We start from the raw sequence: 57,671 nt of genomic DNA, 5'->3' as shown, positions 1-57,671 counted from the left end.
CTGCTGCTGTCAAGGATGTCGAGAGCATATATAAGAAAGGCACAAGCATGAGAACAGACCCGATTCCTAGTATCACATAAGCGGTTACTTTCAGACTGGTGTAGGAATTATTCATAATGCACCCACCTCTTTTCCGTTACCTTCTGTACAATGGTAATGGCCAGAATAACGAGGAACAGTCCCCAAGCCATTGCGGATGCGCTGCCCATTTTGAAATTCAGGAAGGAATCACGGTAAATCAAGATGTTAGGCACCATATTCCGGTCGGCTACAGAAATGACGTCACCAAGCATAACTAGAAACACATCAAAAGCGTGAAAGGCAGAGATGGTTGAAAGGATCATGACCATATACACCATTGGGGACACGATTGGCATCGTTATTTTGGTAAACAGCGTCCACCCTGTCGCTCCATCCATACGTGCTGCTTCTAGCATTTCTTCCGATATATTCTGCATGCCTGCCAAAATGAGGACCATCGAATACCCGGCACCCTTCCAGATGTTCACGAGTGCGATAGAACCAATGACTAACCACCATTTCCCGCTGCGTATCCAGTCGACCGGCTGGAGTCCCAGCATATGTAAAATCCAGTTCAGCAAGCCGTATTCATTGTTATAAATCCACAGCCAGATCATCCCCCCTGCGACCCATGGCGTGATCACAGGGAGAAAGTAAATCATCCGGAACAAGGATTTGCCACGAATCTGCTGATTGAGCAGATAGGCAAGAATGAGCGCTGTGAACGTCTGAAGCGGCACGAACAATATGGCAAAATAGCCAACGTTGCGCATTGAAAGCCAGAAGACTTTCAGGTGTAGGAATTGGTTCCAATTACGCAGTCCAATCCATTGCGGCGGGTTGAATAGATCCCACTTCGTAAACGTTAAATAAAGTGAAAATACGAAGGGAAACAAGAAGAATATCAGCAGTTGCAGGACAAAAGGTACAGTGAAGACGAAGCCCCACCAGCCTTGTTTGCGCATCGGAGCACCTCTTTTCAAGTCCAATCCGGTTTATTTGTTTTCGTCGAGTACGCCTTGGACTTTCTGCTGAATTTCTTTAGCGCCTTCTTCCGGTGTTCGCTTACCATCCATGATATCGTTCAAGATCGGGCCGGCTGCTGCGCGCCACTCGTTCCAGGATGCGTTCTCATCCAGAGTCCCACCCGCTTCTTCAATCCCTTTCGTATAGGCCTTCTTATTCACCGGTTTACTAGTGGATTTCTCAAGCTCAGCCAGCGCTGTTTTCTTCACGGGCAAGCTTGTGCCGCTTTCTGAAAGCAAGCCTTGACCCTCATCACTCAGATAGTACTTGAGGAATGTCCATGCGGCCTCTTTCACTTCGGGCTTCGACTTGGAGTAAACAATCCATTGGTTCACAACCATCGGAACGAAGCGTTTGCCATCCATACCGATCGGCATTTTGACCGTGTCCCAATCAAGGTCCGGTTTATTTTTATTGAGAGATACTTGTGTTGCGTACTGGAAAAATGTCATGGCTACTTTCCCATTTTCGAAAAATTTGCCGGTAGTTGCAGCTTCTCTCGTAGGGCTAACCTTCAGCTTATTAATGGTATCAGCCCAAGCCGTAAGTCCTTGAATCGACTTGGAATCTGTGAAATTTGATTTGGTTAATGTCGAATCGAGAGCGGAACCGCCGTATGCCCTCATCCAGGGCAGCCATCCTAATGTGATATTGCTTCCTGCTTGGAAGCCATAAATATCCGGTTTTCCATCCCCGTTCGTATCTTTCGTCAACTTCTTGGCAGTCTCGATCATATCATTATAAGTCCAGTCGTCTGTCGGAAAAGGAATGTTATTCTCTTTAAAAATCTGCTTGTTAAAAGCTAGCGCCCCTGGGTTGATGCCATGCGGAATCCCGTAAATTTTGCTATCTAATTTGGCGGATGTAAGAGCACTCACGTAGTCATCGGTCTTCAGATCGCGCTTGATGTACGGCTCAAGATTCTCCGCAACCCCGCGTTTGCCGTAACCAAGCACAACCGCATTTTCTTGCAGCCAAAGATCAGGGGGATTATTCCCCGCTATGCGAGTGACGATTTTCGTGACAAAATCAGCCCATGGCGTTTCCTCGATTTCCAGCTTAATGTTCGGATACTTCGCCTGAAAATTCGTTATGATCTTCTGACTGGTGATGTCATAACCGCCGGGTAAGCCAATTTTCAACGTGACATCCTTCAATGGGGTTGCTGTTGCCGTTCCGCCTGTGTCGCTAGGTACAGTAGCCGTAGGTTTACCAGTTGAACAAGCTGTGAGAAGAGATAAAGCTACCATAACTCCTATAACTGTTGTCTTTTTGCTCATGAGTATGACCTCCCATTAAGAACAATTTCGAATCAATGACACATCTCTTTATGAACTCGCTTGAAGGATTTGACCATCTAACAGCAGTTGCTTTCGCAGCAGCCCGTAATCCAGATCTTGTAAATCACATTGGTGCTGCAGCGCTAATGCAGCAGCCGTGGCCGCGGATTGCCCTAGAATCATAAACACAGGTTCCATTCGAATGGAACCGTAAGCGATATGCGAGGAAGACAAGCATACGGGCACAACGAGATTCGTACACTCCTCTCCTTTGGGTATAATCGCTCGATACGATATCGGATAAGGCCCATTTGGACTGATTTCAACGTTCCCTTCATTGATACAGCGACCGTCCAGAACCAATCGCCGGCAGTTGTGCGAGTCCATGGTGTAGGCGGCTAACCCGACGGAGTCCTCCTCATCTTTGAAGTGGCGACAATGATGCTCAGTCATAACAACATCTGAAATCATCCGCCTCGCCTCGCGAATATAGAGCTGATGCGGCCATCCGCCCGTAGAGGTAAACTCATCAGCCGGAAGCCCCCACGTTTTAACCTCTGCACGAATGGCGGCTGGAATTGTCTCATCATTCGCCAGAAAATAAAGCATTCCCATATTATAGTGAAGATGCTGTTGAAAGAGCTGCTCGCGAACTGCATAACTCGCCTCTGGCCAAGCATAATTACGCCCAATATAATCGGTTGAAATAGCCCCCCAATTATTCAAATCGCTTTTGCCGCCTGGCATCACCTTGTTGAGCTTCAATGCATCCCAGACGCCGCTGCGGATATATCTCCCCAGTAGTGCGAATTCGTCGCGATTGTAGTTAGGAGGTTCTGGGAAAGGAAGCTGATTATCCGGGTTGCTGCTCAAACAGATTCGGAAATTATATGCTTGAACAGAATCATCCCCCTGACCTTGAATACCTGGCAGCGCGTCAGTTATTCCTGGCAGCAGCCCGCTATCCATCTTCCCTTCTATGACATACGGGTCTACCCAAGCCGTAAAATTATGTTTGGGATGACCAAAATGAATCCCGTTCAATATCTCCTTGTACACGGTGCCCGATTCTCGGCCCACATGATAGGAAACGCCAGCTCGTGCGAGCAAATCCCCCTCATACGAAGCATCAATAAACATAGGGGCTGTATATATATTTCCGTCTTCCATTTTGATTTGCGTAATGCGTCCTGATTGAAGCTCTACGGCGTCTAAATGCTGCTCATAATACACCGGTACTCCTGCTTCCTGTAACCACTCGGTGAAAATCCGCTCCGCCACATGAGGTTCTAACGCCCATGTCCTTCCATCAGGCTCATCGCTGCCGTAGTGCTGCCCTAATGCTTGATAGAACTCGCTGGAGATTCCCCCAATAGCCATCGTGTTCCCGACATCCGTACGTCCGAGTCCGCTTGACGTCATTCCTCCTACATGCTGGCTGAATTCGGCAATGACCGCTTTAAGACCCATGCGGCTTGCTTGAATAGCTGCTGCTACGCCAGCAGGAGTACCTCCATAGATGCAGAGATCAGCTTCGATACGATGAGATTGACGGGGTAGAGACTGCTCTGGCTTATAATAAAATAAATTTGAAAAAGCACTCATATGGTCTCCTCCTCGGCTCAATTGGTATATGAAATAGAACTCAGCTGCGGTGAGTCTATCTTTCTTCCTAGATGCAGAGATTCCATGGCCAGATTGATCATTCCGGTAGTCAAATAAGTCCGCTCTGCACTGACGGGTGAACGACCAGTCAGCACCATCTGCTCAATCAGTTTTGTCAGCTTCTCAAAATGGGTGTAGGGACGCCCCATTCCGCTATCACAGCGGGCAGCTGTAATTTCCCCATTTGCTTCACGGAAAGCAAGTCCCCACTCTCGTATAAAACGCTGCAGCTGAAGTACATAACCTTTTAAACCATCCGTATAGGTAATCATGAACAAAACAGGCACATCAACATGATCCCTCGGATGCCCTGGCAGAACATCGCTTAGTGAGCCAAGAGCCTGCATCATGAGATCCTCGGGAACCTCTCCCCGATCCATTGCGGCCCACACCGACCTGCCTTCCAGCGTTTGAACCGAGCGGATTCCGGTCTCACCGCCTGCTCGTTGTTCGGCTGCGGCCTGCAGCACCTCCATGCCATGAAAGCCATATGATTCAATGCCAAGCCAACTGACCACGAAAATCTCCTGCACTTGATTTAACTTCTCTGGAGAATACGCTGGCATTTGTGGCGTATGCGGAATAGAGGATCCCCCCAGAAAAGGCAGTCCTCTCTTCTTCAGCTCACTGTATATCCACTCTGCATCCTGCATGCAATAAGATAGATGTTTATCATTAAATATAGGTACGTTCAGCCCCAATAGATCCAAAGCACGGAACGTTTCTTCGAAAAAGTAGCGTCGTGGATACATCTTTTGACGCTTCTCGTTCCATGGATAGTCTCCATGTTCACCTATCAAAAGAACGCCATGAATCGGACTCCCAACAAGGGGAGCTGCAATTGCGTCCAAAATGGAGCCGTAGACTGGAATACCTCGCTTTTGTGCTTCTGTAGTCCCGATATCGTTCGAAGGAACCTGATCCAGATACAGCGATACCACATCGATCTTCGGCGTATACCCGAACATGCCCAGCAGCCGCCCGATGATCACTTCCGCATGGGAATCAGGACGGTATTCCGTAATGATTGCAGCTACTTTTTTCCGCTCAGTTCGTGCGCTCATTAGGCAGATCCCACTCCTTCATTCATCCAATTGCCGACTTGCGCAAGCCACTGTGCAGTCGATTCAATGATTGCTTGTAAGTACATGGCTCCCTTAGCCGCATCAGCCGGGCGAGCAGAGTCCGTATAACCGTCCACGCCCGTTAAGTATTTGTGTTTGCCGATGAAAGAACCTGGAGGACCGGCATTAATCCAAGACCGCTGCGGATGTGAAGGGCTGTCTGTACTTGCATGACGTATTAAATCCGGCGCAAGGGAAGCGATAAGTGAGGTTTCGAAGCCCCCGGCATGCCCCGGGACCATCCCCGTCTCTTGCGACCCGAGCTCCGTAAGGGCTGCTCGAGATAAGCTCCAATAAGAGGCGGAGGCGACCCAAATATCATATTGCACGGCTAAGTCTTGAGCAGCCTGATGCATCATAGGTTCATTGCCACCATGTGCGTTAAGAAAAATGATTTTACGAAAACCGCCGCTCACTAGACTTTCACCTAATTCCTTCAGCATGAGGAGATACGTAGATGAAGTGAAGGATAGAGTGCCGCCGAAATCCAAATGATGCTGCGAACACCCGACAACAAGCGTTGGGGCCAATAGTAGCTTCGTGGACACCGCAGCCTTCTTACAGGCTTCAAAAGCAATATGTTCACCAATCATGCTGTCGGTAAATACCGGAAGATGAGGCCCGTGCTGCTCCGTAGCCGCAAGCGGAATCACTACGGCATACCCCTCCTGGGCTTGCTGTTTTAACGTTTCGCGTGTTCCGTGGTGGAACAAGAAATCGTTCATAGCGCAAATCCTCCGTCTATTGTAAGTAGAGCGCCAGTTATATAGGATGCCGAATCGGATAGCAAAAAGGCAGCCAATTCCGAAACTTCATCAGGCGTTCCCGAGCGGCCGAGAGGGGTCATCTTGGCAACCGCTTCTTTGAAGGAAGACGGAAGTGCATGTAATGCCTCTTCCGTCTTAATGTCTCCCGGGAGCAGAGCATTCGCTCGAACACCCATATGGGCGTAGTCAGCGGCTATGACACGGGTCATCTGATTGACGCCTGCTTTGGCGGCACCATAAGCGAGACAGGTCGGCTTCACCTTATGACTTAAGACAGAGGAAGCATTAAGAATAACGCCACCTCCCGATTCAATCAGGAGCGGAAGGGCATATTTATTTATCAGAAATGTACTCGTCAAAGTTCCTAAAAGCACTTGATTCCATTCCTCTAAAGTGAGCTGCAGTGCGGGTTTGGATATTTGTGTATACGCATTATGGTATAAACCATCCAAGCGGCCCCACCTGCTCTGGACACTTTCTAATGCAAGTGTGACCTGCTTCTCATCTCGCGCATCGGATTGGATATACAATAAGTCATTTGGGAGATAAGGAGCGATGGCTGGCTCGTTCAACCTCTGATTCGCATTCTCTGGTGCAGCAATATCTGTCGCTACGACTTTGGCGCCCCTCTCAAGAAACATCCTAACGGCTGACAATCCCAGCTTGCCAAGCGCCCCTGTTACTAGAATCACTTTTCCGCTTAACTGCGCCACAATTGTTCCCCCTATGCCTGTTCCATTAATAGACAAGCTGTCAAAGCAGCCGACCAATGAAAATCTCTGACAGCGTCCATCTTTTGACGAATATTATACCTGCCTGTCGGTGGACCCTTACGATCGCAGTCTGGTGGGGGTACGAGGTCCGCTGAATCAAAATACTCAAAAATAACCCCGTATTGTTCATAGTATTTCTGCACCATTTGGATACTTTGCTGAGCAAGTTGATCTGCTTCCGCTTGCTTCCCCTGCTTCTTAAGGCCGGTATAGATAAGGTAGTTCGTATTCATCCATACAGGACCTCTCCACATGTCTGTGCTGTACGTTTCTTCCGAGGCGGCTGTTGTTGGAATAGGGAATCTGGTTTGAAAATGATTTGGATCCTGCAGCATGGCTACTAATCGTTCAGTACGTTCTTGAGGCAAATGAACTAGCAGCAATGGTAAAAATCCACTAACCGACTTCACCCGAGAGAAGCTACCGTCCATCTCTCGATCATAGTAAAATCCATCGCTCTCATCCCAGAGCAAATTCTGAATCTGATCGTTTAAATCAGCCGCTTTACGCTGCCAACGCTGAGCTATTTCTGTCTCTCCGAGCTCATCCGCGATTAAGCCGAGGTAATGAGCATCCTGGGCGACGAAGACAGAAAAATCAACAGCATCCAATACCGCAGCACGATCAAACCGTGGAGAATTATCCATACCGGATTCTCCGGAACGACAAAGCGGATTGCCTTCGATCATCCATTCCAGCAGCCCATTCCCGTTGCGGTCTCGGTTTGTTATATCCCAATTCAGATAACGTTCCAATATAGGGAGCGCATAGCGTAAATAGATGTTCTGTTTCGTATGTAAGTAGTTCTCCCAGACACCCCATGCGAGTAAGGGAGGCTGAGTCATGTTAGAACCCGATCCATCAACTTTACAGGTATGGGGAATCATGCCATCTTCACGCTGCGTATCTAAGACGGATTTCAGGAATTCCCAAGATAACTCGGGGTCCAACACATTCATCGCAAACGAATGAAATACGGAGTCCCATAGCCACATCGCTTGGTGAGGGACTCGGTCAGGCGTGGACCAATGCTGTCGAATAGTCCCTTCAGGTGCCAAGGTGTTGACTTTCATCACGCTAAAACACTTCAGAAGCAGCCGTTCCTTCAATGGGTCATCGAGTCTAGGAACACGCTGATAAAATTGCAGCCTGGCTTCCGTTTCTTCCCAAGCGTCGAATGTCAGTCCCTTCACTGCCCGGCTAACAGCTTCATCTAGCTGGCTTCCGTAAGCTAATACCCATCGTTCCTTCTCTCTTAGCAGAACGATGGCATCCCTTCCGTTTGCTGCCTCCGTTATGAAAAGGGCATCTTGTGTCCAAGCTTTGCCCCCATCTTCTTCTTCAAAGCTTAGTCGAATATCCACTGCCTGCGGAGCCAGCCCGACAAGTGTATGCCAGCTTTGATAAACCGCCAACAGCGGGCCTTCATCCAGTTCGGTTAACATGACGTCTCCCGTGGCGATTCGAACCTCGCCTGAATGGGGAACAAGAAATTGCAGCCATCTGCGCTTCGGTGTATGAAATAGCAGACTGATCTCTTCAGCCCCCACCGTAGCTATGAATAGAGAATTCGAATCCGTCTGTCCGTCATATCCGGAGAAAGCAAACAGTGCTCCCTCTTTCCACAGATCTGGTAAATGTTTCTGAACTTGCAGCGCCATCTTGCCCGTCAAATTTGCTCTCTCCTCTATGAACCCTTTTATTGATTTTATTATCGCGTATTTCTGACCTCAGGTTCTATAGAAGAAATTGCGCTTTCCTTACAAGATTTTGCTCTTTTCTTCGTTTCGGTGCGTTATAGACTATGGTATACTCAGAATCATCTGATAGATAAGGCGGGTGAGCAATATTGGATGCTTTGAAGAAAATTGAACCCTTCGAAGGTAGGCGCTTCCCTTTACGAATGACCGAAGTCATCAGCTGTTTTCACTTGGTAAGACCTCATTGGCACGAACACCTCGAGTTTATTCAGCTTGTTGAAGGTGAAGCTCAAATTCATATCGATAATCGAACTTTTGTCGTTCGTGCACCGGCTATTTTATTTATTAATAGCTGCAAGATTCATTCCATGCAATCGCTAAACGGCAAGAGCAGCACCATCCACGGGATGATCTTCGATATGTCCTTGTTATCTGGCTCTTTTGAGCATTCCGAATTACAGCATTTATACGCCCGCTTCATACAGACCGCTCCCATTCTGGAGCCCATCCTCCCCTCACATCCGTTATGGAACGAACTGACGACCCAATTTGAACTCGCTTACAAAGAATACGTGGTACAAGATATTGGCAGTGAGCTCATCATCAAATCGTCCCTATATCGCATGATGATTCCTATGCTTCGCAGCTATCAGCAAGAGCTGAGTCTATCAAAAGACTTGAACAAAAGCTTTGATCAATACAAACGGCTCAAACCTGCCATAGATTTCATAGAGACCAGTTATGCTCAAAAAATTTATACCGACACCCTCGGTGGGCTGGTAAATTTGAGTCCTTTTCACTTTACCCGCTTTTTTAAAAAGGTCACTGGACTTACCCCGATGAACTACATCAACCGCTATCGGGTAGAGATGGCCAAACGATTATTGATTGAGAAAGACCTTACGATTACGCAAATTGCAGAACGCACTGGTTTCTGTAACGTTAATTATTTCGATAAAGTATTTAAGGAAATGAACGGGTTCACTCCCCTAGAGTTAAGGAAACAATTCACCGATGGTTAAGTAGCTTGATAATAATGGATTGAAGTAAGCTTCTTCGCCCCTTGCACGACTAGCTCCGTCATTTGGCTCCAAGTTTCTTCCTTCCACCGAGTTGTCGGAATTGAGATGCTCATCGCGGCTATCAATTCTTGATTGGCATTGAAGATGGGGGCAGCTGCACAACGGATACCTTGTACAGCTTCCCCCTCGCTGTAAGCCACTCCTACCCGGCGAATCTCCTTTAACTGCTCCACTAATTTCTCGAGATCGGAAATGGTGTGATCGGTCAGAAGACCAAGTTCCTGCTCTCCGTACAGCTGCACGACATCGTCGTCACTCATTGCACTTAGAAATAGCTTTCCCATCGCTGTAGTATGAAGCGGAAGCTTCATGCCCAGATGCGAGATAAAGCGCACATGGTGCGTACTCTGTTTTTCAGCAATATATAAGATATTCCTATCGCTCCGAATCGCTAAATAAACGGCTTCATTTACTTCTGAAACGATCTGCCCAGCAATATATTGAAACTCTGTGGTTATATTCGTTTGCTGTGCATATTTGGCACCAATTTGAAAGATTTTATAACCAAGGCGAAACATCTTTCCATTCTCGTCCTTCTCCAAGTAACCGCGATGAACCAGATTCTGCAAAATCTTAAATACACTGCTCGCTGGGAGCTCCAGACGGCGTGTGATGTCCATTAAACTTAATTCACGTGCTTCAACTTCCCCGAACAATTCAAAAATATCTAGCACGCGGTCAGCCGATTTGACGGTTTGACTTGATTTATCCGTCATACTCATCAATGATCCATCCTTTTTGGAGAAAGTGCGATGACATCAATTTCTACTAAAATATCAAAATTTAAATCGCAATAGATTGTCGTCCTAGCCGGATAGGGATAGGCAAAATAGCTTCCGTACACCTCGTTGAATGCTTCATAATGTGATCGTTCTTTCAAGTACACGTTCACTTTTACGACATCCTCTAATGTGGCATTTGCTGCTTGCAAAATACGACGAATGTTCTCCAGTGTCTGCAAAGTCTGGCTCTTCAAGTCATCGCTTACGACTACGCCAGTCTCAGGGTCCAGTCCTCCTTGACCGGACACGAATACGAAACCTCCCGCTGCTATCGCGGAAGAAAAAGGCTTGCCGCTTGCTCCATCAGTCGCTATAGGTTGTTTCAATTTTCACCACTCCTTCCAACATTGTCGTTCCAAAGAGCCCATTCTACTTATCTACTATGAGCAGCAATTCGTTGTGCAACCCGTTCAACAGCAGCCAGAGTTTCCTGAACTTCCTTCTCCCCATGTGCGGTGGACACGTACCAAAGCCCATTCGGACGAACGAGTATGCCCTCGTACAACATTTCTTCAGCAAATCGGGTATACAACTGAGTATCACGAAGGTTGAACGTATCGAAATCTGTTACTTCGGCTCGATCGATGAACATCAGATGGAACACTGGCCCCTGTTGATTGATAACCGCTTGGAGTCCGTTCGTTTTGAGAATCGAACGTATCCCCTCTGCGAGCATCGTCGCTATATGTTCCATGTCCTTGAATGCTTGCCCATCCGATCTGGACAACTCTTGGATCACCGCTAACCCCGCGGCGGTAGCCAGGCAGTTTCCGTTTAGAGTACCAAGATGCATAACCGTTCCTTCTTCGATAAGACGCATGATGTCTCTCTTACCGGCTACCGCGCTTAAGGGAATGCCTCCAGCCATCGCTTTGCCGATCGTTACCAGGTCTGGATGAATGCCGAATCGCTCGTGAGCCCCACCTAATCCTAGTCGAAATCCTGTAATTACCTCATCCCAAATTAAAACAATGCCGAATTTTGAAGTTAACTCCCTCATTTTCTCCATATACCCTGGTTTGGGCGAAATACACCCGGAATTACACATAACCGGCTCCGTTATAACGGCTGAGATCTCATGGTGATGTTTCGTTAAAATCTCCTCTAATGCTTCTGGATCGTTCCATGGCAGCAAAATTAGATCCTGCAGGCTATTTTGACTCTGACCTGCCGTTCCCTGAATGATTTCCGATCCAGCTTCTGAAGGGCCAGACGAGGAAAAGTCCGGGCTCGGAAACGAAGTGAATATCGCATCCGACCAACCATGATAGTGGCCATAGAACCGAACCGTTTTGGTCTTACCCGTATAGGCTCGAGCCAATCGCAGAGCCAACATCACCGCTTCTGTCCCCGATCCGCTGAATGCCACTTGTTCCGCACAGGGGAGTATTTCGGTTAAGCGTTGTCCCAAGCGGATTTCACCATCATGTTGCAAACCGTATGTACTTCCATTTTGCATGGCATCATACAGTTGTTCGTTAAAAGCAGGATGAGCATGACCGAGAATCAATGGCCCATAGGCCAGCATATAGTCGATATATTCATGATGGTCCACATCGAGAATTCTTGCTCCGAATGCCTTTTGCACATACAAGGGAGTCGGTTTCATTGAAGCTCGAAGGCTGCTTGCTACACCTCCCGCCACATAAGCTTTCGCTTCTTGCAATCTCTCTACGGATTGTAAGTATCGGTTCACTCAGCATGCTCCTTTTCAAGAAAATGAAGTGGAAAGACGGATTGTGGGACATGTTGGAAAGGTAGACGATGAAGTGAGGTGGTACAACATCCTGGGGTATCTACTTCGATGACTTGCTTGGCGATAGAACCGAATGCACTCATCCAGGCAACAGCCGATTTAACTACGATTAGATGAAAATCTTTGGGATTCAAGCCTATGGATTCGACATGGCCAATGTCCCATGGGGGAACTCGTTCTTCAGTGAGAACAATCGTAACCTGATTGACTTCGATGACAGCCGTTTTCCCCATATAAGCTACGGTTCCTTTCATATAAGGCCCTCTATGCTTATATGTCCCATCAAAAAGCAGCTTGATCCTTCCTTCAATTGGAACAGGCATTCCATGCAGGCTATCGCTTTTTCCACCAATATCACATGAAATTTTCTTGCCCACACCTTGCTGGCATGCCAATGAAACAGCTTCCCGATCACGAATAACGATCAAACTCTGACGCGGGAGCTTGAATAGCTCAGGCAACAAATGTGTCCCATCGGCAGGAGCTCCTCCCCCAACATTATCTGAGCCTTCAACGAAAATGACGGGTCCCTCTTTGGCATCCATCGCAAGTCTTATCGCTTGCCCGACTTCAACTTGTTGTACTAAAAATTCATCTCGAAATGACCATGCCAGATAAGCTAGCTTCTCCGCGTAACTGTGCGCCAAAGCTTCATTCCTATCGGTCGTTACCGCAAAAGCCATTCCTGCGAAAGGTACATCACTGTATGGAAATCCACCACAGACGGTCACGTTAAGTACCTCAGGATGCTTCTCCATATTAAAAGCTTCTTCCATAATCATCTTCATGATCCCTTTTGTCGTTATCATTTTTTGCGGTACAACGAGCATGTTGGATCTGGCAATGACCATGACAGGCTCAATGCCGCGGCGAATCTGACGAACCAACAGATGCAGCGCTTCCTCTCCGCGCTCGTAGGCATCAATATGCGGGTAAGTATCGTATCCAACGAGCAAGTTGCATAACTGAGACATCTTCTCACCAAGATTGGCGTGAAAGTCTACAGTGACCGCAATAGGAATTTGCTCACCTATAACGTTACGGATAGCCTCTAATATGGCAGATTCCATGTCGAAACACCGTTCGGAAACCATAGCTCCATGAAGAATAACGACCATTCCGTCAAGATTGGACTCAATTGAACGCGTTAACTGCTCCATAATCATCTGAGCTGCTTCTTCCGATACGATGCCGCTTGGTGTAGCAGATGTGTACAGCCCTGGGACAAGTGAAACTTTCTCTTGCGTCGATGCAGCAATAACTCCTCCCATAGTCGTTCGGGTATGCTCAAATAAATCCATGAAGGCATCCCTGCCAAGCGTGAAGCAATGTTGAAAATCATTCCAATGCGTCTGTACAGGAGCGAAAGTGTTCGTTTCATGGTAGATACCAACCACTCCAATGCGTAACTGGTTTGACATGCACATGTTCACCTGCCCTACTAACAGATAATGGCATAAAATTGAGATATTATGGAAATAGTGTAGCACACGAATTTTATTTATATCAAGAAATTTATTTTACATTTAGAAAATAGATGCAAGGTTAAAATTACCAATAAACTTTGCAAATGATGCATGCATAATAGTTCCTTACACTCCGCATGATAGGAGTACACCAAAAAAAGGAGTGATTTTTTCCATGGCAAACAATAGTACATTAGTGGTTCCTCAAGCGAAAGCAGCTTTAAATCAAATGAAATATGAAGTAGCTCAACAATTAGGAATTCCTCTATCACCAGATGGTTACAATGGGAATCTCGCAACTCGCGACGCAGGCTCTATTGGTGGAAGTATTACAAAAAGATTGGTACAAATGGCTGAACAACAACTGCAAGGTTTCCAACGTTAATCGTTTGACTTAGCTGCAAGCACAAAAAAGACTCCACTCACCTTTCCTCCTCCTGGTGAATGAAGTCTTTTTTTCTATCTCTGAATGATCCGATTATCCGGATACACGACTCACAATTTTCAGAACCGCATCTCTTGTTAATTTGTTACCGCCAACAGCGATGAGGTTAACCGTAGCATGAGCAAGCGCTAAGGGTACTTTGCAAAACTTCAATGCCGGACCTTCCTTAAGATCCGCGATATAAGAGTCGGCAATCTGTAGATTGCGACGTGTGTACTCCTGCATTTCCTTGAAGTCCCAGCCGTCTGGGAAAAAGTCAACGCCGCGTTTCAGATCCTCTGCTCGATTGCGGAGAATATTTACCGCCTGCAGCCCTCTTCCGAAGGCAACCGCTTTCGTTAGATCGGATTGCGTTCCGTCATGCCACAACCACAGTTCCGATAGCATTTCACCGACCATACCAGCAACGCTATACGTATAGCGATCCAAATCCTCTTCTGTATGGATGTTCCAACCGCTCTGAACCCACTCGGCCATTTCCAAAGACATTTTTGCGATGTAAGAATAAACAACTGGTGCAGCGGAAGACGGACAAAGCAGCGCCCACTCATCGAGTCGCATGGTGACTGCTGGTAATACCGCCTTATACGGTGATAGGACATTTTGTATGGCAGGAATAGTGTTTGTGGACTGGAAAGCCTTATGTATCCCGATTAATAAGTTAACTTTCAATGCGTCTTCGATTTGATCATGATCCTCGATTTCGTCTATAGCGCGCATACACAGATAGGCTGATGTTACAGCCTCCTTCAAGCCTGCATCCAAACTATTTATAGGTATATAAAAAGTACGGCTTGTTTCCTTCAACATGGTCATTGCATCATTCAGGACGACGTTATTAATGAATTCTCCCTCCAAGTAATCGTTTTGCATGTCACTTATTCGTAGCTTGGTACCATGATAACACACGTTGACAGTGTCAATCCAAATTTAATGATCATTTCTCACGAAGCTCCCCGCTAACCTCCCGTTATGTTTCAATTGAATTCCTCATACATTGGTTAATGACTGCTACTAGAAAGGAGTCCTTCCATGTACGGGTATCCAATTAACAAGACAGCATCTCCTTCGCATTCCAACCACTCATCTACCATCGAAGTCCTGGGTGAGGGTACGGTGACGGCAACACCCGACCGGGCTGTTGTTGTGCTTGGCGTCGTTACAGATGGTCCTAGCTTGCAGGACATTCAGTCCGAAAACGCCAAAACCATAACCAACATTATTCAATCGATGATGAATCTAAACATACCTCGAGAAAAGATACAAACGCATGATTATCGTATAGAAATCGTTCATGATTATGTGGATGGGAAACAAATCTTTCGAGGTTATAGAATCACCCATCTGCTACAAATCACCACGGATCATGTAGATCAGACAGGAAATCTTGTTGATACTGCCGTTTCCAATGCTGCGAATAATGTCACCAGCATTCAGTTTACTATAGCACATCCAGAATTTTATGAGAATCAAGCATTATCGCTTGCCATTCACAACGCTCGTCAGAAAGCTTATACCATCGCAAATACACTGGGTGTGACCCTTGGAGCGGTCCCTTCTCAAGTCCAGGAACCTTCGCGGACGGCAGGGCCTGCGCCTTACATGACGGCTAAGTTTGCTGCAAGTGCGGTTGAAACCCCTATCGAACCTGGCCAACTGACTGTAAAAGCTTCGGTTCGCGTGTGGTTTCTATATGCTTAATTCATTTAGCTGGTTCGTAATGAACATGAACTTCAAAAACCTCTGAAGTCTTCTTTAATTCATTTTCTACTTTTGTTGCAATATCATGCGCCTTTTGAAAATCCAAATCTGCTTTTATAGAAAGAACAACATCAACAACCGCATTACTTCCGTAATTTCTAGCGCGGAGGTCCTTTACACTTTCAACCCCATCGACTTGCAGTACAGTATCTTTAAAAGCTTGAATAGACGTTTCATCGAACCCATCTGATAAGTAGTGAGAGGCCTCACGGAATATTTCCCATGCCGTTTTACAAATAATAAATCCAACTAATACCGCGGTCAAAGGGTCAAGCCATGGCAAACTAAATTGGGAACCCACGATACCAATGACGGTCCCGATACTGACAAAAGCATCGGATAAATTATCTTTCGCTGCGGCCATAACGGCTTGACTTTTAATTTTATGGGCAAGATTTTTATTGTACCGATAAACAACATACATGACGACCGCACAGAATAACCCTGTCCACACGGAAGTGAGATCCGGCGCTTGCTCGCTTGCTTGAAAAATCGATTTGACGGCGGTTATAAATACATCTAGACCGACTGCCATCATGATAAATGAGGCGACTAAAGAGGCAATCGTCTCCGATTTCCAATGTCCGTACGGGTGGTTATCATCCGCCGGTTTTTGAGCCAATTTTAAACCGATCAATACCGCAATCGATGCCACAATATCCGTAGCATTGTTCAATCCATCCGCTTTCAAAGCTTCTGAACCTGCTATATGTCCAATGATTAACTTCAAGGCGGAAAGACATATGTAGGCAACTATACTAATGATAGTTCCTCGTTCTCCCATTTTTAAGTTTTCATATCGCATCTCTTGTTCCATAATTCCCCGTACTCCCCTCGGCATTCCTTGTGCTTGTTAATCATAGCAACTGAAGTTTGTGTGGGTCTAGAGAAACGTTTTTTCATAGGGGTGAAAAAATAGGGAGGGGTAAAGAAAGTTGCATCGTACAAAAAGATTAGGCTTATAGCAATATAAAGAAAACCAGGGATGTGGTTGATGGGGAAGCCCCTACTTAACATCATCTCTAATATCTTGAACTTAATTCCACATTGTCATGCAGGTGGTAGAATTAATTTGCGAATTTCATTGTCAACAAATCTTATATTCGATGTGGAGAAAGTAACAGGTCACTTATCGGTCTATGACGACTTTTGTTACCATTTTCTCGGGTCCAACTTCGTACCCAGTAAACCAAATCTTCACGTGGTCTCCGACTTTTAAGTCGTTAACGCTAAGCATTTCACCTCTTATCCAAACTTGTGCAATAGGAAGTTGCTGATATTTCACCCCGTCTACTTCAATATTACGCCCTTCGTTCATGCCTTCCCCTGTTTTCTCCAATCCAGTAACTATACCGCTCGCATCACCAGTCCCATCGTCCCATGCAGTTATTTCAAGTCGTAAACCCGCAGTCTGACCTGGGTAACTCAATAGCATAACACCCTCTGACCACACTTTGACGGATGAGCCAATACTAACATCCTTTATTGGGACAGGCTTCCCTTCAAAAGTGATGTCAGAATCAACTACCATTTTGTACCAAGCGGCATCCGGCATTTTCTTTTCAGTGTCTAAGAATTTATCTGAAGAGACGACCAAGAATCTCCCCTGCTTGTCAATTGCGCTGATTTTACCAGTCATTCCTGACTGCTCTGCGTTTGTATTTACTTTAATATTTAATGGAAACTCTGCTCCGACAGCTTTATACACGTCTTTTTTTAGCGCTGCAATCTCTTCATCCGAAAGTGCACTAGTGTGATTCCCTATCCGACGAATTTCTAAGAAACCCTCATGCTCGTTGCTGTATGAAGATAGGATCTTTACTTGATGACTCTCGAAAACGGAGTTAAGTGTGTGAATGAGATTCATATATGTTACTAAATGATCTCTAGATACGGACTCCACTTTCTTGTTAGACTCTTTCAATGCATCTCCACTTCCACTCACTCGATTCCGCTCCTCACAGCTTGTTAATACCATTGCAACAAAAATCATACAACAGGTCGCTACTAACATCGTCTTGATTTTACTCACGAACATTCGCCCCCTTTCACTATTAGACGTTCTCCTCCACATAATTGTTACTTAGACGATTGACATTCTTGCAAATATAGTCATAAGATTCGTGTATACATAAGTCTAGTAGATCATATAGGAGGCATCAGCCGAAATGTCAGCCTATCTGCTCAACTCTTCATGCTCGCTGCCAAAGAGAAAGGCTGGGTTGGGATACTTGCCCTATGATCGGTTTTGACTCCGTTCCAGCCCTACTCCTCACGATAGGGAAAGAAGACTTAGAGAAACGCAGACCTCGTGGCTACCGCAAGCCTGTTGGAGAGTTCGTAAGTCTTGATCGCTTCTAAACTGAAGGCAGATAAGAATAATCACCAAAATCCCGGCGAGGAAGACCTCGCCGGGATTTTTTGCGCTAACGGACGCCGTAGTCCTTAATCGTGGAAAATCTGTGCTGTTCGTTAGACTTAACAAAGCACTAGTCACCTCATCGGACTCAACCCCGTCGCCTAGAAATGAAATCCGTAAAGACGCCAAGGCTTATGTCCCCCGAAATAACACGACACCTTGTCTATTGCTTCAACTGGACGCACGCGCAGATCCGGTGTCTCCTCGCCTTGGGAAAGAATAGCCTCTTCACCGGCATCCAAATCAAGCGATAGTTCATCGTCGATGAACGCTTCACCAGACACTCGAACCGCTTCGTCATTACCGATAATGTTCCAGTGCACAAGCCCCTTCCACCCTGTCTTGATCAGACATGGCTCTCCAGCCAAACTCTTCACTCTGATCCACTGGGTGACGGCATCTTTACGAACAGCGCTGACCAGGAAGGCGCCTTCCGTTCGCAAATCATGGAACGCCAGCTCCGTCCAAGCTTCTGGAACTGCCGGAAACACACGCAGCTTGCCGCCCCAACTTTGAAGCAGCATATCATGTATCGACTCCGCACCAGCCAGCGGCGTCTCGATTACCGGTCCCGCTTCCTTGTACATCGTATTAGGCTTGATGATCAGTAACAGCGATTGCAGCAATCGCAGCGCTACATCCCCCCAACCGAGAACAGCGGCAATTGAGGCTGCCCCGGTCATGCTGAATCCGCGCAGATCGCCTTCTTTACCGAGCCAATGACGCAAAGAAGTTGCGATTAAGGCATGCTCCTCTTCCGTTTCTCCCCCAATGAGATGCAGCGGAAAAATCGCCAGCAAGTGGCTGAAATGACGGTGACCGTAGGCAAGCGGCATATCTTGTCCAATCATATACCCCGTCTCATCAACGGGAAACGGAACCAACTTCTTCCGTATGACTTCCCATTCCGGAATCAGTGGATCCTGCGTCCCCAGCCTATGGCAAATATGAAGCAATGTCTCGCAGCCCCAGCGCAGCAGAGAAAGATCATAATGGCAATCCCTTACGGTGGTCCGCATGAACGAGCCGTATTCTGGTGAAATCGTCGGCGGAAGATGGAGGAAACCATCTGTTCCCTCCTCTAACAAATGCCTATAATAGTTCACGCTTCGTCTTAAGATCGGGAATAAGACTTCTCCCAGCATATTTTCGTCCATGGCATATCGGTAATGACGCCAAATACTATGACAAATCCAAGTCAAGTTTCCGACCTCATCATCTACTTGAGCCCGTAAATCGAAGCTGCAGCTGCGCCCTAATCCAGCCGAATCATGCCGGCAATCTTCCGGGACATTCAGAATCAAATTGCCCCAGTTGTCCGTTAATGAACGAACAAGCGATTCTCCCATTTGCAAACGATTGGCCGTATATACCGGCGAGTAGCTCATCTGTACGTTCATATTAAACCAGACACCTGGCCAAGGCGTGGAGGTGAGCCAAGGTCCTTGATTATCGATCAACGGCTTGTCTGCTCGGGTTGCCGATGCCAATTTGTACATCTGAATCCAGTAAAAACTTTCTAAACGGCCATCAGGCAGCGAAACGAAGCTTTGACGATAATACTGGTGCCACCATTCACGATGGGCCTGCACCCATTCTTCATAATTTGCTGCCGATGACTGCGTCACAGCCTCTACCGCTTCAGCAACCGCTGATTCATTGTGTCCACTCGCAATGGATAGCCAAAAGATGCGGCGAGTCGGTGAAACCTGTACATCCTTCCAGGCGGTCACGCAGCCATCCTCAGCTGAATAGCGCTGTGTGCACACATGTATTCCGCCCTCTACATCTTTATGTTCCACTTCCGTCGACGGAATATATTGATTCAAATTCACCCCGTCAGCGTTTTTCAGCACGGGGTCAACTTCTGGATAGGAGTACCAAGCACATCTGGCACCGCTTTCGCCGGCTGTCGTCTCGATCTCCACAGCTATCACTGGATAGAGACTGTGCACAAACGAGCGAAGCTTGACCTCGCCGCTCGTTGTCGTCAGCGTGGCCTGCAATTCTGCATTCCACAGGCTGACTCGCATCTGTGTCGGATGGTAGATTCTCCCTACTAATTCCAGATCCAGCTCACCGAGCGGAACACGAGGCGGAAATCCCGGTTTGTCCATCCGAGTTGCCGTCACATCCGTGCGACCAGTAACCATGCGGAGCACATGCCGTTTACTCGCATGTTCCTCCCCATATACCATCGCGCCCAGTAAGCCGTTACCAAGGAATGCCCCTTCATCCCAGCTTACAGGCTTTACTACCCATTCCATATCGTTTGTCGCCATGAAACGTTCCCAATCTACATCCAAGTGAACCGCCGAGCTGTAGCTTTCTTTCACGCCAAGTCTCCCCCTTTACCCTTTGATGGCACCAATAAGAGCACCTTTGACAAAGTATTTCTGTAGAAATGGATAAACGAACAAAATCGGAACCGTTGCAACAATAATCGTCGCATACTTCAAAGTCGCAGCAAGCATAGCCGCATCCCCGTCTGAAGCGCCTGTATTGGCATTGGCTTCCCCTTGCAGCAGGATTTCCCTGAGCACTAATTGCAGCGGATAGAGGGAACGTTCCTGTAGAAAAATCATCGCATTGAACCAGGAGTTCCAATGGCTCACACCATAATACAGCAGCATCACGGCGATTACAGGCATGGAAAGCGGCAGCACGATTCGGAATAAAATGACGAAATCGTTCGCTCCGTCCATTTTGGCCGACTCCTCCAGCGCGTCAGGGATAGCTTCGAATGCGGTTTTCATCAGAATCAGGTTAAACGTGTTTATTGCCTGCGGAATGATGAGCGCCCATAAAGAATCAACCAGTCCCACTCCCTTGACCGTCAAGTAGAGAGGAATCAGCCCTCCGCTAAAGAACATCGTAAAAATGATGAACAACATGAGTGGCTTGCGATACTGCAAGCTCTTACGCGAGAGTGCGTAAGCACCGAAAGAGGTCAGAGTAATATTAAGGGCCAAGCCCATTAGTACGACAAAAAACGTGTTCCCATAGCCTTTTATAATCATCGGATTGCGGAAAACATTCGTATAAGCATCAAGCGAGAAGCCGATGGGACGCCACAAGATGCCTTTGTGCCCCATCAGGCTTCCGGCGTCACTGACTGAAGCAAACGCCACATAAAGCAGCGGATATACGGTAAGGACCATCAGCAGGAGCAACAGCACCGTATTGATATAATCGAAACATCTCTCAGAGACGCTCACTTTGTTCAGCATGATATCTCTCTCTCCTTTTTACCACAAGCTCGTATCGTTAAATTTGCGGCTTAACCAGTTGGATGAAATGAGCAGGACAAAATTGATGACCGAGTTAAACAAGCCCACCGCTGAACTGAAACTGTAATTGAAATCTTGCAGACCAACGCGATAGACATAGGAGGAAATAACGTCAGCTGTTTCATAAGTACCCGGATTATACAGCAAAATGATTTTCTCAAACCCGACATTCATCATCCGGCCGATATCAAGAATAAGCAAAATAATAATGGTTGGCATAAGTCCAGGGAGTGTGACATGCGTCATTTGCTTCCATCGTCCTGCGCCGTCGATTTTGGCTGCTTCGTACTGCTCTTGGTCGATCCCGGTTAAAGCTGCCAAGAAAATGATTGTCCCCCAGCCGATATTTTGCCAGATGCCTGACGATACATACACGGTGCGGAACAAACTTGGCTCTAGCAAAAAGGTCAACCGTTCTCCGCCGAAGAAAGCGACAATATCGTTGATAACTCCTTCACTAGATGTGAAGTCTTTGAGAATCCCGCAAATGACAATCAATGAGATAAAGTGAGGCATATACGTAATCGTTTGTACGGTTCTTTTAAACAAAGCATGTTTCAATTCGTTCAGCAGAAGCGCTAAGACAATAGGCGCCGGAAATCCGAATAATAACTGATAGAAACTGATCAAAACCGTATTTTTGATGGTTCTCCAAAAGTAAGGACCCATAAAAAATTCGCGGAAATGCTCGAAACCGACCCAATCGCTCCCCCAAATGCCAAGTCTCGGGGAGAAATCCTTGAATGCGATGATGGCACCGTACATGGGCGCATAATGAAACACAACATAATAAAGCAGTACAGGAAGCAGCATGACATAGAGCAGTTTGTTTTTGCGAATATCCAGAAAAATTCCGAAGTTCAGTTTCCTTTTCTCTCCAAGGTTTGTCATCGGTTTGGTTTTGGAAATCATGGTGTTCATAGCATCCCCCTCTCCATCCATGGCGCTATTCTACGGAGGGGCGGAACGGAAACGTCCCTTCCTCCGCTAGAATCGCCGCAGACTAATTATCGCTTATTGTATCGATCTAGAGCGCCTTGATAGATTTGGGTTACCTTGTCGATTCCCATCTCTTTAATCCGTTTCACGTAGTCATCGAACTTGTCGATCGGCTCTTTGCCCATGACAAACTTAACGAACATCTCTTCTTTATAACTGGCAATAGCTGTATTTAATTTGGCCAGTTCTTTGCTTTCTTCGGCTGTTGGCGTCAAGAAAAGAGGCAGCACATGCTTGGCAGCGTCCGTTTGTTCCCAAATTTTGATCGCTTCATCCTGCTCTTTGAACGTATTGAAGCTTTTGCGGCTATCGCCTAGGAATGGACCGTTCGGTTTCGTGTATTGGGAAACCATTTGCTGTAGGTTATATTTAGGATCTTTCGTGATCTTTTCAGAAAATTTAGGTGCGCCGTTATCCATTGTGTAGCTTTCGCCTTCAATACCGAAGTTGAAAAGCATACTGCCTTTCGGGCTATACGCGTAATCCATCCATTTGACTGCTAGCTCCGCATGTTTGGAATCTCCTGAAACCGCCTTACTTGCTGCAGGGTTGTATTTGAAGTCACGTTGACCAATGAAAGCGCGTTCGCCTTTATTCAACGTAGGATAAGGAGCGGCAACTAGTTGGAATTTCGGATTTTTCTTCTTGCCGGTATCCATCCATCTGCCCATACCTCCGCTTAATAAGCCAACAGTTGCACCCGATGCGTCGCTCATTAATTTGGTATCGAGCGACTTGGAGTCCGTGTTAAGCGCGAAGTCTTTATCAAGCAAGCCTTCGGCATACCATTTGTGCAGTAAAGTCAGCGCATCCTTGAATTGAGGATCCGTAGGTCCGTATTTCACTTTGCCTTGATCGTCGATATAGAAGCGATTTGCTGTTTTGAAAGCGCCAATGAACGCATCTTGGATATTCAATTCATTGCTGTACTGCGCTGAGAATGGCGCAGTTGCCCCTTTTTTCTCCTTGAAAGCCTTGAGAACCGTATACCACTCGTCGATCGTCGTAGGCACTGGAAGGTTCAACTCATCCAACCAGTCTTTGCGGATCATCGGTCCCCTGAAGACCAATCCATTGTCTGGACGAATCATTGGAAATGCATAATAGGTGCCATTGTCTGTCTTAATCATTTTGTCCAGTTCTTTATCCTGCTGAAGCAGTTTCTTTAAATTTGGCGCATTTTTATCGATTAAATCGTTCAGAGGAAGAATGACCTTGTCTGTGATGGCTTTCTCAGGTCCGCCCGGATACGCTGCCGCTCCGCCGCCGCCCCAATTGTATTCAATGACATCCGGCAAATTGTTCGAGGCGATCAGCAGGTTGAATTGGTCCTTCGACTGGCCGTCTGCGGGGTGCGTGTACTTAACCTTAACACCTGTTTCGCTCTCTAACCGTTTACCGAATGGTGATTCAGCCAGGTTTGGGACAAATGACGTCAGATTCGTATCCATCTGTTCCCAAGAGGTTAACGTTTCTTGCGTACTAATCGGATATTGGCCTGCTGTGGCCGTCGGTGATGCTGTCGTTTTCGCAGTTCCCGTTTCACTTGGTGCCCCCGTATTAACTTTGGAACATGCGACGAACATGCTGGATGCTACTACAACGCTTAGCGCCAGGCTAATTGACTTTCTTTTGGAATGTTTCCTCATAGGTAATCCCCCTCGTATGATCTGGTGCAGATTCTCGTTTGCAGCACCATGGCTTTAGTATGGATGGTCGACCGCCCTCTTGAATATCGTCAAAACTGCAAATACCCCTTTAAAATCCGTAAAATACAATCATCAGAATCCAAAATAGCTATGCAAAAAATGAAAAGCCGCGCAAGCAAGCTTGTACGACTTTGACAAATCAGATCACAAAGGTTTCAGTTCTTTGTATTTACCTGGCGTGATGCCCTCGAATTTCTTAAACGTCCGGTTAAACGTATTGATATCGTTATATCCAACCTTCCGAGCAATCTCCATAATGGACAAAGGTTGTTCGGTTAGCAGCTTTTTGGCTTCCTCCAAACGTGTCCGGCTTATGAAATCAAGCAGTGCGTCACCGGTTTGGGCTTTAAATTGTTTGGATAAATAGGAAGGCGTGATGCCGAATTTCTCTCCAATCATCGAAATGTTCAAGTTCTCTTCGGCAAAGTTGGCCTTAACATAAGCACTAACAAGCTCGCCCAGTGGACTGTACTCCTGTTTCCGATCGGCTTGGATGGATTGACAGACCTGTTCGAGGATCGCGAGTATTTCCTTTTTCATTTCTCTGATCGTTTCGCATTCAGATAACCGTTCGACAGGATTAAATTGTTCCATGAAGGACTTTTTATTACCTTGAGAACCGATCTCATTCATTGTTTTCAGCATCGTGCTGGCAAGATCGAACATCAGACATTTGCCTAGTGGCACCGATAAAACCGAATTGGATACATTTGTTTCAATAATTTGATCAATGATCGAGCTCGATTTCTCATAATCGCCCGTCTTGACGAAATTAATCAATTGCTGCTCCACATGCAGCGGATAATAATAATTTCCAGCTTGCCGGACAGCCTCGGAACTCGGTAACTCATCGTAACGAATAATTGCTCCGCTCCCTTTGACAAGTCGATAAGCCATCGCCGACAGCGCTTCTTGATACGCCTCGGCAATACCAAACAATTCTTCATGGATAGAGCTAATCGACACCGTCAAATGCACATGAAAATGATCAAGTAAGAATAATTTCACCGACTCGGCAACTCGCCGCAGCTCATCCGAATCCGGCTCATCAGAGCCAAAATTAAAAATACAAGCCTGCATATCGTCAATTTCCGTCGTGAAGCCCCGGTTCTGTAGGCCGATTACTTCTTCCACCACATTCATAAGAATGAACTGCATCAATTTCACTTTCTGCGAATCTATCACGACATCTTCCTGAAATTTGCCGAAGTGATCGATATGAAACAACAGCACGGCAAAATGCGGGGAATCCAGCCGTATATCATGAGCGGAAAGCGATTCATGCACGGGGATGTCCTGCTCCAGGTTCCCCTTCAGCAGCCCTTGCAAGAAATGGGAGCGAATCGCGTCCCGGTGCTGATGCAGCCGGCGGTCTACTTGCTCTTTCTCCGCAAATGTATTGTTGAGCGCATCTTGCAGAAAGCCGTACTCGTTCGTCCCCTCAGCAAACGAAATCCCTGCTTTCATCGAAAAACTTCGAATGAGCAGATGAATCGGATTGTAATTTTTGCGCAGGAACAAGAACGTGACCAGCCCTCCCAGAAGAAGGCTTAGAATAATGCTTGCATATACCAAGCTTTTCATATACTTCATCTTATCGTCAAAGCGCTCGGCGGGAATCATCGACATGTATTTCCAGCCTGTCCTTGCCGAGGTCGTATAAGATACAGCGACTTGTTTGTCAGCCACAACCCCATAAAAGAGTCCGTTTTCACCCGAGAATCTGTCATAGGTGAGAAAGTCAGGACTTTGCTCAAGACCGCTGGAAGCCACTAACCGATTCTCTTTATCGAGCACCGCTACGGATGTCGCTTCGGATGGCGGAAGATTGGCGAGCAGCTTGGAGTCCTTCATGACAAACAGGAGCACTGCGCCCGGCTGATCCCGATTCGCCAACGTAACGGATTTGGCAAACAGGACGGCCTTATACGCATTATCATCTTCCGTTATCGTAACTGGCATATATTCCTGGATGTAGCGTTTGTCCAAATACGTCTTCCATGCTTCATTACCTTTAAGGGTCTGTCCGTCCAACATTTGAAACAATTGGCGGCTATCTGTCCGATTGCGCGTGGATATCACAGTATCGCTATTTTTGTAATACAAATATATTTGTTCAATGAACTCGTTGGCTGTCTGGTAGACCCGCAAATCATTGGAGATCGTGACTAAATCGTAGTAATCGTTATCCGTAAGCGGCTGAGACGTATTGATAAAAGCGTTCACCTGTTTATTGAGCGAAATTTCCAAACTCAATCGCTCAATACCGCCTAGGCTGTTGTCGATTGCCAATTCCATCTGCTTCAGTGCGTTCGTGTTGGCACGATTCACCTCCGATTCGACCACATGCCAGGAAGCTGCATATAAAATTCCGCTAATGATTATCGGAACGAGAAGAACCGAAATATAGGAAGTAAGCCAAGTAACGATGACACTGCGTTTGTTGAACCGGATCCGATTAAACTTCATTAGCACTAACCCCTTATCGCCATGATGTAACTGCTTTCATTTATTATATCGGAAATAGGTGGAACCGTCTTGTCGTTATGACAACTCATAGCCAAAGCAGCGGCTGCCGAATCGCCATATTTCGTCTGATTTCTGCCTGACGGGGGTTTGGATCGAGTGTTCGCCATAAGGCAAGCAGTCTTTCGGAACCATAAGCAAGCCCAGCAAGCAATAAGAACGACATCGCGACCGGCCAATCGTTATCATATTCTACATCAGCCCTATAAGGCCACAATTGTTTATTTTCCAAATACGGCAAGAGAAACATGATGCCTTTCTGAACGCCTCGCCCATCTGAAAGCTGAAACTCCCAAAGATTATCTTCCGGTGTGGAAAGGATATGCGTAAGTGTTACAAAATTATCCAATGTGAACAAGGAATAAGCATACGGCTTGGTTCGGGCCAGTTCCCTTGGAAAACTGCCATCCGCATCCATTTGTTCCACGAGCAATCGGCTCTTGTATTCTTCTCTGCACCAATCGAGCATAGCATGATTATCGGTCAACTTCGCGAAGGCAGCAGCCTGTACGAACCAGCAGATTCCGTGGTTGTTGGGTTCGTTTCTTTCTTCCACCCCTTGCGGATGCTCGTTCATCCATTGCAGATAGTCCGCGAACCATAAGGTAACCTCTTGCAGAACCTGATTATCCAGCAAGGAGGTTTCTTCACTTTTCAGCACATGAACAGCGGCTGCCACATCAATCAGATGCAAAGTATCAATCACGCCGATCCCTCGTCCGTCACATACACCAGGTATCGCCTGTGCATAAACCAGGTGCGGATTCATTCGCGTGTTCTCGTCAAGAAAAAATGCGTCTAAAAGCTGCACGGCTTTCGATGCGTACTTCTGCTCTCCCGTAATGCGGTGAGCGGAAGTCAATAAGGCGACCAAAGTCCGCATCCGTCTAAGCAGGTTCCGATGTTCATGGAAATTATCCGGATTGCTTTCGCCATCACGGCGAACATAAGGCAGCCCATCCGGCGTGTTTGGATTTGGCCACCAATAATCTCCGTTTGAATAATAATCGTGCGCACTCCCAGGACTTTGCAGTGCTCTCGCTTCTGTGATATGTACACTCGGAGAAGTCAGTGCAGCTTCAGCCTCCTCGACAATTGCCTTCAAGTCCAAATAATGACCCCAGTTCTCTTTGCTTACTTGGCAAATACCCTTCATATCCCAAACTCCTTCTCATTCAAATGTATAAAGCACTAAATGCAGCAGATCAGCCCCGAAATTGCTCGAGGCCAACTCTGCTGCATACCATGTGCCGTTTTATAAGCAGAAACGACTACCGATCCAACATACGCATGACAACTGTTACGGCTTCCGCTCTTGTGGCTGTACCAAACGGCTCGAAGGTTTGATTCTCACGACCGTTTATTAGCCCTAAGGAAACGGCTTGCGAAACCGCTGGTAATGCCCAAGTTGGAATCTGAGAACCGTCACTAAACACAGTTGGAAGTGACACGTCCCCTTTTGGTGAATAGGCCCTTACTAGCATAACAACCATTTCTGTCCGGTTAATGTATGCATTGGGCCGTAATGACTGGTCTTCATACCCCTGGAGAATTCCAGCTTCCAGCGCTGCGCCTAGTTCTCCCTCTGCCCATGCGGGAATATCCGTCTGATCGGTGAATGTCCATTTCGATGGTTCAGCTTTCAAGCCTAAAGCACGAACCAGCAAAGCAGCAAATTGCAATCTTGTCATTGGTTCGTCTGGCTTGAAGCTCCCATCCGAGTAGCCGTTCACGATGCCCTTGGCAGCAGCGCGAGAGATTGCTTCCGATGCCCAATGTTTCGACACATCCGCAAAAGATTCCTGTTGCGGTGATGTTGTTGATGGATTCGAGGGCAGCGGCTTGCTCGGTTCAGGTACCGGTTTCGGCAAAGGCGCAGGCGTTGGCGCAGGTGCCGAACCATTATCAGGGCTGCTGGAGTCCGGCGTCCCTTCTTCTGTTGGCAGGTTCCGTCCTGCCGCAGGCCCGACGTCAGCAGCAGTAAGCGGCCGAAGTGACAATACACTAGCCGGTTCGTACTCATCGCTACCAACGTCAGCGGTATGTATCCGCCTTTGACCATCCATATCGTCTGTAGGAATGTACGGACCTTTAGCCGCATCAACTGCAGGACTTAGCGGCGATAAACGGATTAATCCGTCTCTGCTGCGAACTAGCTTCAGATCTCCTTTGTACGTGGCACTTACAACCGTAGCATTTGCTGACACCGCAGCGAGACCATCGGTCATATTACCGACATACGTTGGTCGGCCTGCGTCTGTAATATCTTTCGACTCATTGAAAACAGTCCCTGCATTGCTGAAAATAAGATTGTTATAAATCTGTGTTCCTGATGGCTGGAACGTCCGTTGCGCAATTTTTACAGCGGTTGCTTTATTACTTAAATTTACGAGTGTATTATTATAGATCTGAACATTATATTGTCTCCAGTGCCCGCGTAACAGTTCCTGCTGCCTCTCTGGCGAAAGGCTCCTCAGCTCTGCAAAATCGTTCGCTCCGGTGCCCCAGCGAATCATCGGATTCGTGCCACCATCCGGCCCGGCGTCTTCCGTTCCGCCATCCAACTGAATCGCATCATCGGTAAGCCCTTCCATGTAATTATTATAGATCTTGTGATCATTGCCATAAATGCGGAAGCCGCTTGTACCCGGCTTCTTGCCATCCGCGATGATGAAATTGCCGTAAAAGCTGTTACGGTGGCCATGCCGGGCAACCATTCCTCCGTAAGAATTGAGGACAGTGTTATAACGAATTGTATTGTCACTGCTTTTCACGGATACGATTTCATCCTCACCGTTTAATCCGTCGAACAAATTGTATTGAACCGTGACATGTCCGGGGGCCAAAGATAAGCCGGATAGCCCGAGACGGATCGCTTCCAATCCATTGCTCACTCGCGGACCAATATCATGAAAGCGATTGTATTCAATCACATCATATTGCGAAACCGCTTCTTTGCCGTCATACGTGATCACAGCACCAAAGCCGGTTTTCGGCCCAATATCGTTATAAGCGATACGGTTGTGGCTGCTCGTCCCTTCAACTCGAATATAATGCCTGTCAGTCCCGCTGTCTGTGAGCAGCGTAGAGTTCGGCGTATGCGGTGTTTCTCCCGTGTAGACGGTTCCATCGGGCTCATAATTGGCGCCATAACGGCAGCTATTCTCCACGCCGATGACACACCAGATTTGCTTACTTACGCTGTTCTCAACCTTCGTAAAACGGTATTTCTGACCTGTTTCATCCAAAGCAAATGTATTTCGCAAAATAGAAATATTACTGGAATCATACAGGTGCACACCCGGATGCACGCCACTCAAACCGGCGATTCTGTCTTCCGGCACTGCTCGGCTCCGCAGTGTATCCTCACCATTCTCTGATCCGCCGCCTGAGTGGAACGTTAGCCCCTCAACCTCGATGTATTCGGAGTTTTCGATATGCATGTAGCTGTCGCCGGCAATAACTACCTTGCCTTGCTCCGCAGCAACAATCCGTATCGGAAGCGCAGCTGTCCCTTTTTTATCTTTCATCACGAACGGACCCTTTTGTTGATAGGTACCATTAAGCAATTCGATCGTCATGCCTTTAGTGGCTTGATCCAGTGCAGCCTGCAAGGCTTCCGAGGAATTGACTTTTATCACCTGAATTGGAGGAAGCGGATCCACCGGCTTATCGCCTGCTTGCGGCGGCCCGCTAGGCACAGTGGGCTCCTCTACTTCAGGCGCTGTGCCTGTGTAAAGTTCAACTTCCGTAATACTATTCCAACTGCCCGAGCTGCCCGAAGCTGTATTGCCATATCCGACCAGCCTCAAATACCGTACTGATGCCGGATTACTTAGCACATAAGGCTGAATAGTGTCATCGCTGGCTTTAAGAACACGACTTGCCCGCTTGGGAAGCAGCACGGTCGGATTCTGGAAATCCGCTTGATTCGAACCTATGATCTCAAAATGACTCTGACGGTCGAGCGCATTCAAGAAAGCAATATTCAAATAGGTGACCTTCTCGGGTTGCCCCAAATCGAACTGCAGCCACTCGCCTTGTCCCGAAGCCGACCAACGGACATCATTATTCCAGCTACCGTCCACCACATTGGCGGGAATATTCGTTGTGTTCGGCTGATAGGAACTGGCTGTCACCGTGCTTGCGTTCATCGGAATTTGACCGTTCGTTCCTTTGGCCGAAAGCTTATAGGCTTGAAGCGTATACGTGTTCGTTGCATCGCCATTTGATAAACGAATATTGATCTTATTCAGTCCAGGTGCTAGAGGCACATTTGCAAAATCACTAACAGGTTGATTCATTCCATCGTTATTCGTCAGCGCCACTGTTGCCGAAATGCCAACGCCAGCTTGCATTTCTAATCGGACAGGATTGGCATCCAGTGGGACAATAACCTCATACCCGCCCATCTTGGAAGGTGAAAAGGGTATATTCATCCCTAGCTTCTGGCTACCCGCCCAAACATCAAGGCTAGCTAACTGGATTTCCGGCATTTTCTCTGCAAAGGTGAAAAAAGATCCGTCTGCCAGCTGTGCATCCGCTGCATAGTAGATTCCTCCGTGCAGTTCCACCGGAGTCAAAGGATGCGAAACCGCATCGCGGAAATCACCACTCGCACTCGTTAACAGCAATCCTCCTAATGGGAGCATTCCTTCCGGGAAAGCGACTTGCACAGTCCCGACATTGCCAGTATTCATGACCTTCCACGTCCGCGCCGACTGCTTGAAGCCTGTCCCATAAGGCACTGATGGCGCGGTACTTCCGTTATCTCCCCAGAGAAGATACTGCTTATCCGCTAAAGCTCCTTTAGCGCTGATAACGACCTGAGAAGCTGCCTTGCCTTCACTGCTTCGGCTTGTCTCTTGAGCCAACGCACCTTGCTGGTCGCGAGCGATCCCTGCTACGTTATTGCCATATGCCGAATTCGCTGCTGCAGGCCATACAACTTGAGGCGACGAGCCGGCCGATACATAATCCTGCCCTTTCAACGGCGTTCCAAACTTGAGAGCTATGTACGTTTGCACTTGATCTTGCTGGATGTCACTTAGCGTCTCGCCAAAAACGATCATCTCACCGATTTGTCCATCATACCCGGATCCCCCGGTGACAGCCGAACCGAGGGACATCGGGTTGCTCCCGTTGCCGACCATTGCGAGGCGTGGTTGGGATGACTTAGCAATCGTTTGTCCATCTAACGTAATGGCTTGATAGACGGTATTAGTGACTGATGGACGCGATTCAAACTGAAAGCCCCAGCTGTTGTAGGAAAGCGGCGGAACCTGATAGCCCGTCGTGAGTCGTGGATTACCCGATGTAACAGAACCCGAATCCCACAGGATTTGTGAAGTGCTCGAAAAGAAAGGGATATAAGCCCCGAACTTTCCGGTTCCTTGTAAATTTTCATAGAAAATTTGTGATGTTTGATTGGATAACGTAATCCCGCCAGTTACCACATAAGCACTCGCCTGTGTAACCTGCTCATTCTGAGCAAACAAACCATCTCTATCCAATAAGAGACTTCCGTTGCCTGATCGGATGAATTGTACCGATGGCTGGAAATTAAGTAGCGGATTAGATGCCACATACTTCGGCTTCGTCCGCGGACTCTTGTCTCCGACCGTCCCATCATTGATGAAATCATTGCCTTGCGGACTGCTGTCCTTCCATTTCGTTACCTCACCATTCCCGGTGAGAGTCATACTCGATGAATCTGCTTTCATCCACAGCTTCAGCAAGCTGGCATCCACACCACCGGGTGTTCCTGCCCCCTCACCCATCGCATCAGCTTGGGAGAAGCCTGCGGGCAGACCTGTGAAAATTAAAGCTGCTGCGAGCATCAAGCTGATCTTCCGCTGCAAAGATACTTTGAATATTTTATTCAAACTTACATCACCCCTTCTTAATCATGGCACTCATGAAGCCCATGAAACTCACGGACTCTTAGGCATCAATTAACTAACGTGAAAGCCAATACACCCATCATATGTAAACCCTTACAAACAATAAATCATCAAAACCCAAACTCATCATCAAAATCTCGAATTCCACTGATCAATATAGGGAGTGAACCATTAATTTTAGCTTTACTCATGGGAACTGGAGTCCTCTATTTGAAGTAAAATGAGCGATTTCCATTCTGAGCGGAACTACAGGGTGCTATTCGGCATCCATGTCGTATTTATCAGGTGATTTTGGCAAAATAGCAGATCTTAGTTCCCCCTGCACATGAAAATTATGCCATTTCAGAGAAATAGCAGACTATAGTTCCCTCCCCAACAAGGGCAACCCAAAAAGGAGCTGCTCGGCTGCAGCTCCTTCTTCGCTTATCAGGTAATTTTTGATTATACTAGACTTTCCTTTGTAATAGCGTGCTGTTTTTCTTATAATAAACATTATCGCAGGTATAGAGGAGTTGGTATCGATGGCAATAAACGATTGCCAGATTGGCATAGTCTCATGCAAAGCCTGTTTCGGAGGCGATACTTTGCATGGGCGAGAAATGAGCAGTAAGAATATCGCCTATTGAGCATCTATCGGTTCCACGATTTGGCTTTGCACCTTATTGGTTTTCCTATTAAATAATAAGGGGCTGTTCCTCATGTGTGAACCATTTATAACAAACCATCAATTCAATTTTATTAAGAAACAAGCTGGGATTCTGGAGCATGCGCTTCGAACGAACGCAGATCCGAAAGTATTGGAATCCGTTCGATATAGCTCAGAAACGAAAATTTCTGAACGATTTCCAGACGTTACGGACACCCAGAAACAACTGCTAGGAACTATTTTCAAGCTGCGAACAGCAGACGATTTTCAAAAGCATCTGAAGGCGTTAGAGCCTCATTTGGTGGAATTTCCGCAAATTAGCGCCAAGCAGATTCTGAAGCTATTCCCCAAGAATAAAAAACTTAAGCTGCCTGATTTATCCGCGATAGACTATCGGTATGTCACCTATCTTAGTTGGATTGACATATCCACAAATAAATTGTTCATTGTCTATCATCTAAACGGGCAATTCATTGGAGTAGAGGGCAAATATACCCCGACTAACAAGAAAAGCTTTTGTTTTTTATGCAATAGATATGAAGAACTGGCTCTATTCACGGCTATCTCCAAAAAAAGGCCGGCTCACACTACGCCTGATTATTATAAGGCGGTCGGCAACTATTTATGTATGAATGGACATGAATGTAATAAGAACTTGACGGATGTTTCTCCGTTAGAAAAGTTTATTGACACTGTTATTGGTTAAATAAAAGACCGGGACCTCTTTCACCGGTCTCTTTATTTCTTCTGGCAGTATCACATGGTTGGAATTTCAGATGGCACCTTCAAGTTGGTTACATCGATACCTTTTTCATCGCGTGCTTTCAAGTCTTTTAAAAACGCAAGGAAATGATAACGAGGTTTCCAACCCAATATTTCTTCAGCCTCAGAAAGGTCATGTTGTTCCACTTGCTCGGGTAATTCGATCTCGTATTTGTACAGCAATTGAATGGCACCTGGAACTTGTGACTCACACCACGTTGGACCCTTTTCCTTAAAGTTCTGTATTACCTCCGTAGGCATACCGTGATTCGTATGTACAATTGTGCGGAAAAGCCCTACTCTCTTCTCCAAAACAGCCTGAACAGCAGCAACTGTAGCTTCCGCTACATCCCTTCTATCCACACCATTGCGAAGCAAACGAGCGCCGAATTCTAAGTAGGGGCGCGGAATGAACTCGTGGTAACGAAGCATCGCTATCGAGGCACCCGTCATTTCATGATAAGATTTGCACAAGTCTTCGCCAATAACCTTACTAACCCCGTAAACCGATCCCCACCCATATGCCATTGAAGAAGCATAGACAATAGATTGAATCCCCGCTTGCTTGCAGGCTTCCATCACATGAAATGTGCCATCCACATTGACAGCAAAAATAGTTTCATCACTTACAGGCGGATTATGTGCGCAATGCCATGCCGCTAGATGAACGACTGCATCCATGCCATTTACCGCAATCCGTACATCACCAGGGGTTCTCGTGTCGCATCTAACGAATTCTAGTTCTCTCAAATCGTCTGCATGGGGAGGCATAATGTCTGCCATCCTAACCGAATAACCTGCAAGTACTAAGGCTCTGCATACAGCTTGACCCCCATTGCCCGCGGCACCGGTAACAAGGACTTTCATAATCGCACACCACCTAACTATGTATTTGGGTTATCTATTCGTCATCCTCTATGCTACACCTGCCATTGGGGTAAAATAAGGCAAAAAATCCCCAAAGTAGTCTAAGGGGATTATGTATGCGACAAAGGTAGTAACAAAAAACACCGCCAGTTTCGTTGGCGATGTTTTAAATAGTTTTATATAGTAAACGGTAGTTATTACTTCGTCTTCTCAGCAAGTTTCTTGCGGTATTCCAAGGCAGGTAGTCCACCCCAACCCCAATTATCGGTGTCAACTTCTTCAATAACAACGAAAGTAGATTCTAACGGTTTGTTCAACACATTGAGCAAGACCTCGCTAACCCCTTTAATAAGCGCAGCTTTCTCCTCAGCTGTGACGGACTGACGATCCGGTGTGGTGCCCTCACGAGTCACTTGGATATTTACGATCGGCATAGATATTCCCCCTTCCTATCACTTAGTACCCGCGTTTTGTCCACCATCCACATAAAGGATTTCACCTGTAACAAAGTTGGCCGAGTCCAGGTATATGACGGCATCCACGATGTCTTGAGACTCACCCATGCGACCCATAGGATGTAGACTAGCTAGCGCCTCATGTGTTTCAACAGCGTGCATAGGTGTTTTGATTACCCCCGGCGAAACGGCATTCACGCGTATACCACTTGCCGCATACTCGATTGCCAATGATTTTGTAGCCGACTTCAGACCGCCCTTCGTCAATGAAGCTAGTACGGAAGGAACATTCACAGACGGTTGATCAACCAGACTTGTCGTAATATTTACGATGTGACCTGAACCGTGTTTCAGCATCTCCGTCACCGCACGTTGCGTAACGTGGAAGAAACCAACGACATTCGTCGATAAATACGTTGCAAATTCCTCTTCGGTATACTCCGTAAATGGTTTAGACATGAAGATACCCGCATTATTAACCAGCGTATCAATGCGTCCGAAGCAAGCCAACCCTTCTTCGATCAAGCGCTGCGCGACCTTCGGATCAGCGATATCACCAGCTACGAACCGCACGCTTTTTCCTGTGGGATCGATTTCTTTCGCAACCTCTGCCAATGCCTCTTCGCGGCGTCCATTGATGACGACTTTCGCACCGCGGTTCACCATCTCAGTGGCCATCGCTTTCCCGAGACCGCTGCTTGCCCCAGTAATCACTACTACTTTTCCTTGTATCGTCATTGGTTATTCTCCTTTATGATTTCTGGATGTTGATCGTTCATGTGGACTTACATTTGTTCAAACAATTTCACAAAGTCAGCAGGTGATTGCAGCCCAGATAAGGTGATTTCATCATTAATAACAAAGAATGGGACCCCTCTTACACCAAGCTTTTGCGCGCTCTCTTGCCCTTGTTCTACGATTTCTAGACCTTCCCCTTGCGTAAGCCGCTCCTTCAGATCCGCGGCATCTCCAACTCCGATGGATGCTCCTATTTTCACAAGTTCATCCACATCGCCGATATTTACGCCTTCTTCAAAATATGCCGTGTATACTTTCTCTATTAATTGCACTTTTAAGTGCTCAGGCGTCATCGAAATTAACTGATGTGATAACGTTGTATTCGGCGTATATTTAACGATATCCATATTATATTTAAGACCAAAAAGATTCCCATTTTCGTTATATTGCTTCTTTCTTGCTTCGAATTGAGGAACTCCGCCCAAGCGGCCAATCATCACCTGACGATAATCTTCACCCTCAGATCGAATACCAGGGTTAATCTGAAAAGCATTCCAACGGACGGCTGCCTTTTGACCTTCTGGCAATTGCTTCAGAGCGGTTAACAGACTAGTCGTTCCCATACGGCACCAAGGACAACTAGTATCCATATAAACGTCAATCAGCAATTCATTCATTTCGTCAACACCTCAGCTGGTTTCACAGTTTTAATATGATTTACGTAGTCGATACTGCTCTGTCTTAATCTTTCTTCCGTAACATCAGAAGTATCATTTAGGGCAAAGTGAGGCAGATACGTTCCACTAATAAAGCGTGTGAGAGCCTCAACCGGACGCAATATTTCTTCCAAAGTAAAGCGGTTGAACCCGTTAGCTTGATACGATTCTTCCGTACCATAAGTCGAGATGGCCACACCAACTTCTTTGCCAACTGTTTTCGTCGCTTCAGGTCCATAAGCCCAGTTGTATAGCAAGACAGTGTCAAACCATTTTTTCAGTAATGGCGGTGTGCTGTACCAATATAGCGGATATTGAAAAATAATCCGATCGTGCGCCTCTACCAGCTGCTGCTCTCTAGCCACATCGATATTTTCATCCGGGTACTCTTTGTGTAATTCATGGATCGTGATATCGTCATGCTTTTGCAATTCCTTTACCCATGATTTGTTCCAATTGGATCCTTCAATGTTCGGGTGAGTTACGATAACTAAAATTTTCATTTTTATTTGCTCCTATTCAATAGTGGATTTTATTTGTTTTCGAAAAAAGGTACATCTTTCATAAAGATACTTTCTTGTTTCTTAACTAGCGGTCCATCAAGTTCTGATAGTCTTCTTACCTCAAGCCATTCGGGGTCGTTGCGGAATCTATCATAGTTCAGGTTACGTTCTTTCATGGAGGCATGTTCAACAAGATAATAGAGTCGATTACTGGATTCATCTAAATCTTCCCAAAAAAGCGTTATTTTCATTTCATGTTTACTAAATAATTCAATGACATGATCCCTGAATCTATCAAGGATAACCTTCACCTTACCTGGATGAATATCATAGATCCGCAGCTCATAAATCATCCTTAACGCCTCCTTGTAAAAAGTGTTCGTACACACTTGTCATATACCTATTAAAAGGTAGGTATTCATTAAAAAAATCCGCTTTTCTTTTATCTTAGGCCGGCAATTAAACTTTCGGCAATCACTTCGAACCTATTTTTATCTCGAAAACTTCTTGCAGGCACTTGAGCCCCTTGAAGTGAAGACATAAATTTATGTGGCTTGTACATCCGCGGAACCTTCGAAGTTCATTTGCCCTTCATGGCGCCCCTGATCCAGACTTCTTGCACAATGAGTTGGGCTGTGTCCAAAATAATCTCTGCGGTACTCTTAGGATTGATCATCGTTTTCTACTTTTTAGTAGATAGTTGTTGTCAACTCCTCTCTCTCTGATATTCAACCGCCCACTCATCATACTATGATTGATGCCATCATGCATAATATAGAATCGTGATACTGAATATCTTAATATCAGATACCTAAGTGTTCAGCGCATAAGCGAAATCCACAAAGCGAATCCTACTGATAAATGAAAAAAGCACCCTGATGAGTGCTTCTTCATATAGATTGTGTTTCATATATCAGTAAGGATCCACTATTATCATCAGGAACAGCATACAGTCTTATCCCTTGACCAGCATTCTCTAAGAACACCGGATTTCGGGTAATCACATGACCTTGCGGAGATAATTCAGTGATAGGTATTTCGTGAATCGCATCTAACGTTCTCAGGTCTATCAGCGCTAATCCACCCAACTCGTACGGTTTGGATTGGCTTGCAGGATTGGCTACCTCCGAGATACCGCTCACAATCATTTTTCCTTCGCCTGCATAATGCCCGTCTTGATAGTCGATAAAATGACTCGTATTTTCTTTCTCGAGCAGCTGCTGTCCATCCATGTTCCATACATAGAATTTACGCGAACCCCAGCTGTTGCCGATTAGCTTTCCATGCTGTCCCTCACGCAATAAGCCTCCGATATGATCCTGAACTCGGAACGATTCTTCAGCTTTCAAAGTGAGAGGATCTATTTTGTAAATGATAGATTGGCTGTGAGGCCGGTATTCTGCGACAGGTACCCAAATATGTGTACCATCAAAATCAATACCGCCCGGATGATAGATGTCCTCTTCACCCAATGAGATCTCATTCACAAGCTTCCCTTGCTGATCAAAGACAAACAAGTGGCCAATTCCCTTGCCAGGTGTGCGATCATAACCATGTTTGGGCTGATCCAATCTACTTGGCGATTCGATAAGTTCAACGGAGGACATATAGAAGAGGTCGCCGATTCGAACCATCCCTTGGGAGTGGTAATTGTTGAATTGCAGCTCAATTTGCTCTTTTTGCTCCCATTTCGTGAAGCGTGTAAGATTTCGGAACTGAGCAATGAGTTTCGGATCATCCATGTGCTAGGATCTCCAGTTTTGCTTCAATTGCACCAAAGCGGTAAGATTTCGCGTCGTGATCGATGCAACGCCTAAATTGGCATACTTGCGCATCAACTCTTCTTCGTTCACTGTCCAAATATAAACAGGTAGATCTAAGGAAGCTGTATAATCCATTAGCTCCTGACTAACGATACTATAGTGGAAATTGATACCGAAACATGAGGCTGCAAGAGCTTCTTCACACGTTTGTACCATAGCCTCTCTATAGGACAGTGTCCGGAACAGATTATGGTTGGTATTCAGCAGTCTACGCATTTCCGGGCTCAATTGCTGAGCCATCAGCGCGCGGTCTGCCTCGCATCCAGATAGATAAGCTTGGTCCAACATCCCGTATTTTTTCACCAAAGCAGTTGTCGGTTCAATACTTTCATCTACCTTCAAGTCCAAGTTCACCCTTTTGCCCGAAGCTTGGATAAGCGGCAGCATGTCTTCCAGCTTGCAGATTTGAATCGACTCGCGTTGCTCGCCTTGAATGACCTCAAACCTTAGTTCTTGTAATTGTTCAAAAGTCATTTGGGAGAGGGAAATTTTCGTCCCTTCCACCGTTATCCATTCATCATCATGTGCCAAAACGGGTATGCCGTCTTTGGTCACTCTTATGTCTTCCTCTACCACGTCTGCTCCATTCTGAAGTGCCATTTGCACGGAATGCAGGGTATGATCGAGCGTATTCATACTGCCGCTGTGAGCAGTAATGATTGGAAATCCGTAACTCATGCTGCGTACCTCTCCTTCTGCCTCTTGTTGATTTATCTTGCCCTAGCACTCTCTTCCGTGATCATACTGCGAATATAGAAGTACCCCATTACTGAACAAAGCAGGAACGTAAAGAAAGCAATCGCCGCAGCTAATTGTTTCTCTTGGAACACACCGAAAACTTGTTCCATCGATACACCTAGCATTTGTGGAGCGTTGGGTCCAATTAGAAATGGAGCCGTAAACGAACCGATCACGCCCATGAATACAAAAGTTACGGCAACGAGCAAAGTTTTATACGTAAGCGGCAAAATGAAACGTACAAAGATTTGCAATTTACGTGCTCCTACGTCCTTCGCGCTTTCAATAATAGAATTAGGAACCGCAGATAAGGCAGACCCTAGCAGCATCGTCGTAAAAGGAATGTTAAACCACAAATTCGCGATAATAATCCCCTTCATGTCGAAAATAATACGCGGCATCTCCCCGCCGTTAACTAGAAGCAGCATCCGGGAAACCCAACCATGATTGCCAAGCAATTGAATTAAACCATAGGTAGCGATAACAGATGGGATAAAGATTGGAATCATATACAATTTACGTATCCATTGTACCATCGTACCTGTGTTGAATCTCATATAAGCAGCCAAAGCGTAGCTGACTATCAGCACGAGAACAACAGAAATAACCGTCACTTCTAGGGTGAAAATAATGTTCGAGCGCATCAGCTTATCTGTGAATAAATACGTATAATTGGACAAATCATAACCGCCGGATTTATTGGTCAAGCTCTCTTTAAAGGAAATGATGATCGGTATAACGACAGTGACGAACAGTAATAAAAAAGAGGGGATAACCAGAAGTAATCCGAATATCCCCATTTTCATTTGTTTACTCATTGTGCAGCAACATCACTTTGCCAACGCTTCGTCATATCTTTATCTAGTTCACCGATATTGAACGAGCGGAATCCTTCGGATGCACCTTTGAATGAATCTTGCACTTCTTTGGACATGTTAGTAAGCTTAATGCCTGGGAAGCCATGCATTTTGTCTACAACCACGCCTTGTGCCTCAGGTGAAAGAACGAAATCCAAGAACTTATAAACAGCGTCTTTCTTCTCAGACAGCTTAGGTACCATTAAGTAGGTTGGTCCGCCATTAAATCCAGGCGTAAGTTGAGTCATTTTTGTTGATTTCGGAAGTTGTCCTTTCGCGACTTGCTCAAGCACCATATCTGACCAAGCTGGAATCATATCGACTTCGCCGCTCGTTAACAAATCTAAAGTTCCTTGGTTTTTCTTCGGATAAATGCCTTTACCATACACGGATTTCCCAAGCTCCTTAAGCAAAGCAAACCCTTGATCCCAACCTTTTTCAACGCTTGGATCGGAATTATGAATCGCTTCTTCTGGCAAGAATTTGTACAGAGCAGTTGCTACAAAAGAGTTGCCAGCGCCACCAGTAGATGGATCGTTATAAGCGAATTTGGACGGGTTTTTCTTGATCCAATCGTACAGTTCATCCAACGTTTTGGGAGGAGCACTTACTTTGTCGCTGTTGTAAGCCAATACAACGGCAGATGAGCGGTAAGGAATAGCGAGATTAGAGATATCTTTTAACGTTTTCTCATCGACACTAGCTAGATTTTTAATTTTGGTAGCAGCTAGCGTATCCCACAGATCATCTTTTTGTCCCCGTGTAACATTAGACAAGCCATCCTCATACAAATCGATATCGCCAGAACCTTTATTTGCTTGTTTGGCAGCCATGATACGGTCATAAGTTGGTTGTGCGCCTGTTCCGGAAGGAATATAAACCGGTTTTACTTTCACACCTGTATTTTGCTTCTCAAACATAGGAATCAACGTATCCCATAAATCTTTCACATTTTGCGAGCCGGTAAAATAGAAGTTAAATTCAACAGGTTGTTTACTATCGGCAGTTGCTTTAACCGGAGCATTGCTTGGAGCAGCTGAACCTGCATTTGTCGCCGAATTACCACACCCGGAGATGAAAGCGGCCGTAGCGGTCATTAAAGTAACAAGTGTAATCGTGGATTTCTTGCGTAACATGGTGTTGCCTCCTTGGATTGGGTTTAATTTTCTGAAAATGCAATCACTTTTGCGAAATTTGCTTTAACCTGTTGCCCTGTATGGAGATCCTTGACAGAATCTCTTGGTTGAAACGCCCGGATTATTCCGTATTGAGGTAAATCAATGGATACTTCGGCATAATGACCAAGCACCATCACCTGTTTGATCACACCCGGAAGGCCTTGTCCTTGTTCCCCTTCAATGATCACATCTTCAGGTCGAACGGCAAGTTGTACATGCCCAGACAGATTTTTTGAATTTGGAAAGCTTAAATGCCCAACCGTAACGCGTTCGGAAGCAATCACCCCTTTCAAAAAGTTCATTTTGCCGATAAATTGAGAAACAAACAAACTGCTTGGTTCATCGTAGATTTCTTGCGGTGAAGCGATTTGCTCGATATTCCCTTGATTCATAACGACAATACGATCTGAGATCGATAAAGCTTCTTCCTGATCATGGGTGACAAACACCATCGTAAGGCCTGTTTTCGATTGAATTTCCCGAAGCTCTTCCCTCATCTCGTGACGAAGCTTAGCATCTAGTGCGGAAAAAGGCTCATCGAGTAAAAGAACAGCTGGCTTAAGTAACAGAGATCTTGCAACCGCTATCCGCTGCTGCTGACCGCCGGAGAGTTCACCAGGATATTTTTTCTCGGCTCCAGGCAAGCGAACCAGCTGCAGCACTTCGTTAACAGCCTTATCGATTTCTGCCTTCTTAATCTTGCGAATTTTAAGGCCGAATGCCAGGTTGTCATACACCGTCATATGCGGCCATAGATTGTAGCCTTGAAAAACCATCGATGTCGGCCGTTTCTCAGGAGGCGCTTGAAGCACGCTTTTCCCTTCAATGAGAATGTCGCCTGAATCTGGGTCTAAGAAGCCTCCGATGCTGCGAAGAACGGTTGTTTTACCACATCCTGAAGGGCCAAGCAATGTGATTAACTCACCTTTGCGAACATCAAGAGAAATTCCTGTTACGCCTTCCCCTGTTTTATAGCGTTTCGTCAATTGTTGAACTGAAAGCTGAATGTCCATGTGTGCCCCCTTCTATTTATGAATGGATCTGTCGTCATTTAAGTTGGAAACCGCTGGACATTACATCTGCGCTCACGAAGCGCTGTGCAGCCAGCAAGAGAATAATCGTCGGTGCCGTTAAAATAATGGAAAATACCGCACCCGCATAAGCCGGATAATCGCTGATGATCGAATACATAACAATCGGCATCGTTTTATAGTTAGGAATGCCTACAAGGAATGTGCCCTGCGCTTCATCGAGCGAATTAAGAAAGGTAAAGATGGAAGCTACGATGATTCCCGGCATAGCCATGGGCAGCGTAATGCTGCGAAACACTCGAAACGGGCTTGCCCCTACGTCCCTGGCTGACTCCTCTTGAGCCAAATGCACATTACGGAAGGCCGCCGTTGGAATCCAGGTCATGAACATGAGCACGTTGATCATATGGATCAAAACAACACCTATTAACGTGTTCATCAGTCCAAGTTTGAAGAACAGCACAGCAATCGAAACATAAAGTCCCATTTTCGGGAAAGCATGTGTCAGAAGGAAGGAAAACAAGAAAAACTTACTAAGCGGAAATCGTATACGTGCAAACGCGTACGCCGCTGGAATGCACAGCACAATGGAAAGTGCCGTTACAATCGTTGCGATGACGAAAGACAAGCCGATCGATTTCGCAATATCTTCTTGCTGGAACACAAATGCCCACCATTTCAGCGACCACTCATGCGGCAAGATATCGGGGTACGTCCATTTGCCGGTAAAAGCCAGAATAGCCAGGTTGAGCAGCGGGCCCAAGAAAAAGATCACGAACACAACGAGTAAGAGAAATTCCACGATTTTACGCGGGCCTATCGCTTTTAAATACCAACGCATGCGGACTAACCACTCCTTTCAATGGAAGATGTTAGGGTTGACTGACGGACAATGAGTTTGGGCACAAGCTGCTTGGGATGCTCAATGTTTGCTTCCTGACGGATGAGCTTGTCGAGCAAGCTGAAGGCCTGAGTCCCCATTTCCTCCGTATTGACCCTGATGGTTGTCAAAGAAGGTGAAAACATAGCGGCAAAGTCGATATCGTCGAAGCCTACTACCGCTACTTGTTCAGGAATGCGGACCGCCTGTTCCAGCATAAATTTCATAGCGCCTAGCGCTATCATATCGTTAGTGGCGAATAGCGATGTATACCCGCCTGCACGAAACTCCTCCCAGTGGGCACGCATTAACTCGTACCCTTCTCCATAGGTGGACGTCGATGCCTGCAAGATCGAACTTGCTGGGAACGGAATCCCCGATTCTCTCAAGTGATTTTTGAAACCCTTCAGCCTCAAATTATGGCTGCGATGCGTCTGCGGTCCGGCGATCACGAAAATGTGACGATGACCCTGATCGGTGAGATGCTCCGCAACCATACGGCCGCCTTCCTCGTCTTGATTCACAATATGCATGACACCATCGACATCCGTGGAACCATTAACCATGACATAGGGAACTCCGAAGTTTGCGATGTAATCAATGACATTTTGCTGCAAACGGCTAATAAGGATCAGTCCGTCCACCCTTTTTTCCATCATAAAATCTGCCGAACGCAGCGACATTTCATGATCCGTCGTAACGAACACGGAATAATCCATGCTTGCAGCTGTCATTAGTATGGCATCAAGGATTTTTCCATAAAACGGATGGGAAGCAATTGGATGATGCCTCCGATAAATCAGAACGCCAATGTTATGTGTTCTTTGTGAAACCATAGCCCTTGCAACGGCATTGGGCTTATATTGTAGTTCTTTAATCAGTTGTAGCACTTTATTGCGCACTTCCATGCTTGTATAACCCTTGCCAGATATCACCCGAGAGACAGTTGATTTGGATACACCGGCGCGTAGGGCAATTTCCTTAATCGTATGCTCCATGCTGCGACCCCATTTCTGAATGTGAGACCGTTCCCACACACTTAATTTAACTTAGATTTATTATTGCTGTGTTAGCAACAAGATAAATAATTGTAAAGACAAAAAAGCCCTCCCCAGGTTCTTTCGACCTTTGGGATAGCTAATAATTCGATCTATTTGAGGGCATGCTAGAATTGTCTGTACATTTTACCTAAAGGAGATCATTGACGTGAACAAATCCAGAGCATTAGAAATCGCCGCATCCCCAGAAATGGCTTATGTGACCTATAATGAAATTCAAATTTACATTCAAACTGTTGATGAAAAAAATGATACGGCTATGATCTACACGCTCGATCAGCCAGAACTGGAGCAAGAAGTCCCTCTAATCAATTTAATTGAGCATTAAAAGAGGGTACCCCTCAGTCATCTTTATGACCTCTGGGACATCCTCTAATTGGCGTACTTAGTTACGCTCCCACTAAAACACAAACGCCTGCAGGCACACCTGCGTATCGGATAAGCAGCGTCCGGGAATTGGGATGCAGCTCATCTCCAGGAGATCCGATCCATCTGCACTCACACAGCATCTGATATTAAGCTATAGTTTCCGTTTAGCGTACTGTTTTTAGCTATGAGCCAGCAGGTAAATGGCACGGTGCATAAGACTTGGTTTATGCCGGGGTTCTCAGACGCGGACCATGGCCATGCCGCGGTTCGAACCATTAAGGAGTGCCACAAGACCATCTGGCGCCCGCTCCAAACCTTCAACAACATGGTAGAACGGCTTGATACGACCCTCCTGTACCCATTTCCAAAGATTGCGATCTGCTTCGCTGAAGAGATGGCTGTAGACCCCATACGGGAACCCCCGCATGGTAAGATTCTTCAAAATCACGGTGAGTGGCACACCTTTCGGACCGACCATAGGCTGATCGCTGTCGTACTGCGACGCATTCCCACAAAGGATGATGCGGCCACCAAACTTCATCGCGTCCAAGGCGGCTTCCAGTACAGGCCCACCGACGTTGTCGAAGAATAGGTCCACGCCCTCTGGACAAGTCTCCTTTAACTGCCCCTCCAAGTTCCCAGCCTTATAGTCAATAGTTGCATCTATGCCGAGCTCGCGTTCAAGCCACGCGCATTTCTCGCGTCCGCCGGCTATGCCGACGACGCGGCAACCTGAAAGCTTTGCTAGCTGAACGACCAAGGATCCGACCCCCCCTGCTGCGGCAGACACCAGTACCGTTTCTCCAGCTCGAGCCTGACCTGCGTGAAGAAAACCGAAGTAAGCCGTGTAGCCGGTTTGACCAAGAAGACCCATGTAATGTTCCACCGGATGGCCACCGTCGCGTTTAGTGAGAACCTGCGCCGGCATAACGGCGAAATCCTGCCAAGGCGCGAAGTACGCCTGCACAACGTCGCCTTGCGCGAATCCCGGATCATTGGAGGCGACGACCTCTCCTACGGCCAAGCTCGTCATCGGCTTTCCCGCTTGCATGACGTCCGGCATCATCATGTATGCGCGATTGCCAGGCATGATATTGAGGTAAAGGTTCCGGAACAGGACCTCGCCGAGTCCAGGCTCAGGAACATCTATCTCTTGCAGTTTGAAAATATCCGTCTTCAGCTTGCCCTTCGGCATAGCCGTGTAGAGCCATTGCCTGTTACCCTGTCGTGTAATTTTTTCAGTTTTAGCCATTATTAAAACTCCTCACCTTCGATGTGGAAGATAAATGCGATTATCTCCTTTTAAATTGTTGTAATTGTGCGGTTGACGTTTTTAATTGTAAAACGTATTATTAAACCATTCAATGGTCGATAATGAACGGATTGATAATTAATAGTCACTTTCTCGTTATTTGACCATTATCATTATTAAATGGAGAGTTTATATATGGCTAAAGAAAAGATAGACCTACGAATTCTAAAAACAAGGAAAGCTATTAAAGACGCCTTCTTGACTCTAATTCAAACGAAAGGCTATGAACGGATAAGCATACAAGACATAGCCGACGAAGCCATAATCAATAGGAACACTTTTTATTTACATTATGTGGACAAACCTGATTTGATGGAGAAATTATGTCATGAAAGTATGGATAAATTAAATGTTTGCTTTAACCTGGGTATGAAAGATAAAGGTATCCGTGCAACAGATGAGGAAATGTTTATCTTAAGCTTAAGTGAAATTTTTAAAGCTATAGAAGCAAACATTGTTTTCTTTAGAACGATGCTGAATCTAAATGGTTACCCTCACTTTACAACTCATTTAAAAGAAGCACTAAAAGATATTTTTCTTTCAGGTATTGGTGGGCAAGAATATAATCAAAAATTTAAAATCGGGCTTGAATACATGATTTCAGGATTAGTAGCCGTGATTTGTATGTGGATTTCAGATCCAGAGCATTTGATAGTTGAAGAGGTCATCGAACATTTGAGCAAAATTCATTTTATTAATGTATTGAACTTGATAAAAAACATATAGCGCAATAGCCTAGGAAAAATACACTTTGTGCGGGGAAGATCCGATTGACGTACGTACTGTGAAACTACGGAAGCTTACAACTTCCCCTGTGAGAGGAACCCTGAACATGTTTAAAAAGATTGTCTGGACAATAGGAACCCTCGTCATCGCGAGTGGCATCGCGGTCATCCTTCTTTCCATGGAGACTGAATTAGATGACCTAGAACAAAGTCGATCAGATTCTGCTGTTGTGCAGACTCATCCCACGGATACTTCCTCACCTGCCAAGCCGAAACAACCGGATATTTTAACTTATTGGATGAACCAAGAGAAGAAATCCGCACAATCCGGATATGCAGTGGCCGCAGCTTCATACCGAGATCGGATCGCAGCTTACTCAGCCGGACTTCCTACGATATCGCCTTTAACTCATAATTGGCCGAACATCCAAGCTCCTTCAGCGACAATGGAGCTCTACCTCCGCGTTCCTTTGAGACAGGAAGCTTCCAGTCTTGCCAAGCATGAGCCAGCATCGGGGGCTTATATCGGTATGCTAGGGGCGGATCGCAGGGTTGGCTACGATGTTACGAAGATTGAAGATGTGTACGGACGGAAGCACGCTCTTTATTTGGCTTATGTCGGATGGCGGAAGGTACAGACCGATACGAATACCTATTTCCCCGCGCGGACTGCCGAAAGAGTAAAGGAGCTTGGCGGCGCACTCCAGATCGGTTGGGAACCGCGATTTGGCTTAGACGACGTGCAGGATGACGAATACGTCCGAAAGTTTGCTCGGGAAACCAAGGCCTCCGGCATTCCAATTTTCTTGCGTTATGCATCGGAGATGAATGGCGCCTGGGTGCCATGGCACGGAAATCCTCAGCAATATATAGAGAAATTCCGCCTCATTCACGACATTATGGCCGAAGAAGCGCCTAATGTTGCGATGGTTTGGTCGCCTAATTTCTCTCCGTCGAATACGATCGATGACTACTATCCAGGGGACTCCTACGTGGACTGGGTTGGTTTCTCCTTGTATAACACCCCCTACTCAGAGGATAAAGAGCAGCTTAAAGGGACCGTGATCGATACCTTCACCCCTCTGTACGAGCGCTATAGTCATAAACCTATTATGATTTCAGAGGGTGCAATTGCTCACACCTATCTGCCCACTAACCAAACTTACTGGAGCTGGGCCGAGGGCCAAATGGGGTACATGTACGGTTTGCTGCCGCGATTGTTTCCTCAGGTCAAAGCAATCACCTACTTTAACTTCAGCCGAGCACAAGCGATTCGAACGAATGGCACTTATGTGTACGATATCGGCGAGAATCCATTCATGGACGGCTTATATCAAAGGCTAATCACATCCGACTGGTTTTTAAGCAAGGTCGAGACAGGCGTTAACCCCATTCAATACCGCTATACGCCAGTTACAGGACTTTCTCTTCCTGCTGGCAAACAAACCGTTCTTGTCAATCCTAAGCTTGAGAACGAGCGGGGTGAACCCCCATTTGCTATCGCCATTTACCAAGGCAATCAATTTCTAGGCGTTAGTTATGAGGCTCCATGGGAAATAGAAATTCAAGTGAATGCTGAATCGGCGTCCGAGCCATGGTACGTACTCGCTTACAATGACAAGATGGCGTTGACTGCTGTCAGCAAAGGCGTTTTAGCTACAAATTAATGGCATCTTGCAATAAAAAGGCCTGACGGATCAAAGTCCGTCAGGCCTTGGTATTTAGCTGGAATCCCGCTAAGGCTTTGCTTGATGGAACTGGAGTCCTCTATCTGGACGAAATCCAGCTGTTTCCTCGATGAGCGGAACTACAGGGTCTTATCTCACCTCAATGGCACGTTTCTCAAGTGAAATTGACAAAATAACGGACCGTAGTTCCCCCTACAGACGGAAAATGTGCCTTTTCATTGAAATAGCGGACTGTAGTTCCCAACTTACTATGCGGACGAAGAACAATCGCTCATTCCTTCACGCCTTAGTAATCAACTACCTCAAAAGACAAGGACGTTTGTGATCAAATTTCCAATTTGGGATATAAAATTGCATAGCCAGCGCATCATCACGCGCTCCCAAACCTTCCTTATTATAAAGCTGATGCGCCTTCTCAATAGCGTCCATATCGATTTCTACGCCAAGACCTGGCTTGCTCGGAACATCCACCATGCCCCCAACAATCTGAAACGGCTCCTTGGTCAACTGTTGTCCTTCCTGCCAAATCCAATGCGTATCAATAGCCGTTATTTTTCCCGGCGCTGCGGCTGCCACATGGGTAAACATCGCAAGCGAAATATCAAAATGGTTATTCGAATGCGATCCCCACGTCAACCCCCAATCCTGACACATCTGAGCTACTCTAACAGAACCTTGCATCGTCCAGAAGTGTGGATCCGCTAACGGAATATCAACAGATTGCAGTTGGATCGTATGTCCCATCTGGCGCCAATCGGTAGCGATCATGTTCGTTGCTGTAGGAAGGCCTGTCTCACGCCGGAACTCGGCCATGATTTCACGGCCTGAATACCCATTTTCTGCACCACATGGATCTTCTGCATAAGCCAAGACATGATGCTGATCACGGCATAAGTGAATCGCCTCAACTAATGCCCATGCCCCGTTAGGGTCAAGTGTAATTCTTGCTTGAGGGAAACGTTCCGCTAGCGCAGTGACAGCTTCAATCTCCTCCTCACCGCGCAGCACGCCTCCTTTTAACTTAAAATCATTAAAGCCGTATCGCCTATGAGCTGCTTCGGCGAGTTTCACGACAGCCCCAGGTGTAAGCGCTTCCTCATGACGCAGTCGAAACCAATCATCCTCAGCATCCTCTGCGCCCAGGTAAGGTAGATTTGTTCTTCTCCGATCACCTATATAGAACAAGTAACCTAACATCTCTACTTTATCCCGCTGTTGACCTTCTCCCAAGAGTGCAGCAATGGGAACATCAAGGAATTTACCTAAGAGATCAAGAAGTGCAGCTTCCAATGCCGTAACAGCGTGTATCGTGATACGAAGATCGAAAGTCTGCAAACCGCGCCCTCCCATATCCCGTTCTGCGAATTGCTTGCGAACCTTAGTAAGAATGTTATTGTATTGACCGATCGATTGACCGATAAGCAATGGGCCCGCGTCTTCAAGCGTTTTACGAATATTCTCGCCGCCTGGTACTTCGCCAACGCCAGTATGACCTGCATTGTCTTTGAGAATGACGATATTTCGTGTAAAGAATGGAGCATGAGCACCACTAAGATTGAAGAGCATACTATCGTGTCCTGCAACTGGAATAACTTTTAGTTCGGTAATGATGGGCGTACTGGAAGTTTGGTTTCTCGATTGCTCATTTAGTAGTTCTTGTTTCATGGCTGGCCTCTCCCTTTCAATTGGATGTATACCGGTTGAATGAAGGTGAAAACTAATTAACTACCTTAGATTAAATTGTACCACGTCCTCTAGCTCCTAAGTACTTAAATACCTCATATTCACATATTTTTGTTAGGGAATAGTATGAGCTCGCTAGAGAGGAAGTTGAAATTATGGTTCATTATAAAAAAATGAAGATCGATGGCTGGGAACTATTTTTTCGCCAAGCCGGAAGTCCGTACAATCCAACAATCATCCTTCTTCATGGTTTTCCAAGCTCCTCCCATATGTTCAGGGATTTAATTCCTTTACTGGCAGACCGATTTCATGTCATTGCTCCTGACTATCTAGGATTTGGAAATAGCAGTATGCCTTCCGTTGAAGAATTTTCTTACACTTTCGAGAATCTATCTATTATGATTGAAAAGCTTATTAATAATCTGTGTATTTCTCATTATATGTTGTACGCCCACGATTATGGAGGGCCTATCGGATTCAGATTGGCTGTTCGCAATCCGCAACGCATTCTTGGGTTCGTTATTCAGAATGCCGTGATTAGTGCAAACGGATTAGGGAAACCGTTCGATCTCTTCAAAGCACTTTGGGCAGATCGTAATCCTGCAACCGAAGCGGCCTTTGCCAAGCTAACAACTTTTGATTTTACGAAAATGCAGTATTTAACAGGCGTGTGTCAGCCCTATCTAATTAGCCCCGATGGTTATTTAATGGACCAATTATTCTTAGATCGCCCGGGTAATGGCCAAATTCAGTTGGAACTGGGCTACGATTATCGCAAGAATGTGGAAGAATACCCTGTTTGGCAGCATTACCTGCGAACCTATCAACCTCCTACGCTGGTAACCTGGGGCAAAAATGATTTTATATTTACGTTAAAAGGGGCCCTTACCTTTGGAGAACTATCCAAGTGTGTGGAAACTCATTTTTTATGCGGGGGGCATTTTGTTTTGGAAGAGCAAAGCCAACAAGTTTCCGAGCTTATCAAGCGGTTCTTTGGCCGTATATATGCTTGGGGTTCCTTTACTTAAATAAACGAAAAAGGAGCTGCCGCCGGGCAAGCTCCCTTCTATTGTTGATAATACTTAAATAGTACTGCTGCTGATGTACTCTCTTAGGCATGGATACGGGCCACTGAGGATATGTGCCATGGTAACGATAAAGTTGTGATGATCCTCCAAAATTTGGGGAGAGGTGCCGACGCGATTGGCTAGTGATGGTTCAACCGCTGCTTCCTTTTCTGAACTTAGTTGGTTAAGCAGTTCGTTGTTTTGAGCTACCGTTCTGCAAATTTCCATTAAAGTCTGTGTTTCGACGCCTGATGGCTGGCAAGTCAAATTCGGAAAATGAATATTGAGCTCTTCCAACCGTCTTTTTAAATGAAGAATTTCATGTTGACGTTGTACAGAATCATTGGATCTTTTCACTTGAAAAAGATTCTTCAATCCTTTGGTCACTCTCGTAAGCAGCATGTCTAGTTCCTCCTATTTTCTCTAGAAGAGAAAAAGGAAGCGAGGGAATAGAACCACAAGTAACAGGGTTCCAATGAATGTTTCTATTCTTTTCTTTCTACGCTGACGAAGTTAGCTGACGGATTCGGGTTGAAAGTTAACCCTAACACTATGAAAGTGTACTCACCCCAGAGAACTTGGTTCCCCCGCTTCTTTAATCTAAAGAATTAAGCGTATTTTATCAATTTACTCCAATGTTACAAGAGAAGCAATAGTAATATTTTCTTATATATGCTATGTCATTAGTCATGTATCCCTTTTAACCATATCATTATTCGATCTACTACCTCCTTATATCTTTGCCCAACAAGCAGGCCGGTGTGTGTCGTATTCCAAAGCCCTGTATATTCCGCATGGAGATGTGCTGCTGTCACCTTTCCTCGCTCATCATCCTCCTCACAATTTACTGCTTTGATCACCAAGGCTGGGCTGGCCATCAAACTGCTGTCTACCGAGATCCCACCGTTTGCTTCCAATGAAAAATAAAAAGCGCTAAATGCTTTTGACGACTCCATAGTTACATATTTTCTCTGAAAATCAACATCATCTGCCGATTCATCTATACTAGTATTCTCTTCTCGGGTTGGCGCAGGCATTAAGATTCCCGGTGTCATCTGAGGCATATGTTTATAGGGTACAGATTCATATACTTCCTTGCTTATACTTGTATCGATGACCACCAAGCCTGCTAGTTTGATGGTTTCAGCCAGCTTTTGGCTTAATATGCCACCCATACTAAATCCTATGAGAATCGGTGGAACACTAATCTCAGCCAGAACCTCTTTCATATCCTCCAAATAATCCTCGAAGGAGACATTTGTCAAATCAAACACTCTGCTTTTGTAATGACCTCTCAAGTTCATAACATAGCATTTCCACCCTTCGCTTATAAAGTGAGGGATGTATTTGCTCCACATCCAACTTCCCGTGTAGGCACCGTGTACAAATAAAAGCGGAGGTCTTTTGGTAGCTTTCTCCGGAAGGCCCTCACCTTCGAATATTTCTAAGTAGAGATCATTTTCTCCGATATATTTCACCATGTGGTCAGGCAAATCTTTCGTATAGTCTTTCATAAAAAGCTCCTCTCGCCTTATAGTTTGACGTCAAACTATTTATCCAAAAAAAATTAGAAGTTGTGATATATTTTCATTAGAATTCTTAGCAATTCCTCTTTTTCTTTATCCGTAATCTCACCATAAAAAACGTTTAGCATGTCTTGTGAAATGGATTCAAATACAGGTTTCAGTTCCTCCCCCTTTGGCGTTAAGGAAACATAGACAACTCTTGTATCTACGGTGTCCCTTTCCTTAATCGTGTAACCGAGACGGACCAATTTGTCAACAAGCGCAGTCACTGTAGACTTATCTTTATCAATTTTCTTGGCAATCTCCGCCATAGTCAATCTTGGCGTCTTGAATAGAGCAAAGATAATATCACCATGTGAAATCGCAATATCATCGACCCCGTATTTCGCCATCTCGGATATAATAAACCGATTCGTCTTTTCTCTAATTTTGGATAGGAGTGATACAGCATCTCTAGGTTTCATATCTACATTATAGTTTGACGTCAAACTAATGTCAAATATAAATGTGAGGCAGCCGAACTAAGTTACCGGCTGCCTAGAGCTACTTTTCACAAATCCACTTTATAAATACAAGGAACTCCCTCCATATCAGAGGTAAATATAATAAACGAGCCATCAGGCGAGAAAGCCGGATGCGGGTGGGCATCCTGTGTGTTGCCGTAAGACTTCCAGCTAGTTCCATGGGAGCATAGTCGCTCTTCTTGCCTCAACTCTACATCCACTAAATAAATGAAATGCTGCTCAGGCAGTTGCCCGTCCCCTACGATCTTCGTGTGATTGGCATTCGAAATAAAGTGGCAGTACTTGGAGCAGTTCATCCAGACTTCTTCCGCTAACGTCTCCGAGTCCATGAAGCGGATGCTTTCATGATAGAGATCGTCCTTATGCCGATAAACATAGGCAAATCTGGAACCGTCGGCAAGCCAATACTCATGCGTGATGAGCTCATCATGCGTTTGTTCCTTGGCGCAGCGCAGCCGCGTCCCGTCCTTTTGGACCAGCCAGAGCCTAGCATCGATTAGATGCCCAGGACCTTCATGACAAAACAAAATAGTCGATGGATCGTTTGGACGAATTTGCGGATGCCCAAGCCAGCAATGTAGCTCTTCGTGCGCGATGTGGCTGGTTCGCTGTTCGATATCAAGGTAGATGATTCGGCAGTGCGGTTTCGCAGCCCATTGGGGCTCGAAGTTGGACCAGTCCCCTTTGCCTGGCACGACATCCTTTTCATTTATTTCGACGAGGACAAGATACTTGTCGTCTGAGCTGAGACCAGGATTCGCATTCGATTTCCACCCTGCAGGTGTCGTGTACAGCACCTCTTCCTTAAGCGTTTCCATATCCAATCGCATGATCCGCTGATCCCTGCAATAGATTAAGCAGCTATCGTCACTCGTCAGACTGCAGCTGAAATCGTGGATATCCGGTCCTTCCGTTAGTTGCAGGGCCGATCCGTCGTTCAGATCCATCCGATAAAGCTGACGAGCTCCCTCACGCTCGCTAGCGTATAGGAGATAGCGATTGTCGTTTGTGATCATTTTATAATAAAAATAAGGATGATGATTCACCTGCTCCGGCTCTGTTAAACGAGTCATAGCACGGCCCGTATATGCATCGACAAACGGATGGAATTCGTTTCGAATCGTAGATCCTTTAGCCATCTATGATCACTCCATTTCTTATTAATCAAATCTTATTGGACCGAGGCCTCAGCATCTTCATCTTCTCCGCAGGCTTGAGAGGTAATTTCAATTGAAGCAGCGAGCGGTTCGGAGCACGGAATTCCGCCTGAACCTCAACTCCCGATTCTATAACAGAAACCTGAGCGTCTAATTCATCTCCCTGCTCGCCCAAACGCCATGCAAACAAGAGCAGCGCTTCCTTCAAGTTAACAAAATCAAACCTCTTCCGTTCGCCAGCGTAGATGACATAGTCAAGGAACAGCTCATTCTGTTCCTGCCCAAGTTCCCAGCCCGGCTGTTCTCCGTCAAAGGCTGCGAATATTTTTTTCACATGAAGCATCTGTTCTGCTATGTGTACCACCACTGATTCGGCTTCCCGCGAGACAACATCTGCCCTCACCTCATGCAGGCTTCCACCAATCTCAAAGCGAACTCTCAGGTCCGCTGTTTCAATAGCCCCGTCAATTGGATCGAGTCCAATGTGCGTATTGCCGCCATTCGTGCAAAAACCGATGCCGAACAACACGTCATTCCCCTTTTGAACACTAGAAAAGATACCGGAAGAGTAGTCGTAGCCTTCGTTTAGCAGGCGCAAATGAATATAGGTGGATGCCTCACCACTGCGTACATAAGCTAGCAAATTGCGACGCTGATTCCACATCACATCCTTGCTGAAGGTTCCCACACTAACTGGCCCTTCCATGTACGTAGTTGCTTGGTTAACGATCTCACCAACCTCGTCTTTACTAATTGTCTGCACAAGCTCCGCTGTCTCTGTTCGTTTGAACGCTGATATGTACTTTGCAGGGCAGCAAATATCATTGCCATACCAGTCCAAATTGTACTTCAACTGATCGTCTGGCATGAAGCTCAACTCACCGTGACTTGCGATCTGCACGAAGGATAAAATTTCTGGCGTCATCATCGTATGATAGGCACGGCTGTGTGGACCAGACCACTGTTTGCTTGGGGCATGGAAGTGCTCAGCCACCAGCCCCCATGCGACATCCAGCATCTCGGAGCTGAGCTCTTTCGCTTCCGCAACTTGGGTCGCCGTATAAATGCTGGACAACTCCTGAATGGCCACGATCGTATACGTCGGACTGTTATACTCTTGGAAAGTTCCTAGCTGTTTCGTGTAATCGCTGAACAGTCGCAACCGCTCCAACCCGTAATTCAAGTACTTTGCTTCGCCGTACACTTCACCTGTCAGCAAAGTAACGAAAGCGCCCATAATGGCAATGTTCGTATAGCTAGGACCGACATTACGCTTGATAATGGCATCGCAAGCACAAAAAAGCGCATGCCGAATCTGCTCGCGCAGCTCCGAGCTCAGGAGATCGAAATGCCTCTGCTCGGCCAGCACCAGCCGCTTCCCGCAGAAGTCCGCCCAATTCCAGTCTGGCGGAGCCATCATTTCGAGCGGCTCCTCGTAGAACCAAGACCATATGCCGAAGGTAGCATGCTCTGGATTCTGATCCTGCAGGCTGATCACTTGCTCAAGTATTCCCTGAGCTCTTTCTACATGATGAGGCTGGCGGCTGTCCAGCAATCCCAGAGCATAGACGCAGGCTGCCAAGGTGGGATGCGTAAACGCTACATTTTTCAACGTGCTATGATAGCCCGGTGTATGGAAAGGCTTTCGAACCATTCGCAGCTCGGGCGTGTATTCCTCATGCCATCTATCAAGCTGCCCCAGCAGCATGAAGTTCGGATCAATTGTCATTGTGATTTACACTCCTTTATCCGTATGAAATAGCCCCCCAACTCCTGTTCGAATCGGGAGGCTGCTTTGCCGTCTATGAAGCTTACTTGCTCTTCACATTTTTCTGATACCACTCTTGCGCTAACTTATCGACATTATCGCCGCCGAGACGTTTCCATTCTTTGCGAAGCTGCTCCATCCCCCATTGCGGCGAATATTGCGCACCACCTGTAATGACCTTCGTTTCAATATCATCAGACAAAGGACCGTAGGAAGTAGAAGTCTCACTCAGCTCAGGGAACGTCGGGTTAAACGGAATATCGCGTCTGTATTTATTCTTCATAGCTACCTTGAGTGATTCACCCTGCACCTTGGCATATTCCTGTGAAATCGCATCCGTCGCTGCCATTACCGCGAAATCCTCAGGTTTGGGACTCCACTGATCAAGCACGGCATACTCTGGCGCATAGATCGTTTCTTTCTTATTCTTCTCGGCATCAATTGTTTGAGGAACACCATTAACCAGCTTGTAATGCGTACCTTCCGTGCCGAACCTGACATCGAACCAGTTTTTGTCGATCCACCAGTCCAGCAGTTTGATGGCAGCTTCCGGATTTTTCATGTCTTTATTAAACACAATCAAACGGTTTGCCGGCGGTTCTTGATACAAGCCGAACTTCCCATACTTGGTTGATACCGGCTCTAGAGGCACAAGCTTCGAATCAGGGACATTTTGCTTCAATTCACGGTATTCAGCACCAATATTCCAGCTAGCGAAATAGATGCCTGCTTTACCTGTTACGAACAGCTGTCTTTCCTTCTGGAAGTTCTTGTCCGTAATATATTCCTTGTCGATTAGCCCTTCGTCGAAGAAAAGTTTAAGCTGAGTAAGTACGTCCGTATACCGCTCCGTTAGGCCGCCGTACACGATTTTATCATTCTCAAGATACCAGGTACTTTTGTTAGACGCATACATTGCCTGAATTATGCCTGCGTAGTTATAGTTGAAGGCAGCTCCCAACGTATCGTTTTTACCGTTGCCATCAGGATCTTTATCCTTGAAAGCCCGCATCACATTGACAAATTCATCCATCGTCGTTGGTGCTTTTAACCCCAGCTTATCGAGCCAATCTTGGCGGATCCACATGCCATGATTCGCAATGGAG

The 57,671-nt window shown here is 46.2% G+C and carries 51 protein-coding genes, 1 pseudogene and 1 riboswitch (2 of these 53 running past the window's edge); of the genes and pseudogenes, 9 read left to right on the top strand and 43 right to left on the bottom strand.

Translation table 11 applies throughout. From position 1 onward, the window contains the following. The 8 genes in view from AC58UW_RS06505 to AC58UW_RS06470 are tightly spaced (at most 48 nt apart) and all read right to left on the bottom strand, a layout consistent with a single transcriptional unit that may run on beyond the window. Nucleotides 1–115 carry the 5' portion of a carbohydrate ABC transporter permease gene (locus AC58UW_RS06505; protein ID WP_497419860.1) on the bottom strand. 716 nt of this gene lie to the left of the window's left edge, so 115 of the gene's 831 nt are visible here — the first part of the coding sequence; the start codon lies at nt 113–115; its stop codon lies off the left edge, out of view. Beyond that, the gene (locus tag AC58UW_RS06500) at nt 108–986 is read right to left on the bottom strand and encodes a carbohydrate ABC transporter permease (protein ID WP_497419859.1); all 879 of its coding nucleotides are present in this window, start codon (nt 984–986) and stop codon (nt 108–110) included. The genes AC58UW_RS06505 and AC58UW_RS06500 overlap by 8 nt, the downstream gene beginning before the upstream one ends. 30 nt (nt 987–1,016) lie before the next feature. Further along, complete coding sequence (locus AC58UW_RS06495) at nt 1,017–2,327, bottom strand: ABC transporter substrate-binding protein (RefSeq protein WP_497419858.1); 1,311 nt, start codon at nt 2,325–2,327, stop codon at nt 1,017–1,019. Nucleotides 2,328–2,375: 48 nt separating this feature from the next. Continuing rightward, nucleotides 2,376–3,932: an FAD-dependent oxidoreductase gene (locus tag AC58UW_RS06490; RefSeq protein ID WP_497419857.1), complete on the bottom strand. Its 1,557-nt coding sequence runs from the start codon at nt 3,930–3,932 to the stop codon at nt 2,376–2,378. A 17-nt stretch (nt 3,933–3,949) separates the two neighbouring features. Continuing rightward, nucleotides 3,950–5,056 carry a hypothetical protein gene (locus tag AC58UW_RS06485; RefSeq protein ID WP_497419856.1) on the bottom strand — a complete coding sequence of 369 codons (1,107 nt, stop codon included), beginning with the start codon at nt 5,054–5,056 and terminating at the stop codon, nt 3,950–3,952. Beyond that, the gene (locus AC58UW_RS06480) at nt 5,056–5,841 is read right to left on the bottom strand and encodes a creatininase family protein (protein WP_497419855.1); all 786 of its coding nucleotides are present in this window, start codon (nt 5,839–5,841) and stop codon (nt 5,056–5,058) included. Before AC58UW_RS06480 ends, AC58UW_RS06485 begins: the two co-directional genes overlap by 1 nt. Beyond that, nucleotides 5,838–6,596 carry an SDR family NAD(P)-dependent oxidoreductase gene (locus tag AC58UW_RS06475; protein ID WP_497419854.1) on the bottom strand — a complete coding sequence of 253 codons (759 nt, stop codon included), beginning with the start codon at nt 6,594–6,596 and terminating at the stop codon, nt 5,838–5,840. Before AC58UW_RS06475 ends, AC58UW_RS06480 begins: the two co-directional genes overlap by 4 nt. An 11-nt stretch (nt 6,597–6,607) precedes the next feature. Beyond that, the gene (locus tag AC58UW_RS06470) at nt 6,608–8,329 is read right to left on the bottom strand and encodes an amylo-alpha-1,6-glucosidase (protein ID WP_497419853.1); all 1,722 of its coding nucleotides are present in this window, start codon (nt 8,327–8,329) and stop codon (nt 6,608–6,610) included. Between the two features lie 185 nt (nt 8,330–8,514). Between AC58UW_RS06470 and AC58UW_RS06465 the strand changes: the two genes are divergently transcribed. Beyond that, complete coding sequence (locus AC58UW_RS06465; RefSeq protein ID WP_497419852.1) at nt 8,515–9,378, top strand: helix-turn-helix domain-containing protein; 864 nt, start codon at nt 8,515–8,517, stop codon at nt 9,376–9,378. Here AC58UW_RS06465 and AC58UW_RS06460 read toward each other — a convergent pair. Genes AC58UW_RS06460 through AC58UW_RS06445 form a run of 4 tightly spaced genes read right to left on the bottom strand, consistent with a single transcriptional unit; the run spans nt 9,375 to nt 13,397 of the window. Then, nucleotides 9,375–10,160, bottom strand: coding sequence for an IclR family transcriptional regulator (locus AC58UW_RS06460; RefSeq protein ID WP_497419851.1), 786 nt, complete (start codon nt 10,158–10,160; stop codon nt 9,375–9,377). The two genes, AC58UW_RS06465 and AC58UW_RS06460, sit on opposite strands and share 4 nt — an antisense overlap. After that, nucleotides 10,160–10,546, bottom strand: a complete 387-nt coding sequence (locus AC58UW_RS06455; protein WP_497419850.1) for a RidA family protein — start codon at nt 10,544–10,546, stop codon at nt 10,160–10,162. Before AC58UW_RS06455 ends, AC58UW_RS06460 begins: the two co-directional genes overlap by 1 nt. A 47-nt stretch (nt 10,547–10,593) precedes the next feature. After that, nucleotides 10,594–11,916: an aspartate aminotransferase family protein gene (locus tag AC58UW_RS06450; RefSeq protein WP_497419849.1), complete on the bottom strand. Its 1,323-nt coding sequence runs from the start codon at nt 11,914–11,916 to the stop codon at nt 10,594–10,596. Beyond that, a complete protein-coding gene (locus AC58UW_RS06445) occupies nt 11,913–13,397 on the bottom strand; it encodes a M81 family metallopeptidase (protein ID WP_497419848.1) in 1,485 nt (494 codons plus the stop codon). Before AC58UW_RS06445 ends, AC58UW_RS06450 begins: the two co-directional genes overlap by 4 nt. A 220-nt stretch (nt 13,398–13,617) precedes the next feature. Between AC58UW_RS06445 and AC58UW_RS06440 the strand changes: the two genes are divergently transcribed. Beyond that, on the top strand, nt 13,618–13,827 hold the full coding sequence (locus tag AC58UW_RS06440; protein ID WP_127450781.1) for an alpha/beta-type small acid-soluble spore protein: 210 nt from the start codon (nt 13,618–13,620) through the stop codon (nt 13,825–13,827). Nucleotides 13,828–13,920: 93 nt separating this feature from the next. Here AC58UW_RS06440 and AC58UW_RS06435 read toward each other — a convergent pair whose 3' ends face one another. After that, nucleotides 13,921–14,760 carry a squalene/phytoene synthase family protein gene (locus AC58UW_RS06435; protein ID WP_497419847.1) on the bottom strand — a complete coding sequence of 280 codons (840 nt, stop codon included), beginning with the start codon at nt 14,758–14,760 and terminating at the stop codon, nt 13,921–13,923. 159 nt (nt 14,761–14,919) lie between these two features. Between AC58UW_RS06435 and AC58UW_RS06430 the strand changes: the two genes are divergently transcribed. After that, entirely contained in the window at nt 14,920–15,588 is a 669-nt protein-coding gene (locus AC58UW_RS06430; RefSeq protein ID WP_497419846.1) for an SIMPL domain-containing protein, read from the top strand. Between the two features lies 1 nt (nt 15,589). Here the strand turns inward: AC58UW_RS06430 and AC58UW_RS06425 are convergent, their stop codons facing one another. Together AC58UW_RS06425 and AC58UW_RS06420 are read right to left on the bottom strand one after the other, a co-directional pair. Then, nucleotides 15,590–16,465: a cation diffusion facilitator family transporter gene (locus tag AC58UW_RS06425; protein ID WP_497419845.1), complete on the bottom strand. Its 876-nt coding sequence runs from the start codon at nt 16,463–16,465 to the stop codon at nt 15,590–15,592. A gap of 312 nt (nt 16,466–16,777) precedes the next feature. Continuing rightward, nucleotides 16,778–17,680, bottom strand: coding sequence for a DUF3221 domain-containing protein (locus AC58UW_RS06420; RefSeq protein ID WP_497419844.1), 903 nt, complete (start codon nt 17,678–17,680; stop codon nt 16,778–16,780). A 132-nt stretch (nt 17,681–17,812) separates the two neighbouring features. Between AC58UW_RS06420 and AC58UW_RS06415 the strand changes: the two are divergent. Continuing rightward, nucleotides 17,813–18,009, top strand: a pseudogene (locus AC58UW_RS06415) (nitroreductase family protein); the annotation flags it as partial. 159 nt (nt 18,010–18,168) lie between these two features. Here AC58UW_RS06415 and AC58UW_RS06410 read toward each other — a convergent pair. The 7 genes from AC58UW_RS06410 to AC58UW_RS06380 all read right to left on the bottom strand — a co-directional run bounded on the left by AC58UW_RS06410 (nt 18,169) and on the right by AC58UW_RS06380 (nt 32,476). Next, nucleotides 18,169–20,403: a glycosyl hydrolase family 95 catalytic domain-containing protein gene (locus AC58UW_RS06410; protein ID WP_497419843.1), complete on the bottom strand. Its 2,235-nt coding sequence runs from the start codon at nt 20,401–20,403 to the stop codon at nt 18,169–18,171. Between the two features lie 15 nt (nt 20,404–20,418). Then, nucleotides 20,419–21,297 (bottom strand): carbohydrate ABC transporter permease, encoded by an 879-nt coding sequence (locus tag AC58UW_RS06405; protein ID WP_497419842.1) that lies wholly within the window; start codon nt 21,295–21,297, stop codon nt 20,419–20,421. An 18-nt stretch (nt 21,298–21,315) separates the two neighbouring features. Continuing rightward, the gene (locus AC58UW_RS06400; protein WP_497420002.1) at nt 21,316–22,248 is read right to left on the bottom strand and encodes an ABC transporter permease; all 933 of its coding nucleotides are present in this window, start codon (nt 22,246–22,248) and stop codon (nt 21,316–21,318) included. A 116-nt stretch (nt 22,249–22,364) separates the two neighbouring features. Continuing rightward, nucleotides 22,365–24,005 (bottom strand): extracellular solute-binding protein, encoded by a 1,641-nt coding sequence (locus AC58UW_RS06395; protein ID WP_497419841.1) that lies wholly within the window; start codon nt 24,003–24,005, stop codon nt 22,365–22,367. Between the two features lie 204 nt (nt 24,006–24,209). Next, the gene (locus AC58UW_RS06390; RefSeq protein WP_497419840.1) at nt 24,210–26,534 is read right to left on the bottom strand and encodes a helix-turn-helix domain-containing protein; all 2,325 of its coding nucleotides are present in this window, start codon (nt 26,532–26,534) and stop codon (nt 24,210–24,212) included. Between the two features lie 85 nt (nt 26,535–26,619). Further along, nucleotides 26,620–27,747 carry an alginate lyase family protein gene (locus AC58UW_RS06385; protein ID WP_497419839.1) on the bottom strand — a complete coding sequence of 376 codons (1,128 nt, stop codon included), beginning with the start codon at nt 27,745–27,747 and terminating at the stop codon, nt 26,620–26,622. A gap of 115 nt (nt 27,748–27,862) precedes the next feature. Further along, a complete protein-coding gene (locus AC58UW_RS06380) occupies nt 27,863–32,476 on the bottom strand; it encodes an S-layer homology domain-containing protein (RefSeq protein WP_497419838.1) in 4,614 nt (1,537 codons plus the stop codon). Between the two features lie 716 nt (nt 32,477–33,192). Here AC58UW_RS06380 and AC58UW_RS06375 point away from each other — a divergent pair. Continuing rightward, nucleotides 33,193–33,846, top strand: a complete 654-nt coding sequence (locus tag AC58UW_RS06375) for a FusB/FusC family EF-G-binding protein (RefSeq protein WP_497419837.1) — start codon at nt 33,193–33,195, stop codon at nt 33,844–33,846. 50 nt (nt 33,847–33,896) lie between these two features. On the opposite strand, the gene AC58UW_RS06370 is transcribed toward AC58UW_RS06375, so the two are convergent. The 13 genes from AC58UW_RS06370 to AC58UW_RS06310 all read right to left on the bottom strand — a co-directional run bounded on the left by AC58UW_RS06370 (nt 33,897) and on the right by AC58UW_RS06310 (nt 44,686). Then, a complete protein-coding gene (locus tag AC58UW_RS06370) occupies nt 33,897–34,769 on the bottom strand; it encodes an NAD-dependent epimerase/dehydratase family protein (protein ID WP_497419836.1) in 873 nt (290 codons plus the stop codon). Between the two features lie 197 nt (nt 34,770–34,966). Continuing rightward, nucleotides 34,967–35,203 carry a tautomerase family protein gene (locus AC58UW_RS06365; protein ID WP_497419835.1) on the bottom strand — a complete coding sequence of 79 codons (237 nt, stop codon included), beginning with the start codon at nt 35,201–35,203 and terminating at the stop codon, nt 34,967–34,969. An 18-nt stretch (nt 35,204–35,221) separates the two neighbouring features. After that, nucleotides 35,222–35,962: an SDR family NAD(P)-dependent oxidoreductase gene (locus AC58UW_RS06360; RefSeq protein WP_497419834.1), complete on the bottom strand. Its 741-nt coding sequence runs from the start codon at nt 35,960–35,962 to the stop codon at nt 35,222–35,224. 47 nt (nt 35,963–36,009) lie between these two features. After that, nucleotides 36,010–36,639, bottom strand: coding sequence for a DsbA family oxidoreductase (locus AC58UW_RS06355; protein WP_497419833.1), 630 nt, complete (start codon nt 36,637–36,639; stop codon nt 36,010–36,012). Next, complete coding sequence (locus AC58UW_RS06350; RefSeq protein WP_497419832.1) at nt 36,636–37,181, bottom strand: NAD(P)H-dependent oxidoreductase; 546 nt, start codon at nt 37,179–37,181, stop codon at nt 36,636–36,638. Before AC58UW_RS06350 ends, AC58UW_RS06355 begins: the two co-directional genes overlap by 4 nt. Nucleotides 37,182–37,210: 29 nt before the next feature. Beyond that, nucleotides 37,211–37,534, bottom strand: a complete 324-nt coding sequence (locus AC58UW_RS06345; protein ID WP_497419831.1) for an NIPSNAP family protein — start codon at nt 37,532–37,534, stop codon at nt 37,211–37,213. A 537-nt stretch (nt 37,535–38,071) separates the two neighbouring features. Further along, nucleotides 38,072–38,923 carry a DUF6454 family protein gene (locus AC58UW_RS06340; protein WP_497419830.1) on the bottom strand — a complete coding sequence of 284 codons (852 nt, stop codon included), beginning with the start codon at nt 38,921–38,923 and terminating at the stop codon, nt 38,072–38,074. Nucleotides 38,924–38,926: 3 nt separating this feature from the next. Next, entirely contained in the window at nt 38,927–39,682 is a 756-nt protein-coding gene (locus AC58UW_RS06335; RefSeq protein WP_497419829.1) for a glycerophosphodiester phosphodiesterase, read from the bottom strand. Between the two features lie 32 nt (nt 39,683–39,714). Then, entirely contained in the window at nt 39,715–40,560 is an 846-nt protein-coding gene (locus AC58UW_RS06330; RefSeq protein WP_497419828.1) for an ABC transporter permease, read from the bottom strand. Next, the gene (locus tag AC58UW_RS06325) at nt 40,557–41,735 is read right to left on the bottom strand and encodes an extracellular solute-binding protein (RefSeq protein ID WP_497419827.1); all 1,179 of its coding nucleotides are present in this window, start codon (nt 41,733–41,735) and stop codon (nt 40,557–40,559) included. The genes AC58UW_RS06330 and AC58UW_RS06325 overlap by 4 nt, the downstream gene beginning before the upstream one ends. A 23-nt stretch (nt 41,736–41,758) precedes the next feature. Beyond that, nucleotides 41,759–42,790 carry an ABC transporter ATP-binding protein gene (locus AC58UW_RS06320; RefSeq protein WP_497419826.1) on the bottom strand — a complete coding sequence of 344 codons (1,032 nt, stop codon included), beginning with the start codon at nt 42,788–42,790 and terminating at the stop codon, nt 41,759–41,761. 34 nt (nt 42,791–42,824) lie between these two features. Beyond that, the gene (locus AC58UW_RS06315) at nt 42,825–43,649 is read right to left on the bottom strand and encodes an ABC transporter permease (RefSeq protein WP_497419825.1); all 825 of its coding nucleotides are present in this window, start codon (nt 43,647–43,649) and stop codon (nt 42,825–42,827) included. Between the two features lie 5 nt (nt 43,650–43,654). Further along, entirely contained in the window at nt 43,655–44,686 is a 1,032-nt protein-coding gene (locus AC58UW_RS06310) for a LacI family DNA-binding transcriptional regulator (protein WP_497419824.1), read from the bottom strand. A gap of 208 nt (nt 44,687–44,894) precedes the next feature. Here AC58UW_RS06310 and AC58UW_RS06305 point away from each other — a divergent pair, with 208 nt between their 5' ends. Then, a complete protein-coding gene (locus AC58UW_RS06305) occupies nt 44,895–45,074 on the top strand; it encodes an H-type small acid-soluble spore protein (protein ID WP_497419823.1) in 180 nt (59 codons plus the stop codon). Between the two features lie 279 nt (nt 45,075–45,353). On the opposite strand, the gene AC58UW_RS06300 is transcribed toward AC58UW_RS06305, so the two are convergent. Then, nucleotides 45,354–46,367: an NADP-dependent oxidoreductase gene (locus AC58UW_RS06300; RefSeq protein ID WP_497419822.1), complete on the bottom strand. Its 1,014-nt coding sequence runs from the start codon at nt 46,365–46,367 to the stop codon at nt 45,354–45,356. A 195-nt stretch (nt 46,368–46,562) separates the two neighbouring features. On the opposite strand from AC58UW_RS06300, the gene AC58UW_RS06295 reads away from it, so the two are divergent. Then, on the top strand, nt 46,563–47,153 hold the full coding sequence (locus AC58UW_RS06295) for a TetR/AcrR family transcriptional regulator (RefSeq protein WP_497419821.1): 591 nt from the start codon (nt 46,563–46,565) through the stop codon (nt 47,151–47,153). A 106-nt stretch (nt 47,154–47,259) separates the two neighbouring features. Then, nucleotides 47,260–48,819 (top strand): glycoside hydrolase family 26 protein, encoded by a 1,560-nt coding sequence (locus AC58UW_RS06290; RefSeq protein ID WP_497419820.1) that lies wholly within the window; start codon nt 47,260–47,262, stop codon nt 48,817–48,819. A gap of 318 nt (nt 48,820–49,137) precedes the next feature. Here the strand turns inward: AC58UW_RS06290 and gudD are convergent, their stop codons facing one another. Then, complete coding sequence (gudD, locus tag AC58UW_RS06285) at nt 49,138–50,505, bottom strand: glucarate dehydratase (RefSeq protein ID WP_497419819.1); 1,368 nt, start codon at nt 50,503–50,505, stop codon at nt 49,138–49,140. A gap of 173 nt (nt 50,506–50,678) precedes the next feature. On the opposite strand from gudD, the gene AC58UW_RS06280 reads away from it, so the two are divergent. After that, nucleotides 50,679–51,551, top strand: a complete 873-nt coding sequence (locus AC58UW_RS06280; protein WP_497419818.1) for an alpha/beta fold hydrolase — start codon at nt 50,679–50,681, stop codon at nt 51,549–51,551. Between the two features lie 54 nt (nt 51,552–51,605). Here the strand turns inward: AC58UW_RS06280 and AC58UW_RS06275 are convergent, their stop codons facing one another. From AC58UW_RS06275 to AC58UW_RS06250, 6 genes are all read right to left on the bottom strand, one after another. Then, nucleotides 51,606–51,992, bottom strand: coding sequence for a hypothetical protein (locus AC58UW_RS06275; protein WP_497419817.1), 387 nt, complete (start codon nt 51,990–51,992; stop codon nt 51,606–51,608). An 84-nt stretch (nt 51,993–52,076) separates the two neighbouring features. Beyond that, nucleotides 52,077–52,215, bottom strand: a riboswitch (cyclic di-AMP (ydaO/yuaA leader). Between the two features lie 58 nt (nt 52,216–52,273). Next, the gene (locus AC58UW_RS06270; protein ID WP_497419816.1) at nt 52,274–53,071 is read right to left on the bottom strand and encodes an alpha/beta hydrolase; all 798 of its coding nucleotides are present in this window, start codon (nt 53,069–53,071) and stop codon (nt 52,274–52,276) included. 86 nt (nt 53,072–53,157) lie between these two features. After that, the gene (locus tag AC58UW_RS06265) at nt 53,158–53,580 is read right to left on the bottom strand and encodes a MarR family winged helix-turn-helix transcriptional regulator (RefSeq protein WP_497419815.1); all 423 of its coding nucleotides are present in this window, start codon (nt 53,578–53,580) and stop codon (nt 53,158–53,160) included. Nucleotides 53,581–53,666: 86 nt separating this feature from the next. Continuing rightward, a complete protein-coding gene (locus AC58UW_RS06260) occupies nt 53,667–54,779 on the bottom strand; it encodes an oligogalacturonate lyase family protein (RefSeq protein ID WP_497419814.1) in 1,113 nt (370 codons plus the stop codon). A 25-nt stretch (nt 54,780–54,804) separates the two neighbouring features. Next, the gene (locus AC58UW_RS06255; protein WP_497419813.1) at nt 54,805–56,526 is read right to left on the bottom strand and encodes a DUF8769 domain-containing protein; all 1,722 of its coding nucleotides are present in this window, start codon (nt 56,524–56,526) and stop codon (nt 54,805–54,807) included. 82 nt (nt 56,527–56,608) lie between these two features. Beyond that, nucleotides 56,609–57,671: the 3' portion of an extracellular solute-binding protein gene (locus AC58UW_RS06250; protein ID WP_497419812.1), read on the bottom strand. Its footprint extends 491 nt past the window's final position; only the last 1,063 of its 1,554 coding nucleotides appear in the window; its start codon lies off the right edge, out of view; the stop codon is at nt 56,609–56,611.

It is taken from the genome of Paenibacillus sp. J22R160 (assembly GCF_059692135.1).
The sequence above is the reverse complement of the archived record's forward strand: the minus strand, read 5'-3'. Positions and strand labels throughout refer to the sequence as shown.

What these genes read in the sequence shown, in the direction of transcription:
- AC58UW_RS06350 (WP_497419832.1), bottom strand. Translation starts at nt 37,181, where the DNA reads ATGAAAATTTTAGTTATCGTAACTCACCCGAACATTGAAGGATCCAAT.
- AC58UW_RS06315 (WP_497419825.1), bottom strand. Translation starts at nt 43,649, where the DNA reads ATGCGTTGGTATTTAAAAGCGATAGGCCCGCGTAAAATCGTGGAATTT.
- AC58UW_RS06375 (WP_497419837.1), top strand. Translation starts at nt 33,193, where the DNA reads ATGTGTGAACCATTTATAACAAACCATCAATTCAATTTTATTAAGAAA.
- AC58UW_RS06485 (WP_497419856.1), bottom strand. Translation starts at nt 5,056, where the DNA reads ATGAGCGCACGAACTGAGCGGAAAAAAGTAGCTGCAATCATTACGGAA.
- AC58UW_RS06495 (WP_497419858.1), bottom strand. Translation starts at nt 2,327, where the DNA reads ATGAGCAAAAAGACAACAGTTATAGGAGTTATGGTAGCTTTATCTCTT.
- AC58UW_RS06340 (WP_497419830.1), bottom strand. Translation starts at nt 38,923, where the DNA reads ATGGATGATCCGAAACTCATTGCTCAGTTCCGAAATCTTACACGCTTC.
- AC58UW_RS06390 (WP_497419840.1), bottom strand. Translation starts at nt 26,534, where the DNA reads ATGAAGTTTAATCGGATCCGGTTCAACAAACGCAGTGTCATCGTTACT.
- AC58UW_RS06425 (WP_497419845.1), bottom strand. Translation starts at nt 16,465, where the DNA reads ATGGAACAAGAGATGCGATATGAAAACTTAAAAATGGGAGAACGAGGA.
- AC58UW_RS06355 (WP_497419833.1), bottom strand. Translation starts at nt 36,639, where the DNA reads ATGAATGAATTGCTGATTGACGTTTATATGGATACTAGTTGTCCTTGG.
- AC58UW_RS06265 (WP_497419815.1), bottom strand. Translation starts at nt 53,580, where the DNA reads ATGAAACCTAGAGATGCTGTATCACTCCTATCCAAAATTAGAGAAAAG.
- AC58UW_RS06365 (WP_497419835.1), bottom strand. Translation starts at nt 35,203, where the DNA reads ATGCCGATCGTAAATATCCAAGTGACTCGTGAGGGCACCACACCGGAT.
- AC58UW_RS06405 (WP_497419842.1), bottom strand. Translation starts at nt 21,297, where the DNA reads ATGCTGAACAAAGTGAGCGTCTCTGAGAGATGTTTCGATTATATCAAT.
- AC58UW_RS06360 (WP_497419834.1), bottom strand. Translation starts at nt 35,962, where the DNA reads ATGACGATACAAGGAAAAGTAGTAGTGATTACTGGGGCAAGCAGCGGT.
- AC58UW_RS06490 (WP_497419857.1), bottom strand. Translation starts at nt 3,932, where the DNA reads ATGAGTGCTTTTTCAAATTTATTTTATTATAAGCCAGAGCAGTCTCTA.
- AC58UW_RS06280 (WP_497419818.1), top strand. Translation starts at nt 50,679, where the DNA reads ATGGTTCATTATAAAAAAATGAAGATCGATGGCTGGGAACTATTTTTT.
- AC58UW_RS06395 (WP_497419841.1), bottom strand. Translation starts at nt 24,005, where the DNA reads ATGAGGAAACATTCCAAAAGAAAGTCAATTAGCCTGGCGCTAAGCGTT.
- AC58UW_RS06385 (WP_497419839.1), bottom strand. Translation starts at nt 27,747, where the DNA reads ATGAAGGGTATTTGCCAAGTAAGCAAAGAGAACTGGGGTCATTATTTG.
- AC58UW_RS06370 (WP_497419836.1), bottom strand. Translation starts at nt 34,769, where the DNA reads ATGAAAGTCCTTGTTACCGGTGCCGCGGGCAATGGGGGTCAAGCTGTA.
- AC58UW_RS06430 (WP_497419846.1), top strand. Translation starts at nt 14,920, where the DNA reads ATGTACGGGTATCCAATTAACAAGACAGCATCTCCTTCGCATTCCAAC.
- AC58UW_RS06255 (WP_497419813.1), bottom strand. Translation starts at nt 56,526, where the DNA reads ATGACAATTGATCCGAACTTCATGCTGCTGGGGCAGCTTGATAGATGG.
- AC58UW_RS06445 (WP_497419848.1), bottom strand. Translation starts at nt 13,397, where the DNA reads ATGTCAAACCAGTTACGCATTGGAGTGGTTGGTATCTACCATGAAACG.
- AC58UW_RS06275 (WP_497419817.1), bottom strand. Translation starts at nt 51,992, where the DNA reads ATGCTGCTTACGAGAGTGACCAAAGGATTGAAGAATCTTTTTCAAGTG.
- gudD (WP_497419819.1), bottom strand. Translation starts at nt 50,505, where the DNA reads ATGAAACAAGAACTACTAAATGAGCAATCGAGAAACCAAACTTCCAGT.
- AC58UW_RS06295 (WP_497419821.1), top strand. Translation starts at nt 46,563, where the DNA reads ATGGCTAAAGAAAAGATAGACCTACGAATTCTAAAAACAAGGAAAGCT.
- AC58UW_RS06345 (WP_497419831.1), bottom strand. Translation starts at nt 37,534, where the DNA reads ATGATTTATGAGCTGCGGATCTATGATATTCATCCAGGTAAGGTGAAG.
- AC58UW_RS06335 (WP_497419829.1), bottom strand. Translation starts at nt 39,682, where the DNA reads ATGAGTTACGGATTTCCAATCATTACTGCTCACAGCGGCAGTATGAAT.
- AC58UW_RS06320 (WP_497419826.1), bottom strand. Translation starts at nt 42,790, where the DNA reads ATGGACATTCAGCTTTCAGTTCAACAATTGACGAAACGCTATAAAACA.
- AC58UW_RS06400 (WP_497420002.1), bottom strand. Translation starts at nt 22,248, where the DNA reads ATGACAAACCTTGGAGAGAAAAGGAAACTGAACTTCGGAATTTTTCTG.
- AC58UW_RS06270 (WP_497419816.1), bottom strand. Translation starts at nt 53,071, where the DNA reads ATGGTGAAATATATCGGAGAAAATGATCTCTACTTAGAAATATTCGAA.
- AC58UW_RS06330 (WP_497419828.1), bottom strand. Translation starts at nt 40,560, where the DNA reads ATGAGTAAACAAATGAAAATGGGGATATTCGGATTACTTCTGGTTATC.
- AC58UW_RS06325 (WP_497419827.1), bottom strand. Translation starts at nt 41,735, where the DNA reads ATGTTACGCAAGAAATCCACGATTACACTTGTTACTTTAATGACCGCT.
- AC58UW_RS06500 (WP_497419859.1), bottom strand. Translation starts at nt 986, where the DNA reads ATGCGCAAACAAGGCTGGTGGGGCTTCGTCTTCACTGTACCTTTTGTC.
- AC58UW_RS06460 (WP_497419851.1), bottom strand. Translation starts at nt 10,160, where the DNA reads ATGAGTATGACGGATAAATCAAGTCAAACCGTCAAATCGGCTGACCGC.
- AC58UW_RS06310 (WP_497419824.1), bottom strand. Translation starts at nt 44,686, where the DNA reads ATGGAGCATACGATTAAGGAAATTGCCCTACGCGCCGGTGTATCCAAA.
- AC58UW_RS06435 (WP_497419847.1), bottom strand. Translation starts at nt 14,760, where the DNA reads ATGCAAAACGATTACTTGGAGGGAGAATTCATTAATAACGTCGTCCTG.
- AC58UW_RS06260 (WP_497419814.1), bottom strand. Translation starts at nt 54,779, where the DNA reads ATGGCTAAAGGATCTACGATTCGAAACGAATTCCATCCGTTTGTCGAT.
- AC58UW_RS06290 (WP_497419820.1), top strand. Translation starts at nt 47,260, where the DNA reads ATGTTTAAAAAGATTGTCTGGACAATAGGAACCCTCGTCATCGCGAGT.
- AC58UW_RS06480 (WP_497419855.1), bottom strand. Translation starts at nt 5,841, where the DNA reads ATGAACGATTTCTTGTTCCACCACGGAACACGCGAAACGTTAAAACAG.
- AC58UW_RS06440 (WP_127450781.1), top strand. Translation starts at nt 13,618, where the DNA reads ATGGCAAACAATAGTACATTAGTGGTTCCTCAAGCGAAAGCAGCTTTA.
- AC58UW_RS06300 (WP_497419822.1), bottom strand. Translation starts at nt 46,367, where the DNA reads ATGGCTAAAACTGAAAAAATTACACGACAGGGTAACAGGCAATGGCTC.